Genomic DNA, 57,671 nt, shown 5'->3' with positions numbered 1-57,671 from the left:
GGTTTGTTCGGAGAATCGGGATAATGCTGCACTTCGAGGCAGAACGCACTGCGATGCCCGTACGGCTTACCCGATTTGCCAATTTCCTGGCCATTCAGAAAGTTACCGGTGTAGAACTGGATACCGGACTGGTCGGTCAACACGTCCATCCGGATTCCCGATGCCGGAGAATAAACGGTTGCAGCCAATGCCACATTGTCGCTTTTGTTATTCAGCACCCAGTTGTGGTCATATCCTCCCGCGTACTTCAACTGCGTATTATCGGCGTTGATGCGCTGGCCAATGGGCGTCGGCTGTGTGAAATCAAATGGAGTTCCGGTAACCGATTCGATAACGCCTGTTGGAATCAAAGTCGAATCAACCGGCGTAATACTGTCGGCATTCAACATCATTACGTGATCGAGAATGGTTTTGGAACCTTCTCCCGAAAGGTTGAAATACGAGTGATTCGTCAGGTTCAGCACCGTTTCCTTGTCGGTGGTTGCCTTGTAATCAATCTTCATCCCGTTTTGCGAAGTCAGTTCGTAAGTAACCGTAACATCCAAATCACCCGGGTAACCTTCTTCCATGTCGGGTGAATAATAGGTAAACTGAATTTTTGAATCGCTCAGTTTCTTTGCATTCCAAACAACGGTAGCATATCCTTTCGGCCCACTGTGCAAACTATTCTTGCCATCATTGGCCACCAACTTATATTCAACGCCGTTAAGCGTAAATTTTGCATCACCAATACGGTTGGCATACCGCCCAATCGCTGCTCCAAAGTAGGTTTGCGGACGATGAATGTAGTCGTTCAGGTTATCGTAACCCAGCACGACATCCGTTGGTTTTCCGTCCTTGTCAGGCACACAAAGTGCTACGATGCGGGCACCGTAGTTGGTCACCTTCATACCAATGCCGTTCTGACCGACCAGGGTATACAGCTTGACCTGCTTTCCATCGACCGTTTGATGGAATTTTTCCGGACTAATTTTCTGAACATCCGGTGTAAATACTGATGGTTTCGACTGTGGCTGACAACTCATCATCACAACCGTCAAAACCAGCGAAAGCATTGTTAAACTCGTTTTCATGGTGTTGTATTTTAATAATGCGTTATACTTATTTCAACTGAACCAGTACAACTGAATGAGCAGGCAAGGTAATATTCAATTTGCCATTCTTCGGTTTTTCTACCGAAAAATCGCTCAAAGCCACTTCTTCCTTCTTCCCCAAATCATTGTAAGAATCCATGGTTTTACCATCGACAATCTTACCGGAGGCTTGTCTATACTGCACGTTAGGAATATCGCACTCCAGTGTTTCCGCTTTGTCAGGATTCAGATTACAAAGGGTAATGCTCATTACGCCATCCTTCAGTGAAGCGGAAGAGCTGATAGACGGAATACTGTCACCTTTGTAAGTATAAGAATCGCTCTTCAGATTAATAGGAACCAAACGGACATCCTGATGCACGCTGTACATTTTGTATACGTAGTAGGTCGGTGTCAGCACCATCTCTTTTCCTTTGGTCATGATAACCGACTGAAGTACATTCACCATCTGGGAGATACTAGCCCATCGTCACGCGATCGGTGTGATTATTAAAAATGTTCATGTTGACACCGGCTACCAATGAATCGCGCATAGAGTTTTGTTGGTAAAGAAATCCGGGATTGGTTCCAGGTTTAACATTGAACCAGTCACCCCATTCGTCGATAATCAAACCAACACGATTATGCGGAATGGTATAATAGTGGAGCGAAATTCCCTGAATGAGGTTCGGATGACGCATCGTTTTTTTCATCACCGTTTCCATCCAGTTATAATCATCAACATTCGGATCGCTGGCGATTTTATACGGAGCACTCCACATGAAGGTCGAAAAGCGGTTATCTTCGGTTACTCCGCCCCAGTTCACATTCACAATGGAAGGACGCTTATCTTTCGGTCCGATTCCGTCTTTCCAGTGATAGGTGTCGGCAAAACAACCGCCGGGCCAGCGAATGACCGAAACCTTCATCGCTTTCAGTGCGTTCACTACATCGGTACGATATCCATCGATGTTGGGGATATCAGATTTCTCGCCAACATAAATACCACCATAAATGCCATGACCCAGATGCTCGGCAAACTGGCCATAAATTTCTTTGCTGATTAGCTGTTTGGCTTCGTCAGGATATACCGTCATCCGGTTTTCCTGTGCCATGAGTTTTACAGAGAATAATAAGAACAGGGCAACTACCCCAAATTTTAAATGCTTCATGGTTGGATGTTTAAATCATTTTTAGTTTTAACTAATTGGATTGCGTTTGATTTTGTCAGGTTAAAACCTCTTTCAATAACGGGTTCGGCAGGGAGTTCCCTGTCGGGCCCGTTTCATCACAAACGGTTTCTATTGCGAAAGATTAAAGTTTTCCCAATTCAATATATTTCTTATAAATCTCATCGTACTTCACCGCATTCTCAGCAATGGGATAATAGGTCTTTTCAAAACCCTGTCCCATCGCAGCCTGAGCTTCTTCCACTGATGGATAAACTCCCGCAGCAACCGCAGCAAACATCGCAGCTCCCAGCGCCATTGCCTGCTCCGATACCGACACTTTAATCGGCATATTCAGCACATCGGCCATGGTCTGCATCACGAATGGAGATTTTTTGGCGACACCGCCGATACCGACCACTTCTTTAATTTCGATGCCATGCTCGGCAAACCGGTCGGTAATGGCCCGTGAACCAAAGGCCGTTGCTTCTACCAACGCCCGGAAAATACGCGGAGCCGAAGAGCCTAAATTCAATCCGGCAATGGTTCCGGTAACGGTTTGGTCGGCATCCGGCGTACGACGGCCGTTCAGCCAATCGGTAGCCACAATGGTTGATTCTTCAACCGGAATCTTAGCGGCTTCTTCCGACAATGCCGGCAGGATTTTATCTTCAATGACTTTTCTTTGCACCTCATCATCGAGGAATTGCAGCGGCCAGCTCAGCACATTCTTAAACCATGCATAAATATCGCCAAATCCTGATTGGCCTGCTTCGAGGCCTACCATGCCGGGAATAACAGAACCATCCACTTGTCCGCAGATACCCGGAATGAGCTTATCCTCCATCTCTTCTGGCACACCAAAAAAAGCCATCCGTACGGATGGCTTTCGAAATAAATATTGTGTAAACAACTAACTGCTGTGAATTTCCGGCTTCAGTTTCCGAATCACACCAAAAGTGGCTGAAAACAAGAGAATAACTTTAATGACCTCCAGTCCGATATAAACAAAATGTGCCGGATCGGAGGTGGGCTGCGCGCCATTAATAATTTCAACCGCACGGTGCGTCAAAACGGGCAAAAGAACAAACGTCTGGATAGCAACAATCACGGCAAGTCCTGCAACCATAAAAGTCAACTTGTCCTTTAAAAATCCGAAGTTCCGCTTAACAAAGAATAGTAACAACAGGGTAAGCACAATCTCCACCCGGTTTAATCCCGTAAAAACCAGTTTGCCAATTCCCAGGCCAATGGGCAATGTCACCCCCGGGGCCTGAAATTTCAGCCAGGCTTCCATAAAACTGATCGCACATACGAAGCCAGCCCAAAACATCAGAATGACGATGGGTGCAAATGCAACGCGTTTATTCATCATATATTTAGTTCATTAATCGGTTTATAACAGCTTCCTGTTTCATTACCTTTTGAGCCAAAGAATAAATTGTTTCCTTTCGCACCAACCGATAGAAGCCGTCTCTGATAGGAAGATATTCTTCATGCATCGGACAAGGATGTGCGTCGTCGCAATGCTTTAATCCAAATCCGCAACTGGTGAAAATATGGGCATCTCCCATTTGGCTGATGACGTCATACAGTGTGGGCGAAGCTTCAGGGGTAAGCTCTTTAAAAAAGAATCCTCCTCCCCTGCCTTTCACCGATGAAAGTACACGCGATCGGGCTAACGTCTGCAAGATTTTGGCGGTGTAAGGTTCCGGACTTTCAATTTCTTTTGCTACTTCGCGAAAGCCGGGCGTTTTCCCTTCCAGATTTTTCATACAGATGTAAACCAACGCCCTGATGGCGTATTCAGCTGCTTTTCCTACCATTTTTTAATATAAAAGTTCATCTATTTAACCGCCATCTTCTGTTCCAGTTCAATGGCTTTCGGAAAAAGTATGTTATTTTCCAAATGAATGTGCCGATGCAAATCCTTTTCAAAGTCGGCCAACTGTTGATAGGTCACCCGAAAGGTATTGCAGGCGTCATCGGGAATACTGTATCCGGCCGATAATTTAGCAATCTTTTCAAAACGTTCTCCTTCGTTTTGATGTTCCTGCATCATCATTGCAACCGGATTTTCTACCTGCCCGAATGACGGCGCTTGATAAGGAACTTCTCCCCTTTTTACTGCTTCCAGACGCTTAATATGAGGAAAAAGAACCATTTCTTCCTTTTGTAAGTGCATCGTCAAATCGCCAGCTGAACCTTCGAATAATTTTTTGATCTCAATTATCTCAGGATGATGTTCACTGTGCTTTCGCTCTATTTTCTCCAGATTCTCCAACAAAACCGGAATGTGTTTCCTCACATACGTATGATGCCGCTCGACAATATAGCCAATCAGCTTATCCAACGCCAGCGCATTTAAATATTCAGCATCCGGATCGTTTTCCAGCAGTGCTGCATTTAACTCTTCCAGCAAAATTTCCGGTTCCACACCGGCCTTGCGGCTTGCTTCGTTCAATGGACGATTGCCGTTACAACAAAAATCAATATGGTGAGAAGCAAACACCTGGGCTGCCTTAAAGTTCTCACGTACAATCTCTCCTACGTTTGAATCACTCGTTATCTTCATATCATTCAGAATTATTTACGACACAAAAATATGTATTTTTCTTCTAAAAGGATTAAAAGGTCTTTTTATATTTTTACATTTGTTCACACCAACTCATAAAACTTGTTGCAATGAACACAAAACGATTATGGGCAGGATTTATCCTTGTCATGGTAATTTCATTTGGTGTATTACTCTACTACGGTGAAGAGATTTATCGCAAGGCACCTCCCGAACCTGAAAAAGTTGTTACGCAAAGCGGAGAAACACTTTTTTCCGGCCAGGACATTAAGAATGGGCAAAATGTGTGGCAATCCATTGGTGGACAAGAACTGGGTACCGTTTGGGGACACGGCGCCTACAAAGCACCTGACTGGACAGCTGACTGGCTGCACAAAGAGGCTGTTTTTATTCTGAATAAATGGGCCGAAGCCGAATATGGAAAAGGCTATGCCGCTCTGAACGATGAAAACAAAGCGGCACTTAAAGCCCGGCTGAAAAACCTGATAAGGAAAAACCGGTATGATGAAAATACCGGAGTGCTAACCATTCCTGACGTTCAGGCCGAAGCAGTTAAAGCAATCAGCAAAGAATACACCGGTCTGTTTATGGATGGTCCTCAATACCAAAAACTCCGCGAAGATTACAGTATTCCACCCGGAACCGTCAAAGACCCGGAAAGGATGCACGAAATGAATGCTTTCTTTTTCTGGGCTACCTGGGCCACATCCACTGACCGCCCGGGAATGGAAATCACGTATACCAACAACTGGCCGCCCGAAAAACTAATTGACAATAAACCGACCAGTTCATTGATTATCTGGACAGGTTTCAGTGTGATACTGCTGCTGGCAGGAATTGGTCTGCTTGCCTGGTATTATGCTTCGAATCGTGAAGAAGAAGATTTCACTGAAGTTCCGAAGGTCAATCCCCTTTCGGGACAACACATTACACCCTCGATGCGGGCAACACTGAAATACTTTTGGGTTGTATCCCTCCTCATCCTGGTACAAATTGGCATGGGGATTATCACCGCTCACTATGGCGTTGAAGGATTGGGCTTTTACGGACTCCCCCTCGATAAGATATTACCATACAGTGTTTCCCGGACGTGGCATCTCCAGCTCGCTATCTTTTGGATCGCTACATCATGGCTCGCCACCGGATTGTTTATGGCTCCGGCCGTCTCCGGTCATGAACCCAAATACCAAAAACTGGGCGTCAATGTCCTGTTCATCGCCCTGCTGGTTATCGTTGTCGGTTCTATGGCCGGTCAGTGGATGGGAATCATGCAACGGCTCGGTTTGGTCGATAACTTCTGGTTTGGTACCCAGGGATACGAGTATGTCGATCTGGGGCGTTTCTGGCAAATCTTCCTGTTTATCGGACTTTTCATCTGGCTCTTTCTGCTGGGACGCGCCCTCTGGCCAGCCATTACCAAGAAATCGGATAACCGACAGCTACTGATTCTTTTCCTAATCTCTTCTATTGCCATCGCGGCATTCTATGGTGCCGGACTGATGTGGGGACGACAGACCAACCTTTCCATTGCAGAATACTGGCGCTGGTGGGTTGTTCACCTTTGGGTGGAAGGATTCTTCGAGGTATTTGCTACGGTTGTTATCGCCTTCCTTTTTGTCCGTATGCAGCTGATCAAGCCAAAGCTGGCTACGGCGACGGTGTTGTTTTCCACCATTATTTTCCTCTCAGGAGGTATTCTCGGAACATTCCACCACCTCTACTTCGCCGGAACTCCTACGGCCGTTCTGGCTATTGGAGCGACATTCAGCGCCCTGGAAGTCGTGCCGCTGGTTCTTGTAGGTTTCGAGGCTTATCATAATATCCGAATGAGCAAAGCCAGCGGTTGGATTCAGACCTATAAATGGCCGATTAACTTCTTTGTGGCAGTGGCGTTCTGGAATCTCGTCGGAGCAGGAATCTTTGGATTTGTCATCAATCCTCCCATCGCACTGTATTACATGCAGGGACTAAACACGACGGCGGTTCATGCCCACGCTGCTCTGTTCGGTGTTTACGGCATGCTGGGTATCGGTCTGATGTTGTTCGTTTTGCGTGATATGAATCTTCAACCGGAGTGGAAGGAAAAGCAACTGAAGTTTGCCTTTTGGACACTCAACATCGGGCTGCTGCTGATGGTGCTTATCAGTCTTCTCCCGGTTGGATTGATGCAAACCTGGGCCAGTGTGAAGTACGGTCTTTGGTATGCCCGTTCACCCCAATTCCTGAATCATCCGCCCATGCAAACCCTCCGTTGGTTGCGCGTGATTGGCGATACAGTATTCACCGCCGGCGCACTGGTATTGGTTTGGTTTGTTTTTGGATTGAAAACAGGCTGGTCGATTAAAAAGAAATAATCAATTAATCGCTGTACACCCAAAATCCCTGAGGTAAATTACTTCAGGGATTTTTTTATTTTGTTTCAGGCTCCAAACCGTTCCTTGGCTTCCTCCAGCATAGAAATCGTCGCAGTTGCTCCGCAACGGGTACAGCCGGCTTCCTTCACGGCTAACAGTTGATCGAGTGTTCGAACACCGCCCGCCGCTTTGATTTTCACATTCGGGCCGGAATATGTTCGCATGAGCTCCAGGTTCTTCAACGTTGCCCCTTCATAGCTGTATTTTCCATCGGCTCCTTTCACAAAGCCAAAGCCGGTCGACGTCTTCACGTAATCAGCACCTGCTTCGGTACAAATTTCACACAACCGTTTGATATCTTCTTCTTTGGCAACAAAATCGGTTTCGAAAATCACCTTCACAATCGCGCCGTGGTAATGACATTCATCGGTAACAGTCTGGATTTCCTTCCGGATATAATCCCAGTCACCCTGCAACGCCTTGCCAATATTGATGACCATATCAATTTCGACGGCTCCGTCAGAACAGGCTACTTCAGTTTCGAAGCGCTTCACTGCGATGGTGGAATTCCCGGCAGGAAAACCGATGACACAGCCGACCAATACGTCGGTATCCTTGAGCAATTCAACAGCTTGTTTTACCATGTATGGCTTCACACAGACCGAGGCCACATCATATTTCGCGGCCACTTCGCACTCCCGCATCAGGTCGTCATCCGTTAAAGTGGGGTGTAAAATGGAGTAATCGATCATTTTCGCGAGTTCCTTCAGTTTCGTCATGATGTTTTATTGGTTAGTTAGTTGCTTTTACATTGCTTAGTTTAACCTCACCCAATCGCTCCAGTTTATCAGAAGCGGCCATTCCGTTTGGGTTGCAACCGGTTTTTCCTTCCGGAATACCGATTCCCAGCTTTTGATAGTGCGCCACCCAGGTCGAATCAAATTGTCCGGTTTGCGGATTTTTAAAAGTCATTGGATTCAGTTTGAAAACCGAATCAGGAGCAAAAACAGTATAAACAAATTCCGAACAGTAATATCCCGTATCCGGAAGAATATAGCTGTAATTGTAGGGCTGTCCAATCAACTGATGCGCACGCTTCATGGCTTCCGGAATAGATTTCCGGAACGGCGCTTTCAACCGGTAAGCCACCACTTCCGCTCTTTCTCCTTCCGGATGTAGGAATGAATCGAGCGGTTGCCGAATCACACCATATTTAGGTTCTGAGTTCAAAACATATATGCCATCTGAAGTCACTTTTGTAATTCCCATGTGACTAATTAGATGAAGATTTCGCTTTTGGCCAGCATTCCGGACACTCTTACTGTCGGAGGTAATTAAAGCCGACGATCAACAGGAACTGGTTGACCGGTTCTTCCGGAAAAGTATAGAGATATTTCTCCCTGATTCGACTGCCTAACGGGAAATACCGACAGATGCCTCCAATAGTTGATCGGTAACTTCGGCGATATTATACAGTAAAATCAACTGTTGCCGGGTAGTTCCTTCTTCCATTTCGGAAAGGCGTTTACTCAGGTGCTCCAAAATTGGGCTCACCCTGCAGGTAGGTTCAACCTTTAAGCCACCATCCAGCCATTGACTGGCTCCGACCAAAGCCTCCTCGATTTTAACAGCAAATTGTTCCATTTCCGGATTGATGAATTGCTGAATATCGCGATGCGCTCCCAACGCCGACAGATACGACAACAGGGCATGATTCAGATAAGTAAGTTTAAACGCCTGTTGCCTGAATTGTTGCTGCCGTTTCGGTTCCACCTGCATATCCTGCCAGGCCATCGCCAATGCATTATCCGCCTGATGCGCCTGTCTGCGGGCAATGCGGTAGTCCAAATCGTCTTCTTCCGAGAGACGGTATTCTTTTAGAATTGCTTTGAAATAGGCGGTGTTTTTTGCCAGTGCTTCAGAAATCAAAACCGGTAGCCGCTTGTATTGCCAATCGGGCCAAAGTAACCTCACAGAGATAATTGCCAGTGCAGCACCCAACACCGTGTCGAACATACGCGGACCCATCATGGCAACGCCCTTTCCCGACAGGAGATTAAAAGCGCCCAAAACAAACATCGTGATAAAGATAACGGCGATGTAATAACGCTTCCGCAACCAGAAAAAGAAATAAAAAGCGGCCAGTAACATCAAGGCCAGCTGTCCCATTTGGGTAGGAAGAATCTGTACTACGCCCACGCCGGCTGCCACGCCCATAAACGTTCCCAGGATACGTTGAAAAAGCCTGCGGCGGGTTTCGCTGTAACTGGGCTGACACACAAACAAACTGGTCAGCAAAATCCACTCTCCCTTTTCGATGTGCAGCCACTGCATTAACCCGTAGCCAATCACAAAACAGGTACTCAACCGGACGGCATGCCGCAACCGGGGATGACGCCAATGCAATTGCGCTTTCAGGCGTTCCCACAACGTACGGGTGTCACGGGCCAGGCGTGGAATGTATTTTCGTTGGGAAATGTCGCTCAGGTTCAGCAACGCGCGGTGCGACTGCGTGAGATTGTGCAGCAACAGCGAAAGCCCCTGCTTTCCCGATTCGGGGCGCTGTTCCAATTGCTCATTCAGCGCGTTGACAATCCATTTCAGCGAAACAGGATGCCGGTAAGGCACACCGGTCAAGAGATTGTCAGCCAATCGTCGGGTCGCCTGTGCCAGCTGTAACAGCAATTGACCGAAACCTTCCATCAATGCCTGATTGTCCGGATTGCTACTGAGCAGTTCATATCGTTCGTGACTGGAAGCCGCCCGCTCGTGCAGACTTTGCAACAACATAAACCGGCGAAGGTAAGGCACCAGCTCGGCCTGATCGTCCAACGCACCGGCATAACTGTTCAGCACTTCCTTCGTCCGCTCCAACGCATTCACCATTTCAATATTCAGCATGGCCAAACGGTGACGAATCGTCGTCTGCTTTTCCGCGTCGCTCGGAAACAACCGGGCCTTTTCTTCCAGGTAGGCCGAAAGGGCCAGATAACCGCGTGCCAGCTGCTCTTCCAGTAACCGCCAGGGATGACGGTATAACAAGGCCAGCGAAAGCAAACCATACCCCAATGCCCCAGCCGGCAGGAGAATCGGTTGCCAGTAAGGTGCAGGCCGAAGCGAATCCCCCAGCATGGTATAAATGGCAATCAGTACCGCACCAAAACTAACCCCGCGATACCGTTCGCCCAGACCTCCAATCAAAATAAAAAGCACGGTAGAAACTGCCAGCCCTACCGCGAACAACCATGGTACAGGCCGTAAAATTTCAACCGAAGCGCTGGATAGGGCAAAACTAAATACCGTAAGAACCAAGGCTTTAACACGTCCCCTGGGATGGTCATCGGTCTCGGCCAATGCGCCCGCTAACGCTCCCAATGCCAGGGTTATTCCATAATAGGCATGGCCTGTCAATACAAACGGGACCGAGAGCAAAGCCATGGAAATCGTAGCCTTCAGCGCCATCAACCGGTCGGGGTACCGCCAGAACGTCTGACGCAAAGGTTCGTACCAAGTTCTATTTTTCAGCTGTTGCCACATATCCATAAGTGAAATAATATCAGTTCAATATATCGATTTTCAATCGATCTGCCGGCAAAAATATAAAATCAGGAACGGAACCGGATACCCTAAAATCCGACTTGACACAATGATAATGCGCCGTTAACCTCCACATGACACGATAAAAGAAAAAACATCTTCGAACCCTGAAAAAATCAAAATGCTGAACTTATATTCACCACATAATAAAATTGAAGATTTTTGACGCTTTAATCGTTCACCAAACCAATATAATTTATCATATTTACAATAAATAATTGAATCATCCGTTAGCTTATTATCTGGAAACTTCTTTTAAAGAGCATTGAACATCGCCAACCGGCAAGAGACCATAATGAGGGAGTAATGATAATCAGAATTCTTTTTCTTTTCACCTATCTTCTGTTCAGTGCACAACTATTCGCTCAGGTTATAAGGTATAATACAGTCGACTTTTCGGGAATGGCTCCATTCTGGCAAGTTGAATCATCATTAATAAAAGATACCGAACCCGATCCGGATGAATGGAACGCCCTCTTCGATGCTCCGCCCTATCAGATATTAATGGCCGGTGGATTCTCACAAAAAGAATTTGAACAGCAGCTGCGGCTAGCCTTCATGCCTTCAATGGGCTCGCTGTTGAGAAAAGAACTGGACAAGAATAACCCGAAAAGCAACTTTCTGCGACACGTCATGCAAATAATGGGAAACGAAAAAAAATTGAAAGAGCTGCAAGCCAATTTACAGAAAGCACAACTGATTAAGACGGCTTTGTCGATGGCAAAGGAACTCCTGCCCGATAGTTTTCTTTATGCCAGAGCACTGCCTCCGGTATCGTTTATTATTTGCGATAAAGCCATATCTCACGCCCCAACAGGTGTAATTATCGACCTCCTGTTCAGTATGGATTTCGAGGCGTATGTTCCTTATTTTATTGCGCATGAAGCATATCACTTTTACCGGGCCAAAATCAAAGTCCCAAATTTACCGGGCCACAATCAACCTGAATATCCGATTATACAGATGCTGACACAAATGGAAACGGAAGGAATTGCTGACCAAATTGACAAGAAAAAATTCTTTCTGAACAGAGGCCCTTTTGCCGGTTATGAATGGGCTAGATCCTATCAACATTATCTCGCCAAATCTCCCCAAGCCATCCTTCAACTTGATGAATACTTTATACGGATGGCTACTGTTCCCAATAGTGATTCGAAAATTATAGAGGATTTACTCCCCATGAACGGACATCCAACGGGCTACTATATGGCTAACGCGATTATTGAAAAAATGGGTAAACGGACATTAATTCAACAAACAGCCAATCCGTTTGCCTTCATTCGTCTTTATCAACGCGTTGCCCTGAAAGACAAAAAGCATTATCCGCCCTTTTCATCGATTACCATGCAATACCTTCGCAAACTTGAACAAAAATATTATCTGCCGAAGAAGGCTGAACAGCCGAAACAAAAGTCGAGTCCCAAACTCATGTGGTACGAAAAGGACAAAGTGATTAATAACTGGTAGCTGGCATGCTAAACAACGGTGAGTTAAATCAATTCCGGTTGGAAAGATTCCGAAAACCACCCAGGGGTTAACACCTCATTTTCTTGACAAAGAGACAAAGACAGCTCGCATTCATCAAGCTGTTTATCTTTTCTTACGTGAAGCACCACAAGCAGTTATCGCGGGAGGGAAAGAGCAAAACAGGACAGTCCTTTTACCTGTGGATACACTCCATCAATGTGGCGCTGCTCAGTTTTATTCTCTTCCTGATTCTTCACTAACGGCATCACGAAGGTCACGGAATATAATCGACAAACACCTGCTTCTGGGTTCCCAAGCCTTCGATGGTTAATTCCACCTTGTCACCGTTTTCAAGGTATTGTGGCGGTTGCATTCCCATTCCAACACCGGGAGGCGTTCCGGTCAGGATAACATCACCGGCTTCCATCTGCATGTATTGCGATATGTACCAAATCAGGCTCGATGGATGAAATATCATTGTCTCGGTATTGCCAATCTGACGAATGCTGTTGTTCACAGTCAGTTGTAAATCCATGTTGCGGGGTTCTGCAATATTGTCGCGGATAGCCAGGAACGGTCCCAGCGGAGTAAAACCCGGTGAGGATTTTCCTTTTACCCACTGCCCTCCTCTTTCGAGTTGATACTCCCGTTCCGACACATCGTTGGCTATAGTATAGCCGGCAATACATTCATAGGCCGCCGCTTCGTCTTTCAGGTAAAGAGCATTCTTCCCCATAACAATGGCCAGCTCAATTTCATAATCTGTTTTCGTACTGCCGGGCGGAATAATTACATCATCATATGGACCGGCCAACGTGTTGGTTGGTTTCATAAAAATTACGGGCTCCTTAGGAACCTCCATCTCCGCTTCTTTGGCATGATTGGCGTAATTCAAGCCCGCACATACGATGGAGGCCGGGCGTGCAACCGGACTGGCCCACCGCTCCTGCGGATTCACGACAGGCAGTTTATCACCTTCTTCTTCTACCAGCTTTTGCAGTAGATTTAATCCGCCGTGCTGAAAAAAAGTGTGATCCCAATCGTTGAACCTGCCCGAACAATCATACCTTTCCCCATTAATCAGGATACCTGGTCTTTCCTTGCCGCGTTCTCCAAAACGAATCAATTTCATAGCAGCCATTTTATTCATTTTCAAGGAACAAAAATATATTGAATATAAAACATATACCTATCGAATTCAGGAATCTTTAACAGTTGCCGACATATCAATGTTACGTAAGCGACTCTTCTTTGTGCCGTACGAAAAATAGAGTACCAGACCGATAACCAGCCAGATAACAAAACGCATCCAATTGGTAATGCCCAACTCCGACATCAGGAAAAGGTTTATCAGCAATCCGATAACCGGAATAACGGTCCACTGTTTCCTGATAGCAGCAACGGAAAGTATTACAGCCACGATAACAAATATCCACTCCGGCCACTTGATACCCTCAATGGTTGACAAGGTTACTGCACTCCTACTGGTTGCAAAAATGACAATAAGGACAACGGCCCAGACGGGTAACAAAAACCAGCGGCTGTTGAAATAGGGGATCCGGAAACCACCCTCTCCCTTATCTTTTCCACGCGGGTTCATGATAATAATACCTCCGGAAACCAACACAAAAGCAAACAACGTCCCAATACTGGTCAAATCGGTCACTTCCGTGAGGTTCATAAACAAAGCCGGTATCGCAACAATGGTGGCGGCCACAATGGTAGCAAAAGCGGGTGTCCGGAACCGTTTATGCAATTTCGAGAAACGGGGAGGCAACAGGCCATCCCGGCTCATACTCATCCAGATGCGGGGTTGGCCAACCTGGAATACCAGCATCACACTTCCCATGGCAATCACCGCTCCCAACGCAATAATCCCCGAAAGGGCTTCGAGGTGATTCTTGTGGAATACATATGCCAGCGGGTCACTTACGGCGAGATTTTTATAGGAAACCATTCCCGTAATCACCAGGCTAAGCGTTACGTATAATAACGTGGTAATGATTAAGGCATAAATCATCGAACGGGGCAAATCGCGACGCGGATTCTTACACTCTTCGGCCGTTGTGGAAATGGCATCGAAGCCAATGTATGCAAAGAAAACACCCGAAATGCCTTTTAGTACGCCGCCAATTCCATTGGGTGCAAACGGGCTCCAGTTCCCCGGATTCACATAAAACGATCCCACACCGATGACCACCATAAGGATAACCAGTTTGAGGAGAACAAGCAGGTTACTGGTAATTTTTGCCTCTCGAATGCCCCGGTACACCATGTACGAAATAAACACCACAATGGCCAGGGCCGGTAAATCGGCAATGAGCCGGAAGTCGCCAATTTTCGGCGCATGCATCCAGGCCAGGTATGTTTCCTGCAAATGAAAACTTAACCGTCCGGGCGTCTGACCAGCGGCCAACGCCTTCAGCGCTTCGGCATGACCGCGCATAGCACTCAGGTAATCCACACTCAAAAATTCCGGAATATGAATACCCAGGCCACGAACGAGCCCGGTAAAATAGCCTGACCAAGAAATCGCCACGGCAATGTTTCCTACCGCGTATTCCATAATCAAATCCCAGCCGATAATCCAGGCAACCAGCTCACCAAAGCTGGCATAGGCATAGGTATAAGCACTTCCGCTGATGGGAATGGAAGAAGCAAACTCAGCATAACTCATGGCACTGAAACCACAGGCCAGCGCCGTAAATATAAATAACAGCGAAACAGCAGGGCCACCCTGTGCCGCTGCTGTTCCGATGGTACTAAAAATTCCGGCTCCAACAATGGCGGCAATACCAAAAGCTGTTAAATCAGTTACCGACAAATTGCGCCGCATTTGTGTTTCTTTTTCGCTTCCGGCAGCATCTTTCATAATCAATGCAACCGGTTTTTTGCGAAATAGGGGGTCTATATCCATATCAATCAAATTTGCTTACGTGCGTCACCAATCAGACTAAATTCAAATTCTGTTTTTAAGAATATTACCGGTAAAAATAAACATATCGTCAGTTATTACCCCCATTTTGTTGTTATTTATAATTTAATTTCTCTCATTTATTACAACCTGACACCATTTTTAAGACGGGCACAATCCATTTTTATATTTTTACAGGTAAGAAGAAACCTCATCCACGGCGGGCACACAAATTGACTTCTGCCGGCCACTATTTCCCAGTCGTTTAAACAGGTTCTCAGCTTTTCATAAAGAGATTTCCTGCCGGGAATAAGGTATCTTGCCAAATAGTTTCCTACATTTGCAGCACAAAAATAAAGCAACAAGTATCATATGGACGATGGCCCGTATCATAGACAGGAATTTGGTATAACCTCGCATTAAGAGAGGGCGGACAGTCTGTGCCTTTCTTAATGAAAAAAATAAGGAGGCACGAAACATGATTAAAATCTTCAGAAGCTTTGGCGGTTACGTTGAGCTACCCAAGGCAGAAAAAGGATGCTGGATTAATGTGACCAATCCAACCCCCGACGAAATCGCTGCACTACGTGACCAGTACAACATGCCCGATGACATTATCAAGGATATTATTGACGTGGATGAGCGCCCGCGTTTGGAAAACGACGACGATTGGTCATTGGTGATTTTGCGTATCCCCATCGAAAATCCCAACAACGGTGTGCCATTTTATACGGCCCCGCTGGGCGTTTTCATGACCAGGGACGTAACCATCACCCTTTGCTCGGTGCAAAACGAAGTACTGCCTTCGCACCAACCGTCGCTTTACCGCGAGCCGTACCAGCAGGTGAACGATGAACTGAATTTCATCCTAAAACTGTTCCTGCGGTCGGCCACCACCTATTTGCGCTACCTGAAATACATTAACCAGCAGACGTCGTCGATTGAAACCGACCTGGAAGAATCGATCCGGAACAAGGAGTTGACCAAATTGCTGAAAATGGAGAAATGCCTGGTCTTCTTCATCACCTCCCTCCGTTCGAACGAAATTGTGTTGACGAAACTCAGGAATTCGCGGCGAAACACCATCAATGAAATTAACGAAGACTTGCTGGAAGACGCGGTGATTGAGAATAAACAGGCCATCGACATGGCGCAGATATATTCCGACATCCAGAGCGGCATGATGGATGCCTTCGCTTCGGTTATCTCCAACAACCTGAACGTGGTGATGAAGCAGTTGACCTCCATCTCCATCATCCTGATGATCCCAACCCTGATTGCCAGTTTGTACGGGATGAACGTGCCGAACTTCATGGAGAACTCGGCCTGGGCGTTCCCGGCCATCCTGTTCTTCTCCGGCCTGATGGCCTACATTGGCATCGTCATGTTCCGGAAACGAAAATGGTTTTAACGCTTATGCGGAAAAATATAATCCCTCAAGAGAGATGCCCTAGAGTACGATTAGGCTAAACCCCGAAGCAGAATATGAAACCTGTGACCGGGAGCCTCTTAACAATGGCTCTTAAATCACTCAAAATCCCCTGAACATTTTAGAGAAACTATTAATCTAAACCATATCTACCCTGAAACAAGACATGGTTGGCCGAATGCTTACTTAAAAACATCGGTGGCTGCTCCCCCATGCAAATTGGAAGCTGTTCTGCGAAGGCACAAGTCTCGTGATGATCGGTCGAATTTTCTGTCTTCATTTTGTTGGTTGTTATGTTGCATCCAAGTAAACAAAATCTTTTTATTTCCCGATAGATGGGGTTTCGGGCTGGTGAGATGGATGGAGAATTAGGGAAATAGGGAACGGCTTACGTTAGCAAAAACGGGAAAGCACGGGACTGGCCTGTGGCAATTCGTTATGCATAGGCTTTCAAATTTTATTGCCTGTCTGTCGAGATTAAAAAGCCGCTATATCCCCGTTTTGCGTGGAAAGGACAAAAAAGGCTTTATATTCCTGTCATAGATATTCCCATAGGGGCTTCGCGGTTATGGTGATGCCCCTGCCTGGAAAAAATTATCGTTCCTCTTTCGTTCCATCCGAATAGATGGCAAAACGTTTCGCGCCTGCGCCATGGGTTACTTCGTCCTGCGGCCAGGGCCAGCCCCCGAATTGTGTTTGCCGGTACTCCGAAAAAGCCTCATCAATCTCTTTTTTGGTATTCATCACAAAAGGCCCGTACTGAACCACCGGTTCATGCATGGGCCGTCCCTGCAATAGTAAGGCAGAGCAGGCTTCTTCACCAGCCATCAGGTGTACCGGCTGGTCGGCTTTTACATCTGCCGAATGGTAGGCCGGCAGGTTTGCACCGTTCAAATGAAGCTGGCCGCCTTTATAAAAATATAACCGCCTGTTCACCCCGGGTGAAGCAGCGGGCAGCTCAAACGTCGCATTCGGTTCCATGTGTATCACCCAAATGGCTACCTCGTTTTCGGCTTTCGAAGCCCAGGAATCCGGAGGAGGGACCGGTGCTGACAGGGTGCCTATTTTCCCGGCAATCAATTCGATTTTTGTTATTCCGTTTTGCGCATCAGCAGCTTCGTAGCGGGGAATATCCTCGTTCCAGAACATTTTATAGTGCGGTTTGACCATTTTGCTTGCCCGGGGCAAATTCAACCAAATCTGAAAAAGTTCCATGGGATTACCTGCATCCTGGTTCACCAACGGAAACATTTCAGAATGCTGTAAACCTTTACCCGCCGTCATCCATTGCACATCGCCATTGCCATAGCGGCCTGCTGCCCCCATCGAATCGCTATGATCGACCCAGCCTTTGCGAACAACGGTTACCGTTTCGAAACCCCGGTGCGGATGCGGCGGGAAACCGGGAACGGTCTGCCCGTGGTACATGCGCCAACCATCTTTCACATGAAAATCCTGCCCCATATTTCTTCCCACCAATTCCTTTTTGCCGGGGCCTAAATTGGCATTTCCTTTTGGAAAGAAATCTTCATGATGCACGCAAAACAAAAATGGGTCGGGGGCTTCCCACTGAAAACCCAACGGTTTTATATTCTCAACTGATTCGTTCATTGTTTTTCCCATATTGATGTGATAAAGTTGAAACAATGAAACCAGGGTTAGGTTTATGTGAGGCCAGAATTTCGGACGCCCGCCCCATGTCGTTGACTAAAGAAGATCCTCAACGTTATCGCTTTAACAGCATTTCCCGTATCTGCGCCGAGTAATTTCGGGAAACCGGCAATTTGTAGCTGTCGATTGTGAGTTTGGGTATAATGGGGAAGAGTTGGTATGTGCAACATTTACTCTACATCCACTAATCGGGAAAAACCGGTGTACGGCTGTAATTCCATTATTCTAAAATCGATTATCCCTTTCCTGACGAATGGTAACTCGTTCAGAAGTCGTTTGGCTGCCCATTTATCTTCGCATTCAAGAATGAGGATAGCATTCTTGTTTTCTGTGAAGTATATTTCTCTCGGATAACCTAAAAGCAGCATTTTATAAGCTGATTTTGCTTCTTCAATCAGCGTCCGGGATTCATTTTCCAATCAATCAACCTCATTTAATTCCTTTTCGATGGCCAATATCTTCATTTCGCTGGTTTTTTTAGGTTGGATCCAAGTTATCAAAATCTTTCTCATGAGTATCTCGGTATGCTACACAACAACCAACCGTGGTTTAATGGGAGAAGTCACTGTCACGACATGTCCCGCCCCTACCAAGTCCTGAATACCAGGAGTGGGCTGGCATCTGATATCCAGAGTCATCGTAAAAGCGAAACGCTACATCGTAGTCAAAGATGTGCTGGTACATCTCGTGATATACACGGGCCAGTGTGGTATAGAACTGGGTCATGGGATTTGGCTTGATATTCTCACCACTTTCGATGCAGCTATCTCAAAAGTAATCGCCTGATAAGCTGCCCTGACTATTCCTCATTCCACCGGAAGTGCAGTGCCTGCTATCTTCTTTCTTTGCAAAACAATCCCTCCACTCGCCACACCCATGAAAACGATTTAGCTAATGATATCCAGGTTGTTCTTCGCGGAAAGGAGAATAAAGGGCATAATATCCTGTGCAATTACAACTTAATTGCACAGGATATTTTGGCTAGACTAAAATATGAAAATAGTCTTTTTACTTTAATCGAAATTGATAAATTCTGACTTGTCGGTCAGGCAGAACGCACATTTATCATCCACATTTGCCATATCATACGTATTTCCGCAAACAGGACAAACGGCATAACCCGTAGGCAAACCGCTTTCCAACTCCGTGTTTAAAGCGCTCAATGCTTTGGAATAAAAATCATTGTGCTTCTTTTCGGTATCTAACGCCCAGGTAAACGATTGTTCAGCTTTCTGAACTTTTTCAGCTTTTGCATCTGCGAGAAATTGAGGATACATTGTGGCGACTTCATACGACTCTCCGTCTATCGCTGCCTGTAAATTCTCTGCCGTCGTTTTCACGTCAAATTCCGGTGTAAAAGCATCCATCTTTTCGCCTAATGATTCCAAAACCTTGGTATGATTGGCTGCATGTACTGCTTCCGCGTTTGATGCGGCGCTAAAAAGCATCGCAATCGCATCATGACCTTCTTCTTTTGCTTTCTGAGCAAAAGCTTCGTACTTTTTGCTTGCTGTTGTTTCACCAATTATACCTGCCTTGAGGTTTTCTATTGTTTTAACCGGTTTGGGTTGATTACAGCTTGTAAATGCTATCAAACTTGTAACAACTAATACTAAAACTATACGCATTTTTTTCATCTGAGTTTGAATTTATATTATTTATTAAAGGGGCATCATATAACTATAAACCAGCGTTCCGCCAAAGAAACCGGTTATACCGACTGAAATGGCTGCAAGTCCGTAAAGAGCAAAGGCAAGCCATTTCAAGTCTGAATTTTCTCTTTTCTTTACAACGAGGAAAATCCGAATGACGGCAGCAAGAAATAATAAACCCAACGTTATCCAGGCAAACAACTCGTGGGTAGCCTTAACTTCTCCTGCAACGCCTGACATGTCGGAAGTAAATAAAATACCGGCCAGCAAAGCAAAAATGGCCGAAAGTGTACCAACGATTAGCAAGTAAAAACCGGTTTTCGATAAACATGCTTCTTTCTTAAAAACCAACGAAGCTAAATCGGCAACAAATCCAATAACGATTAACGCAATTGGAAAATGAACTAACATTGGGTGAATGTGGCTTAGTGAAATCATAGGTAATTAGTTTTTACGTAAATATAAGAAATCTACTTGTCTAAAGACGATGATGACCCGTGTTCGTTTTTAATTTAAAATCATTCTTCATTTACCGATACCAAATAACCCGAAACACTCGTTGATGCCGGGTTGCGGCCAACAAGTGTTTCGGGTTATTTCAAGCTGAAGGTTGTTCTAAAAGCGAAACGCTACATTCTAATCGAAGATGTGCTGGTACATCTCGTGATACACGCGGGCAGTGTGCCATAGAGTTAAGTCATGGTTTGGCTTCTTTCCAGGCTTTACCGTCGCTTCGTTGCCCTGCGACTATGAGATGAAATAGCTGTAGCTTCCCGTTATTCCTTTGCCACCCATTTCGTTGAGAAAGTTATGGAAAAAACTTTGCATTTATCCTGACGGGAAGCGGATCAGCTGATTGTAAGATGGCAAATCGATCTGTTCAGGATGAAATCCGCTGTAGCAGGAAATAACCGACAAGAGGGTGATATGCAAATCGGAAGTGGGATAATAGTACTGGCCGGGCTCTTCTTTTTGCATTACTTGCAACCAGCCACGAATGCGTTCTTTCACCTCATCGCGCGGACGAATTAACAAGGTAATTCCGCGCCGGTCATCCGACGGATCATCCAGCAATTCATCCGTAACCACTCCCTTATCCTGAATCTTATCTATCGATTCGGTGTATAATTGGTGATAATGTTTTTTCAATGCAGCCTCGTTCATCTGACGGGTAACTATAGCGGGCAGGCGTTTCTCTTCCTACTAACCCGCGAACGGATTTAAAAGTAGAAAAATTATCGAAGTAGCCCGGCCTTACCTTTTCCAATCTGCCAGAGCTTTCTTCCAACCAGGAAAAACCGGCTTTCTATAACTACAAAACCATTATCATATCTAAAAAGATATCTTGCATCCGCGAATAGAAATATCCGGACAAAAACAAACATTGCCTCCCCCTCATCTGTTAAACGCAACAGACAGACTTATCTTTTTATTGAATATTAGAATAGCAAATCATATGATAAAATTAGGAAATAGCGATTTACAAACTGCTCCCATCGTATTCGGGGGCAATGTTTTTGGATGGACACTCAACGAAAAAGAGTCGTTCAGGATTCTGGATGAATTTGTGGACGCCGGTTTCAATACTATTGATACAGCCAACGTTTATTCCCGTTGGGCCGACGGCAACCAGGGCGGCGAATCGGAAACCATCATCGGGAAATGGATGAAGGAACGGGGAAATCGTGACCGTGTGAACGTCATTACCAAAGTAGGCGCCGATATGGGACAAGGCCATCGCGACCTCTCGGAGAAACATATTATGGAAGCAGTGGATGACTCTTTGCGCCGTTTGCGGACCGATGCCATCGACTTGTATCTCTCGCACTGGGACGATGAAAACACGCCCGTAGCAGAAACCCTGGGAGCTTACGGGAAACTTATCAAAGCTGGAAAAGTGCGATTTATAGGCGCCTCCAATCTTCCGCCCGAGCGACTGAAGGAATCACTGACAGCCAGCGCTCAAAACAATTTGCCACGCTACGAAGTATTTCAGCCGGAGTACAATCTATACGATCGCCAGGGCTTTGAAGAAGGCGTTGCGCCCGTTTGCCTGAAAGAGGAACTGGGTGTTATCACCTATTTTTCGCTGGCCAAGGGTTTCCTTAGCGGGAAATACCGAAGCAAGGATGACCTGGGCAAAAGTGCTCGCGGTAGCGGAGTGGGAACGTATCTGAACGACCGCGGTTTTCGTATTCTGAAAGCGCTGGACGAACTGGCTGCCAAACACGAAGTTTCACAGGCAGCTGTGGCACTTGCCTGGCTCATTCACCAGCCCAATGTGACCGCGCCCATTGCCAGTGCGACGAAAAGCAGTCATCTGAAAGCTTTCGCCGAAGCCGTGCAAATGAAGCCCGAGCCGGAAGATCTGCAATTGCTACAATCGGCTTCAGCGTATAAATAGCCTTAAGCCGAAAATTTGAATCCCTCATCATACGGTTTCGTATGCTAAACAGAAATCCATCAAACAAAAATGTATATGATTAAAAAATTGATGCCCGTCCTGCTGTTTGGCCTCCTGCTAAGCGGATGCAACCAAAAGCACAAAGGCCATTCGGCAAACGACGAAACTGCCGCCGTGAAACCCAAAACGGGAAAAGCGGCCAAACCCAAAATTCTGTTCGTGTTGACCAATCATGATCAAAAAGGTAACACCGGCAAAAAAACCGGATTCTTTTTATCGGAAGCCGCTCATCCGTGGGACGTTTTGAAAAACAAGTATGTCATCGAGTTTGTCAGTCCCAAAGGCGGGAAAGCGCCGGTTGACGGATTCGATTTGAATGACCCGGTGAACAAAGAGTTTTGGGGCAATCCCGAGATTCAATACAAAATCAATCATACATTAAAGCCTTCGGAAATCAATCCTGATGATTATGTGGCGATACATTTTGTAGGCGGTCACGGAGCCATGTGGGATTTTCCGGAAAGTCAGCAGCTGGCTGAAATTGCGGCGAAGATATACGAGCATCACGGTGTAGTAAGTGCAGTTTGCCACGGGCCGGCCGGTTTGATCAATATCAAACTGGCTGATGGCCCGTACCTCATCGCCGGGAAAAAGATAACCGGTTTCAGCAATGAGGAAGAGAAAGCAGTGAAACTCACCAACGTCGTTCCGTTTTTATTAGAAAATAAACTAAAAGAACGTGGTGGAATATATACCAGCTCATCGAAGTTCACCATACATGTCGTGCACGACGGACGATTGATTACCGGACAAAACCCACAATCGGCAAAAAAAGTGGGCAAAGAAGTACTAAAAGAATTGCAGAAGGATTAACCTAATAAGCTATTCAAAATGAAAGTAAAAAATCTCTGTAGCATCACGTTCATCGCTTTAACTATGATTATAGGCTGCAGCGAAGACAACCTGCATGGACGTACAATGAAGAACAGTTGTACGTTGAAGACCAACTACTGAATATTGATAAAAATTGAAGACGGGATGGCGACGGCCACCTCTGAAAAAGCGGTTGCCCTGCCCTACACCGTTATCTCCAAAACATTTGTTTTTGTTGAGGGAATGAGAGAAGGTTATGAGATGGAAGTGGACGCAGAAGGTGATTTGCACCTGATGCCAATGGAATATGTTAGTTCCGTCCCCAAATCGGCCAGTGTAACGGGTGAGACTGGGACCGAAACCGTTTACACTATGTCATTCCGGTTTACAGAATGTGATCTCTCCGGCTTTCTCACCGGCCCCGACTGGAAACTGACAGAAGTTGAAAAGAACGGACAGGTTGCCACCAAAGAGCTGCCCATCGACCCTGGAACCATCTGGTTCATCAATCCGCTCACCAAAAAGATTGAGGAGCGACCAACCTCCTCCAATGATGTAGCCGAATATTTATTGTGGGACTATATTGGTACGCCTGCCGCCGATAACATTCAGCTGGAAGTTACTATCGATGGTGGTGAAGTTTTAACGTTTACGATTGTCCAAATCAAAAAAGAATAAAGCCCCTTATTCACAAAAAATGAGGACACCCAGGGCGCCCTCTTTTCCTATATATTCGATGAATACAACTAATTATTCAAATCAAACTTCGATGCCGAATATAATTCGGACAACGTAACCCAGACCGAACGATATCAATCCAACGACGGTACTCAGAATCACCATTTCCCAGAAACGTTTCCGGAAGGGTTGATCATTGGCAATGGAGATGTAATAGCTATACAGGAAGACTACCAGCACCGAATCGATAACAGCCACAATCAGCGCCACAAACGGTGAAGTAAATATCAGGTAAGGCACTACCAGGAAAACCACGGCAAAGATATAGGCTATCCCGGTGAAAATCGCCGATTTCATGGCTCCATCATGCCGGCCTTCCGATTTTGTCGAAAGGTACTCAGACGACGACATGGACAATGCCCCGGCCAGCCCGGTAATGATGCCGGCCAGCGCCACCAGACGGGTATTCTGCAAGGCAAAAGTCAATCCGGCCAGCGTTCCCAGAATTTCCACCAGCGCGTCGTTCAAACCGAGAACAATCGAGCCGATGTACTTCAGTTTATCTTCCTCCAGCAGGTCAATCAACTGATTTTCGTGACCGTTCTCCTCCTTACTGATGATTTTGGCTTCAGGAACTTCGTTGGCAATTTCGTTATAATTTACCTGGGCACTCTCTTCCCCCTTCTCCATCAGCTTTATCCCGAAAGTGATACCAAATATGCGGGCAATCCAGTAGAACTTCCAGATTTTCCATTTACTCGGAGCGACTTCTGTTTCGGTGTACTCCTTCCATATCTCACAATGCTTGTACTCATCGTCGGCAATACGGCTCAATACTTCGGCATTGTGCGGATCGCGTTGCTTTTTCGCCAGCTGTTTGTAAATATGGTATTCGGTAATTTCGTTTCCCTGGGCAACCAGCAATTGCTTCCTCGTTTCGGGGGACAATGGTTTACGTTTCATCGATGTTTTTTTGATTCTTTTGATTTGAGACAAAACTACATAATGTTTGGAAAACCAACTTCCTTTTCCCATTTCGTTTCGCTAAAAATCTCATTAAGATTTCATTCCATTAAAAGGATGAGGGTGTCCGAAAAGTTGAAAGAGCATTTTCAGAACTATCAAATTGTAAGTACAACTTTAGTTATTTACCCCTATTCCGAAGTATCGGAACCCTGAAGGGGACTTTAAGCCTCACCTTTAGGGAGTCCCGATGTCCATCGGGAGGAGGGGTAAATCCAAGATTGCTTTCAATTTGAAAGTAAACACTTTTCCAATTCAACTTTTCGGACACCCTCATCCTTTTTGCTGCCACTTTTCAGTGTCGCGTTTTTGGGCACTCCCTCACCTGCATGAAGACGAATTTCTCCCGTATTCTTTTCCTTAAATCATCTTCAGTCCAACTGATTGCCGGAAATTTTCCGGTTTTCACCGGATGTTATTCCCTCAGGAAGTTCTCCAGTGGCCTGATAAATTTCGGGAATGCCTCGATGTGCGGCAGGTGCCCAATGCCGGGTATCTCTACCAGCTTCGAGCCGGGAATTTTCGCCTGTGTTTCTTTGCCCAGCTTATTGTACAGTCCCATGGTGGCCCGGACACTGTCGGACACCAGCGGTTTGCCGAGTGCCGTACGGTCGCGCGTACCGATGATGAGCAATGTAGGGCACTTGATGTTTTTGAATTCGTACACCACCGGCTGTGTAAAAATCATGTCGTAGGTTAAGGCTGAGTTCCATGCCACCACCGGATAGTCCTTGCTCTGTGTCCATCCGGCCAGGATGTTTACCCATTCATCGTAGGCTGGTTTCCAATGCCCGGCATAGTAACTCCCGAGCATGTATTTACGGATGGAAGCATAGCTTTTCTTCAATTCATTCTGATACCACCACGTTATCGACTTGTACGGCACCTTCAGCTTATAATCTTCCAGCCCGATGGGATTCTCGAGAATGAGTTTGTCGGTTACCTGCGGATACATCAGTGCAAAACGGGTGGCCAGCATCCCTCCCATCGAGTGGCCCAGTACAGCGGTATGTTTTACCCCGATGTGATCGAGCAATGCCTTGGTATTTGATGCCAGTTGCTGAAAACTATACTGAAAATGTGCCGGTTTCGATGATTTTCCAAAACCAATCTGGTCGGGAACAATCACACGATAACCTTTCGCCGTTAGAGCTTTGATGGTTTGGCCCCAATATGCGCCATTGAAATTCTTGCCATGCAGCAACATGATATTTTTATGGTTGTAATTGGCCGGCATTACATCCATGTACGCCATCTTCAAATCCTGGTTCTGGATGTGCAGATCGAGGTACGAAACCGGATAGGGATACCGGTAATCGGTTAGCATCGCATCCAGCGGCTTTATCTTGTCGGGTTGCGCCATGGCCATCAGCGGCCATATTATTAGCATTGTCAGAATCCAATTTCTCCATTTCATATTAGTCGTCTTTTTAGTGATTTATACAAACGGTCATTAACCGGGATTCCCGAATGACGCGTCATTGTAATACCTGCCAACAAAAGGGGGGCGGAAAGGTTTCGCCGCAAAAGCAATCCTTACATAAAGATAACGCAGCTGGCCTTTACGCAGTTTTTTTACCAACAGCCCAAAACCACGGAGTGGTTGAAGCTCAGTAACCGCAGGTGCAACCTGTGGCCTGACGTGCAGCCTGTGCCCCGCAGGTGCAACCTCTGTCCCAAAGCAAACGCCCAAAAAACTCCATGACCAACAACCCAAAACCACGGAGTGGTTGAAGCTCAGTAACCGCAGGTGCAACCTGTGGCCAGGGGTGCAGCCTGTGCCCCGGAAGTGCAACCTCTGTCCCAAAGCAAACGCCCAAAAAACTCCATGACCAACAGCCCAAAACCACGGAGTGGTTGAAGCTCAGTAACCGCAGGTGCAACCTCTGTCCCAAAGCACACGCCCCAAAAACTCCATGACCAACAGCCCAAAACCACGGAGTGGTTGAAGCTCAGTAACCGCAGGTGCAACCTGTGGTCAGAGGTGCAGCCTGTGCCCCGCAGGTGCAGCCTGTGCCCCGGAGGTGCAACCTGTGGCCTGACGTGCAGCCTGTGCCCCGCAGGTGCAACCTCTGTCCCAAAGCAAACGCCCAAAAAACTCCATGACCAACAGCCCAAAACCACGGAGTGGTTGAAGCTCAGTAACCACAGGTGTAACCTGTGGCCTGACGTGCAACCTGTGGCCTGACGTGCAACCTGTGGCCCTGAGGTGCAACCTCTGCCCGCAGCCCCGAACCCTGAAAGGGTTCAACTATCAGCAAACACATAACGTTCGTCATAGTCAATCCCGTGCTCTTTCAGCAACTGGATATATTCCTACCGGAAATTCTTCACCCGGTGATGCTCTTTCTGATTTTTCACATAAGCTATCAAGCGCTCTTTCGCCGTGATTGAATACGTAAAAGCTCCGTAACCACATTGCCACCCCCGAAAAGACGGGAATATCTCTGTCTCTTTCAGAAAAGCCGTCGTTGCTAACTTGATATCCTTTACCAACTGGGCAGGTCCCAACATCGGATGAATATCCGTTATAATGTGCAGATGATTCTCAACACCGTTTATCTGATACAAATGACACTTTTTAGTCTTCAGTATACCAGCGATGAACTGATAGAGTCTTTGCTGGCCATCCTGAGCCATGGTCGGCTCGCGAAACTTGGTCGAAAAGACGATTTGGTAAAGGATTTGGGTATATGTACTCATATCATATCGGTTTAGTTGAACCCTTTCAGGGTCCTGGTTTTAGTTTGTGTTCAACGCCATGCATCGTATACATGGTTACTAAGCTTCAATCCCGGGATTACACGACTGGCAGGGTGCCGCTCCACCTGCCGGCTGGTTTAGTTGTTGTCACCCCATGCACTGCGTACAGGGTTATCTGGCTTCCTCGCACTTTCGAAGTGCCAACTGCTGAAAACCACGGAGTGGTTGAAGCTCAGTAACCGCAGGTGCAACCTGTGGCCCGGAGGTGCAACCTGTGGCCTGACGTGCAGCCTGTGCCCCGGAAGTGCAGCCTGTGCCCCGCAGGTGCAACCTCTGTCCCAAAGCACACGCCCCAAAAACTCCATGACCAACAGCCCAAAACCACGGAGTGGTTGAAGCTCAGTAACCACAGGTGTAACCTGTGGCCTGACGTGCAGCCTGTGGCCACAGGTGTAACCTCAACCCGCAGCCCCGAACCCTGAAAGGGTTCAACTATAAAAAGCAAACATCTCCACCATTTCTGCGATTTCCACACCAATTTAACCAATTTACAACTCAATCGAAACAGAACCAGCCTAAAGCAGATGTACTTTGCCATTTATTCCGGACCGAAAAAGCTCAGCGAAAGTGTTTCGGCGTTTTTCTAAATAGAAAATGGCTGAGCGAACGTGTTTCGCCTTTCGCCTAATTAGGAGATCGCCGAGCGGACATGTTTTGCCTTTCGCCTAACCAGGAGATCGCCGAGCGGACATGTTTTGCCTTTCGCCTAACCAGGAGATCGCCGAGCGGACATGTTTTGCCTTTCGCCTAATTAGGAGATTGCCCATGCGGACATGTTTTGCTTTTCGCCTAATTAGGAGATCGCCCATGCGGACATGTTTCGCCTTTCGCCTAATTAGGAGATCGCCGGGCGGATGTGTTTCGCCTTTCGCCTAAATAATACGATTGACCACGCTTCATCTTGTCCTTTTATTTTTATCCAAAATAAATTAGACATGACTACTATTATTTTTACAAAAAATATTTAAATTTAATCGTCAACATCAATTAACCAGACCAATGAATACGATCTATACTTTACCGGAAATCAATTCTTCCATACCAATTTACAATTCTACATCGACAAGCAATTATCAACTAACACTCCTGCTATTCAAAAATAACTTTCATGGATAAAATGAATCATTTATCATCGTCGGCCTTAGTAGCCGAAACAGCTGATATCGCCAAGAATGTAGCTATTGCAACGCAAAACGCTGCACTAACAGACGACTATCTGACCACTAAAAACACACTGCTAAAAACAAATGCAGCCACAATGGTGAAAGGGATAGGGACAAAACGAGGAAAAGAACTGAAAGACGAATTAGATGCCTCCGACGCCCGCAGGGATGCTTTGTTTTCTGCTTTGATGTATTTTCTAAAGGGGTATCTGCGCTGGGACAAAGAACCAACAGCAGGAGCCGCCGGACGGATACTTACCATTGTTAAATCGCATGACGAGGATATTCCCCGCCTGAGTATCGAAAATGAGAGCGCTATGCTCGAATCCATCCTTGAGTCATTTACCAGCGAAGAAGCAGTACAGGCTATCACTACGCTTAATTTAACCGAGCTGGTGGCTGACCTCCGAAGCGAGCAGGGACACTTGAGCGACGTTTACCAGCAATCGGCCAAACTCGAATCAGAAAAACCGGAAGTGATCGCACCGTCGAATATCAAGCGTGAAACATTGGCGATAATAAACGACATGATCGACTATCTGACTGCCATGAATAAAGCCAATAATGCGGTTTACGGTGCACTGACAGCCAATGTTGCCGAGCTCGTCAACTCGTTAAACATTAAAATTCGTACGCGATATACATCATCGACTACGTCCACAGAGAATAGTTAATCAAAATTATTTAACAAGCAGGAGAAATTATTGAATTGGAAGGAATAAGGATGTCATCCCTCCGGAGGGATGACATCCTTTTGTAAAGGAGCAAAAGCTGTTTTCCGCGGGTATTGAGCATATTGGTGTATATTACGATGACCCTAAAGTGACGGAAAGCAGCAAACTGCGATCGGATGTTTGCCTGGTAATCAAAAAGCCTGTTCAGCCGAAAGGCGAAATCGATGTGAAGGTGATACCCGGCGGTAAATACGCCGTATTTTCCTACCAGGGGCCATACAGCAATTTGGGAATGGTGTATGACACGATTTTTTCGGAATGGCTGCCTGCCAGCGGATCTGAATTACGGGATCTTCCGGTATTTGAAAAGTATGACAACGACCCGGCCCGAACGGAACCGGAAAAACTGAAAACAGAGATTTACCTCCCCATTCAATAGAATAGCTTAGCGGAAATTCCGGTTGAAGAGGCTGTCCGAAAAGTGCCACGGCAAAGTTTGAAGCTTACAGATTGTAATCGGGCCTTCCGTTTCACCCCTCCCTCCGATGCCCCGGAGCTTCCCTAAAGGGGCGGCTTAAAGTCCCCTTCAGGGTTCCGATACTTCGGAATAGGGGTGAGCAAATTAAGCTGTACTTACAATTTGATAGTTATAAATAGCTGAAATTTTTCCCTCATCCCGAATTTTCTCCACTTTAAATATTATTTTTGATCGTGTTACTAATTTTATAATTATTGTTACCATGACTGTCTCGCGTTTTGGCATATCCATAGAACAGGAACTGCTCGATTCACTTGATGAATACGTGAAAGAGAACCAGTTCTCGAACCGTTCACAAGCCATCCGCCATTTGATCAGCAAAAACATGGTGGAACACAAATGGCAGTGCAATAACCAGGTGGCAGGTGCAGTTACCCTGATTTATGATCCGCATAAGCGCGAATTATTGAACCAGTTATCGGCTTTGCAGGAAAACCACTTCGACGAAATCCTGTCGACCCAACGCTTTATGCTGGAAAAGGATAAATGTTTGGAAATAATCGCCGTAAAAGGAATTGCTAAACGACTTACCGAGCTTTCAGATAAATTGATCAGCATAAAAGGAATGCAACATGGAAAACTGACCATGACACGGGCTGATTAGCTATTTTTTTGCACTGTAAGTAACACGAATTTTAAAAAGAGTATTACGAACGAACTAAAATCTTCATGAATCTGTCAAAAGAGATACAAACAAAACTTGATGAGCTGGAAGCCTGGTTTCAAGACAGGGACGGTTCGATTGTGGCTTTCTCCGGAGGAATCGATTCGTCACTTGTTCTTTTTCTGGCGCGAAAATTCCAGGGAAAAGAAAAAGCCATTGGCGTGATTTCGAACTCCGAGAGTTTAAAAAAGAAAGACTTTCAGTTGGCTAACGATTTCTGCGCGCAGTTCGACATTCATCTGGAAATCATTAAGACAGAAGAGCTGGCTGACGAACGCTATAACCAGAATCCGGTCAACCGCTGCTTCTTCTGCAAGGAGCATCTTTTTCATGATCTGACCGAGATTTGTGAGAAGTACCCGGGATATCACGTATTGAGCGGAACCAACTTCGATGATTTGGGTGATTACCGTCCGGGAATTGATGCGGCTAAGAAATATGAGGTGCTGTCGCCCATGGTTGATTGCCAGATAACAAAAGAAGAGTTGCGCGAGATAGCCCGGCATTTTGAATTACCAAACTGGGATAAACCTGCCAGTCCTTGCCTGAGCTCCCGCATCCCCTACAACCAATCGGTTACGCTTGAAAAACTCAAACAGATTGAAGCTGCTGAAGATATTCTGAATGGTTATGGCTTTGACAATGTACGGGTACGCCACTACGGAACTTTCGGAAAGATAGAAGTGCAGCCGGACGATTTAAAGAAACTCACACTTGTTCAGGACGAAATAGTGGCGAAAATCACCGCATTGGGATTTGAACACTGTGAAATCGATCGCGAAGGGCTCATTTCCGGTAAACTGAACCGGGTAGTAAAAAAATAAACAGATATCCCTGAATGCGTCGCGATTGACTCCTTTCGGGAAACAACCCATAAACATCCAACCATGAAAATCTTATATTACGATTGCTTTGCCGGGATCAGTGGCGATATGAACCTCGGGGCGATGATTGACCTTGGGGTCGATCCCGGCTACCTCGAAAGTGAACTGGCTAAATTGAACATCAACGGTTTTCACCTGAAGATTGAGAAAGATATCCGTCAAGGTATTTCGGGAACAAAGGCGACCGTCATCATTGAAAATCCGGAAAACGAAAAGCACCGCCACCTGCGACATGTCGGGGAAATTGTCAACAACTCGCCGCTTTCGCTGAATGTGAAAACTACAGCACTTAGCATTTTCAGGCGGATAGCGGAAGCAGAAGCCAAAGTCCACAATATAGATATTCAAAAAGTGCATTTCCATGAAGTGGGGGCGCTCGATTCGATTGCAGATATTGTCGGTGCAGCCATTTGCCTCAACTATCTCAATGTGGACAAAGTGCTTTCTTCTTCCATCCAACTGGGTGGAGGAACAGTGAATTGTGCACACGGCATCATGCCGGTTCCGGCTCCGGCCACTGCCCTTATCGTCATGAATATTCCGGTAAAAACCGGGCTCGTACAACACGAAGCCACTACTCCGACCGGCGCTGCGATATTGGCGGCAACCGTCGATGAATTTACCGAACAAATCAATTTTCCCATCACCCAAACAGGTTACGGGATTGGCCAGCGCGATGTACCCGGCGTACCGAATATTTTACGTGTCTACCTTTCGGAAACCCGGGAAGAGATGACCGATGTGACCACTGAAACCGCTACCATGCTGGAGTGCAACATCGACGATATGAGCCCGGAACATTACAGCTACCTGCTGGATTTACTTTTCGAAGCAGGCGCCGGCGATGCCTGGCTTACCCCCGTCATCATGAAAAAATCGCGACCAGCAACACAATTGGCTGTTTTGTGCCCGAGTGAATTGTCGGTCAGAATGAAAACCATCATTTTCGAAAACACCACGTCCATTGGCTTACGCGAATATTCGATACAAAAGAGTATGCTTCGCCGTGAGGAACAGGTTGTTGAAACCGACTTGGGAAATGTACGCGTAAAAAAAAGCTATTTTAATGGCAAGCGGGTGAATGTCAAACCAGAGTTTGAAGACTGCAAAAACCTGGCCATTCAGCACAATATTTCAATCACGGAAGTAGAAAAAGCAGTGTCAAAAGTAATCTGATATGACAGCGAAAGAGATACTTGAACGATACAAAAGCGGAAACCTGGACCTGACCGATGCACTCCAACATCTGTCCAACAATGGCATCGATGAGATGGGTTTTGCCACACTTGATATCGACCGCTTACGCCGGACCGGTCTTCCTGAAGTGATTTATGCTTCCGGGAAAACCGTGGAGCAGGTGGCACAAATTGCTGAACGCTTATATCTAAACGGCATCGATGTATTAGCTACACGTGTAACGGATGCCATGTACGAAGCCGTAAAAGCGGCCGTTCCTGGCGCTATTTATAACCCGGTGGCGAAAACCATTACGTATAAACACCGTGATGACGGGCCGGGGAAAGGGTATATCGCCATTGTAGCGGCTGGCACATCGGATATGCCGGTTGCCGAAGAAGCCGCTGAAACAGTTCGCTTTCTAAACAACCGGGTTGAAACGATTTATGATGTGGGTGTGGCCGGTATTCACCGGTTGTTTCATAAGCTCGATGTTATCCGGAATGCGCGGGTGATTATTGTCGTTGCCGGCATGGAAGGTGCCTTGGCCAGCGTCATTGGCGGGTTGGTGGATAAACCGGTTATTGGTGTTCCTACCAGCGTAGGCTATGGTGCTAATTTTGGCGGATTGTCTGCATTGCTCTCCATGCTGAACAGCTGTGCCAGCGGGGTTTCGGTGGTGAATATCGACAACGGTTTCGGGGCGGCCTGCCAGGCTGCTTTAATCAACAAACTATAATAAACTGACGATAATGAATGGTTTACAACTGCTCCTGATTACCGCAGCCACATTGGGTTTCGTCCATACAGCGCTCGGTCCCGACCACTATTTGCCGTTTATCGTATTAAGCAAGGCCCGCAACTGGTCGCAAACCAAAACCCTTTGGATCACCTTCATTGGAGGCGTCGGGCACATTAGCGGTTCGGTGGTTCTGGGAATTGCGGGTGTAGCGCTCGGCATTAGTGTCAATAAACTGGAAACCATTGAATCGTACCGGGGAAACCTGGTTGGATGGATGATCATTGCCTTCGGGGCACTTTATTCAATTTACGGGATATACAAATACCTCAAAAACGGCGGACATACTCATCTACCCCACTTCCTTGTTCCTAAAAAAATAAGGGAACTACACCATCAGGCCATAACTGAAAACGAACAAAATAAGGAGGACAATACCAAACTGACACCATGGATTCTCTTTCTCATTTTTGTTTTTGGCCCATGCGAGGTGCTGATTCCCTTACTGATTTATCCGGCCTCTCAACACAATACCTTTGGCGTGTTTGCGGTTAGTGTTATTTTCGGGGCCGCCACTATCATTACCATGCTCACCATTGTTTTGCTGGGCTACAAAGGAAGTTCGCTAATCAAAATTAAAAACAGGGAGAAATACCTTCACCTGGTAGCCGGATTGATGATCCTGGTAGCGGGGCTGGGCATGCAGTTTTTGGGATGGTAATCAATTGTCATTACCGTATTTCTAAAATTATCAATCTCAATCAAAATGCATTAAACAAACCTAATATTTGAGAATTAAATCAACCAAATTGTCATCATGGCTCATTCCCATCTTTTTCCTCAACCGGTAGCGGTGGTTTTCGACGCCACGAACGGTGATTCCCAGAAGAGGTGCAATCTCTTTGGATGAAAGGTTCATACGCAGATAGGCACACATGCGTAAATCTTTGCCAGTCAAATCCGGAAAATCATCTTTAATCTTCCGCAGAAACTGTTCATGGGCCTTTTCGAAGTTGGTCTCAAAAATCTGCCAGTCATCGTGGCTTGAGATATTCTTGTCGATCTTTTTGATGATGTTGTTGAAATATTTATCCGGATAACGGGTTCCCAACTGCTGTTTCTGACGCGTCAGCAACTGCTTGAGGTCGAGCAAAAACTCGTTCTTTTTAATCATCGACATGGTCGAGTTCGCCAGCTCCTTACTTTTATGCTCCACCTCGGTACGGAGATTTTTATTCCGGAGTAAAATCAATTCGCGCTCTCTCTTCTCAATATGGATGTGTTGTTTTTTCCGGGTACGCCGCGCACCCCAAGCCTGAAATAGGATGGAGAAGACCACCAGCAGGACGAAATACCCGATTTTTGCCAGGGCCGTGCTGTACCAGGGTTCCTGAACTTCCAGCGTAAGCGAATTGATGCGGCTCTCGTTATTCCACAAATCGGTTGCTTTTACCTGGAGCTGATAGGTTCCTGCCGGTAAACGGTCGAAACGGAAGACTGACGACTCGGACTTATCGGACCATTCCTGATCGATTCCTTTCAAAAACGCCTGATAAAATACCGGTCCGGCAGAGTAATGCGGAAAGGAATAACGGACCTCGATGCTGTTTCGGCTGTAACTTACTTCCAGGGCGTGGTTGACCGGAACCTCCCCGATGGCATCATTCCTTCGGTTGATCAGTTCGAGTTCACGCAATTTAGGGGCAAACTTGGAGATGGTTTGCAGGGTGTCATTCTCAGAAGCATTCAGCCAGGCAATGCCGTTTCCCAAACAGAGAATTCCTTTGTCGGCGGTCAACGGTAAAATATTTTCGAAATCATCGAACAACGGATTTTGTTTGAAATAGGATGTCGGATAGGATTTAATCATGTACACCTCATTCATGGTAATATAAAACAAGCCAATCCTTTTTGATGAGATCAACCAATAGTGATGATCGGGAGATTTGACAATTTTATGTGCCCTGCAATAATCCCCGATGTGCTGGTTCAGATAGGTGTAGGGAATAATCGTATCGTTTAAATCGTCGTAGGTATACAACTGATCCTTGGTCGTAAATACAATCCGGTCCTCCACCTTAAACACATTCAACGAATGTTCTTTTCCAAAGACGGACGACTCGCCGTAATACTTCTGTCCGACCACCCTGTCGCGTTTATCATTCAACCGCAGTTTGTAAATCCCGCGGTGCATGTGGCTTGCCCAGACATTTCCAAGGTGATCGATTTCGATGTACCGGATTAAATCGGCAAATCCCTGGATGATATTCTCCATCGCCAGATGACCGTTCACTTCTCTGTAAGACACCAGGTTATTGTATGTCGACTGTATATAATGATCTCTTCTTTTGATGTCTTCCCGAATAGAGAAACCACCCGAATTACGGGAGATAAAATGAGCCTTTCCATTCTCCACAACAATGGTTCCTTCATTATGGCCAACCACTAACTGGTCGCCGATAACGCGGATATCCCAGTTTTGTGACTGCGTATTGGGAACCAGCTTGTATTTCGCACCCGGCTTCGACAAATCCCTGGAGAAAAGCCCCTGGTTAGTCCCTAAATAAATGTGATCCTGGAAAATAGCTGCCGAATAGACGGCTCCAATATTTGGAATATTCTCAATCCTGACACCATTATTATTTCGGTTGCTAATGAAATCGATTCCGTGGTCAAGTGCCAGCCAGATATTATTGAATTGATCGCCTGCAATTCCTAAAATTGTATTATTCTGAAGCCCGTTGGTATGATTGTACTTGTGAATTAAATTTTCAGATTTATCAAAAACTACAATCCCATCGATAATGGTTCCAAGTACCAGATTTCCGTTTGGCAAAATATAGGCGCGGTTCAACTCGTTTTCCCTAAAATAAGGAGTCCAATCCGGCTTCCACTGCATTATTTGTACGCCATCCCAAATGACAATACCACCGGAAGCTGTTCCAATCATTAACTCGTCATTTTTATAGGGAAGAATGAACCGGATAATCTTACCATTAAAAAATGGGCCTGATGCAACAAGAGTAATCTTGTCTCCTGACAATTGGTAGATTCCTTTGTCCCTAACGCCAATCAATACCTGGTCCCTGACCTTATTCATCACGTTTGTAAATCCCGGCAAATCAATGGGAATAATGGAATCGTTTTGATATAGAAAAATCCGGTTAAAAGAGTGGTAATAAATTTTATCATGGACACTGGCGATATTCCAAAATTCTTCGTTCTTGGAAAAATATTGTGCTCCTAGTGCATTAAGGGAATGATAGACCAATTCTCCGGAAGGTTTCCTTTTCCAAAAGCCCATTTCACGATAACCACTGGTGTAGATAAGACTATCATTCAATGCAAGAACCGCGCGTAATATTGTTTCGTTTGGGAGGTGATACAATCGCCAGCCCGTGCCGTCGAATTCCAGCAAACCATTGTTGTTGGCAAAGTACATCATCCCGTCGCGCCCCGCACTTACCCCCCAGTTTTGTGCAGCGGCCCCGTATTCCATCTTACTAAAGTTATTGATATCTTCCATCGCCAGATGTCGCTGACTGGCAGATATCCATGTCGTATCCCGTACCTGGCCCTTTAAAGAGAGGTGAGGTAAAACCATCCAACAAATCAGAAAAAAGCAAGTTCTTCCCATCGCCTGTCGTTTAAATTCTTATAGCTTTCAAATGCCTGTTATTCCCCGGTTTCTGCCCAAATATAACAATGTAACAATCTCTTTTTATCATCATTCTGCATGATTTTATCAAAACATGTTGTACATCATATTAACATTTTTTTACATATTTTAATAATTTGTGACAGTAATATAGCCTGGATACCAACTTATTACACATTTAAACATTATGATATGAGTGGTAATAATGAGGCAATTTTTACACTTCACTTCACCGTGAGAATAAGTAGTGTGGAAAGATTTTAAAGAGCTTAAGGGAACCGGCCTATTTTTATTTCTACAAACTGTTACAAAAAAGTGAACCTATGAAAAAATTAACGATTCTCTTTTCTTTACTAATTTCGGTTGCGACGGTTTTCGGCCAACAGCGAATAACTGTTTCCGGTACTGTTACCGAAACTGCCACCGGTAGCCCCATCCCGGGGGTAACCGTTGTTGTCAAGGGAACAACGACAGGGACCGTTACGAACGTCGACGGTAAATATACCATCGATGCTGCCAGCGATGCTGTGTTGACTTTCCGTTTTGTTGGAATGGGAAGTCAGGATATTGCCGTTAATAACAGAAGCACTATTGATGTTTCGATGCAGCCTTCTACCCAACAGGTCGATGAGGTAGTTGTAGTCGGTTATGGTAAATTAAATGTAAAAGACCTGACTTCTTCGATCGCCACCGTGAAATCGGATGAGTTGGCTAAGACACCGACCGGTCAGGCCATGCAGGCTTTGCAGGGAAAGGTTGCCGGTGTACAAATTATCAACTCCGGAGCCCCGGGTGGTACACCCACCGTTCGGATCAGGGGAATCGGTTCTTTTCCAGGCAGTAGTAATTCAGCTCCTTTATACGTTGTCGATGGAGTGTATTTCGATAACATCGACTTCCTCAACCCGTCTGACATAGAAACTATATCCATATTAAAAGACGCGTCAGCCGCTGCCATTTATGGTGTAAGGGCAGCCAATGGGGTTGTATTGATTACAACCAAAAAAGGTACTTTGAATACCAAGTCACAAGTAAGCTATGATGGCTACATCGGGGTGCAGGTACCTCAGAACGTATTAAAAATGTCCAATTCCGAGCAATTTGTCAACTACATCAATCAAATTAATCAATTGAATTAGGCATTTAAATAATACTTTGTTTATAAGGGAAGGGCTCTGCATTAACCATTCTGGTTAAAAGGCTATCGAAGATTCTTTCCTTCATATTACTTCGGTTAAACCGGTAGCAGTATTCATCAATATAGGCTTGCAAATTTTCGACTTGGTGGTGCATGCCCCGGAGCCAGCCTTTGAAGCCCATAATACACCTGTGCAAGTCAGGGAAGTTGCCGCCCTTTTTCCCTGAATCAACCTGCACAAGATTACTGAAGTCTTTTACCAAAGGGGAATATCCTCGCCATTTATCTGTCTTTATTTGTGCACTTGTCTCAATGGTCATTTTCATAAACCCACCAAGTTCCTTCGAACTGCTCTGCTTGATGACCTTTCCGTACATACGGCTAACTCCTTTGCCGTTTCTCTCAATGGCAAATACAACCAACTTCTTTTTGCCGTTTTTTCTCCCCACAACCCCTTCTTCCTGGCCGCCGACAACTGTTTCATCAACTTCGGCCTTGCCATCGATTTTATGGTTGCCACTGCTTTCCATGGCTTTCATTACCTTGCCTTTGAACTTCCAGCAGGTCTTTTGTCTTAACCCAAGCTTTCTGCTTAGTTCCGTACTGCTGATCCCTTTTTTACTCGTACTTACATAATAAACAATGTAAAAGGCCTTTAATACCGAGAACTTTAACTGGTGAAACAATGTCCCGCTCGTTGGGGAGGAGATTCGGTGGCAACTGGTACACTGTCTGTCGAATAGGCGCTTTCCGTTACAATAATTGGTGTGTCCACAATTGGGGCAAACAAAGCCAGTCCCCCATTTTAGTTCAGTCAAATATTGATAACAAGAATCTTCGTCAGGGAAACGTTCCTGAAACTCAAAAATAGTAAGGCTTCTGAATTTGTTCTCCATTTTTATAATATTTCCCCCTAAAGTAGACATTTCTATTGTATTTACAAAGAGCCTAATTCAATTAATCAATATACTGCTCCGGACGATCAACCCATTGCAGATCTTTCTTTTATAGAAAACGCCATGCAGCGTTATGGTAGAAGCCGAATCAATCCGAATGTACCGGATGTCAATACCGACTGGTATAAAGAGATCATGCATTCGGCATCACGCCAACAAAACCACTCGCTTTCCATTACCGGTGGTGACAAGAACACGGATTATTCAGTGGGAGTAAGCTATTTCGAACAGCAGGGACTGCTAAAAATGAAAAACTCGTACGAGCGGCTGAATTTCAGGGGTAACCTGGATCAGGAGGTCAATAACTGGTTGAAGGTGGGATTGAATATGAACTTAAGCAACGGAATCAAGTATCTCGCGAATGATGCAGCTTGGTTTGACGCTTATCACGCGGTTCCAATCCTGCCTGTATACGATCAAGAAAATTACGACGACCTTGTTTCTCAGGAAATTCCACATCCAAGTCATTACGCAAATGCGCAAATTTTACAATATCGGGATATTCAGAACCCATTTTTCGACCTGGCATATACAAACCATAAACAAGACATTAAGAAGATATATGCAGGATTGTACGCTGAAATCTCGATCATCCCCAAGAAGCTGACCTTTAAAACCGATTATAACATATCGTGGATGTTTTTGAGGGACAGGAACGTTGGATTACCTTTTTATGTATCTGCAACAAGTAATCAAAACAGACAGTTGTCAACTCTTACAACTTCCCGGACGTTGCAAGCCAATAAATATTTCGACAACGTACTGACTTACACGGATAAATTCGGCCGTCATAATGTCACTGCCATGGCAGGAACCTCTTACCGTGACGAATGGTATGATTGGTTGCAAGGATATGCAGAAGACGTACCGCTTCAGGAAAATTCCTGGTACATCGGCCAGTCCCGTTCTGAAGATTCAAAAACCGTTGATGACAATGCGGAAAGAATCTACGGAATGTCCTATTTCGGCCGTATTGCCTACAACTACGGAGATAAGTACCTGGCATACGTTACACTTCGAAGAGAAGGCACCTCAAAATACCAGCAAAAATGGGGAACATTCCCCGCATTCGGACTCGGCTGGGTCATCTCGGAAGAGAGCTTCTTCAGCGGCATTAATTTTATCAACTACCTGAAGTTCCGCGGAGGTTGGGGCCGATTAGGAAATGACAAAATTGCCCGTCAGGATGGAGCCAATACCACTACTCCTATTTACATCGCGGTCGACGACACCAAAACAGATGGTACCACAACGACCAATACATTTGGTTACCTGGGATGGGAGATTGTCGAAGGAACAAACGCTGGTCTAAGCGCCCGGCTATTTGATAACCGTCTGAGTATTGAATCGGACTACTATATCAGGGATACCAAAGATGCTGCGATACCGGTTCTCCTCAAACTTCAGCCCGGAAGCATTCTGAAAAACGTAGGGGTAATAAGGAACTCAGGGTTTGAGCTCGCAATGACCTGGAATGGTCAAATTTCGAAAGACTTTAGCTATACCGTAGGTGCCAACCTTTCGACATTGAAAAACGAAGTACGTGACCTCTACGGACAGCAGTACCTGGATGGCGGACAGGCCGAATTCCGTCAGCGATCACAAATTGGTGAGCCTTTACTTTCATTTTATGGATATAAAGTCGCCGGTGTATACCAAAATCAGGCTGAGGTGGATGCGGATCCAATCGCTACTGCAAACGGTTTGGTGCCTGGAGATTTAAAATTTGCAGATCAGAATAATGACCAGGTAATTGACGATAACGATAAAGTATTCTTAGGCTCTTACTTCCCTGATTTAACCTACGGTGCGAATCTTGGTTTGAGGTATAAGAACATCGAATTCTCAATGAATATCATGGGCCAAAGAGGAAATAAGATCCTGAACCGAAAACGGGGAGAAATCTTATGGACCAATGACACAAACATTGATGCTAACCTGGCCAACGGACTATGGCATGGAGAAGGGACTTCAAATAAGTATCCTTCAGCTGCAGCTTTAAGGCGCGGTTGGGATCAGAATTTCAGCAATTACTTTTTGGAAGATGGGGCATTCTGGCGGATTCAAAACATCCAGATCGCCTATAACATCAAAGGTTCCAAATTATTAGGTGCCGGCATGCCCGATGCAAGGATTTATTTAACCGCGGAGAAACCTTTGACCGTATTTAATTATAACGGGTTTAGCCCGGAAGTCCCCGACGGTATCGACCGTCAGTTCTACCCGGTTCCGGCTGTTTATACGATTGGACTTAATCTAAAATTTTAAATTCTCCGAAAGATGAAATTAAACAAGATAAAAATACGCTACTATCTGCCTGTTCTTCTCAGCGGGCTGTTAATGCTACCGGTATCGAGTTGTACCGACAAATTAAATACACCTTTTGAAGATGAATCCTTTACAAGTGACGTGGATTACTCGAAAGGACAAGACTTGATTTTACCGCTCATCGGGGCATATTCCAAATTCTATGACCAGTCGTGGGATGGGGCAATAACCTACAGTTTACGCGGTGACGATGTTGACGCGGCTGGTGACCAGGCCCCAATGCAGGAGCAGGACAACTACAGTTATCAGGCCAGCCACTGGAATATCGATGCATTATGGCAACACCAGTATGATGCCATCGTGAATGTTTTCACCGAAATCGATGAAATCAACAAGTACCGGCCTGCTGCCAACAATGATGCACTGGCCGATCAGTATATTGCTGAGTGCCGCGTCATAAGGGCGTGGGAATACCTTACACTGGCCAAAACTTTTGGTGGCTGTATTATCATCGACCAACTGGATAACATTCAGAATACGCCGGTGAGCAATAAGCAGGAAGTAATGCAGTACATCGTGGATGAAATGAACGAAGTAATTCCGGATTTACCAGCGGTACGGCCCAACGAGCGCACCGATGTCAAAGGAGGGATTACTCAATTCACAGCGTACGCCATCCAGGCAATGGCTTACCAGGAGATGGAAAATTACCAGGGAGTTGTTGATGCCACTTCTGCTATCATCAGTTCCGGTAAATTCAGCTTGTCATCCGATTTTTACCACCTGTTTAAAACAGCCGGCAAGTTGAACGACGAAAACATTCTGGAATTCCAGTTCTCAGATTTTGGACAGGGACAAGGCAGTAGTTTTAATCATATGTTTGACCCTTACGGCACTGGTGCATGGACACCTGTAGTTGCCGGGGCAGGAGCTGGATGGGGATTCTATTCGCCATCCCTGAAATATGTCGAATTCATGCTTGACAGAGGTGAAACCATTCGTTTGGAGACATCGGTTGTTTTCACCCCGGACGGCATCACCCAACTCCAAAACGACTATGGTACGGTTCCCAGTTGGATTAGTAATACCAACAGGGAAGGCGACGTGTTTAACAACACTCCTCGCATGAATTTCGGAAGTGGGAAGTTCATCCAACCTTCTACTGAATTGATACCCGGGAGAACCAATCCGGGGAGCAATAAGAATTTCATTGTCATCCGGTATTCCGAAATGTTGCTGATGTATGCAGAAGCACTGACAAGAGGTGTATCGGGCAATATTAGCCTGACAGCTGACCAGGCCGTAAATATGGTACGAAAACGTGCAGGTTTAGGAGACCTGAGCGGTGTAACGACACAGCAGGTTCTCGATGAGAAATTTGCAGAGCTTGCCACTGAGTGGGGTATCCGGTACTTTGACATGGTACGGACAAATAATACAGCTGAACTGAGCTATGGAGGCAGAACATTTACGATGGACAAGGCTTATTTGCCTTTCCCGGCAGCTCAGGTGTCTACACTGCCGCAATTGGCAGACGGAGTCCAAAACTAAAAAACGAACTGAAATGAAAATATACACCAAATTAATCGTTTTTGCATTGACACTCTTCATGTTCAATGCATGTACGCAGGACTATATCGACTCAATCACAAAGGTAGAAGCGGGAACCGATGAGTCAGCACCACAGATAACCGTGAACTTTCCGCCGGACGGATATGAGCTTCAGACGAATGAAGCGGTTACGTCTATTGATATTGATTTTAAGGTGACAGATGACATTGAAATCAAATCGATATCCCTGAAGGTTGACGGATCTGAGATCAACAACTACAGCGAGTTCAAAGACTACCGGGTAGCCATGGAGAAGTATACATACGACAATGTAACGACTGGATCTCATGTTCTTACCGTTGAAGCAACCGATACTGACGGAAAAACTTCAACTACAAACGTCAATTTCACCAAAGCTCCGCCGTATGTTCCCCAGTATGTAGGAGAAACATTCTACATGCCGTTTAACAATGAGTATAGGGAGATGAACAGCCTGACATTGGCTACGGCAGTTGGCATGCCTGGTTTCACTGATGGTATCCAGCAAGGCACAGCTTACCACGGAGCAGCTGATTCATATCTGACATTCCCGGGAACAAGTTTGCAGGGAGAGGAATTTAGTGCGACTTTCTGGTTGAAACTTCCTTCTACTATCGACAGTCCTGCCGGACTCTTGGTAATGAGCCCAGAAGACACTGATAATCCTGATGCACAAAATGTAAGGACCAGTGGTTTCCGCCTCTTCTATGATAATTCAGGGGGCCTGGCCCAGATTAAAGGTAATGTGGGCACTGGAGACGGCGAAACCTGGGTTGACGGTGGAGACGCAGCCAAGTTCGATCCGGCAACCAACAATGGTTGGCTTCATGTAGCATTCACGATTTCCAAAACAGAAGCCACTCTTTATGTGAATGGTCAGCTCATTAAGCAAAGTGCTACCACCGGAGTTGATTGGACAGGTTGCGATCTGCTTTCCATTATGTCTGGTGCTCCGCGATTTACCGGATGGGGACATATGTCCTGCACAGGAGATATGGACGAGCTGCGACTTTACAACAAAGCACTTTCCCAGGCGGAAATTCAAACCATGATGTTGAAAGAAGAATCAACGTTCCACATGGGCTTTAACGGAAATTACAAAGATGCCGTGAGCGGAGATGTTGCAACAGTTGTCGGCTCACCTTCTTATGCATATGGCGACGGCGTTTCCGGTGATGCGTACCAGGGAGCAGCTGATTCTTACCTGACGTTCCCGACTACCGGCTTGCAAGAAAGTAATGAATTCAGTGCAAGCTGCTGGTTGAAGCTTCCATCAACAATTGATGCTGCTGCAGGTATTTTGGTCATGGGCCCGGAAGACACCGCGAATCCGGATGCACAGAACGACAGAACAAGTGGTTTCCGCTTCTTCTATGATGATGCCGGCGGCCTGGCCTATTTTAAGGTGAATGTAGGTACCGGTTCCGGAGAAACCTGGGCCGATGGTGGCGATGCTGCCAAAGTTGACCCGGCCGTCAACAGTGGCTGGATCCATCTGGCGATGACGATTTCGGGAACTGAAGTGGCCTATTACATTAACGGGCAACAAGTTTCAACAGCTGCCACTACCGGAATTGACTGGACCGGTTGCGATTTGTTCTCCATCATGTCAGGAGCGCCCCGGTTCACTGGATGGGGCCACTTGTCATGTACCGGTGAGATGGATGGTTTGTATCTGTTCAATAAAGCGCTTTCAGCTGATGAAGTTACACTTTTGGCGAATGATAGTGACTAGTAGAAATACGTTCATGTTTCTGGGGACTGACCCAATGTGAATCCCCTGCGTTCTCAAACATCATTCTATTCTTCATAGATAATTATTAGATAGGTTCTTCTGACAGTGGAAATGGCTGCCCGGGAGTATCCGGGCAGCTTTTTCTATCTAATTAAATAGTCAGACAAGGCATGATCTGTCATTTCTATCCTCTCAACGAACAATCTGTTTTATATCCCAGAACCAAACAACCAGGGGAGCTCTGCCCCTAAATGAATGTCGAGCTTATGAAAGTAGTTATTACTATTCTCCTCCTGCTTCTATCCATCGGATGTATGCATACAGGGAAGAAAGACAAAGGACAGGAAGCAAATACCGGAAAATACGCTACCCTGACTGACAGCCAGTTACTGGATACTGTTCAATATCAAACGTTTCAATATTTTTGGAACGGAGCCGAACCCAACTCAGGTATGGCCCGCGAACGCATCCACATGGACAATATTTATCCGCAGAACGACCAGAATACGGTAACGCTGGGAGGTTCCGGCTTTGGCGTGATGGTTATTCTGGTAGGCGTTGAGCGTGGTTTTATTACCCGTGAAGAAGCATTTACCCGTTACCGGAAGATTGTCGATTTTCTGGCGAAAGCCGACCGGTTCCATGGCGCGTGGCCACACTGGCTGCACGGCGAAACCGGAAAGGTAAAGCCTTTCAGTAAAAAAGATGATGGAGGCGATTTGGTCGAAACGGCCTTTATGATGCAAGGCCTGTTAACCGTCGCTGAGTATTTTAAAAACGGGAACCCCGCCGAACAACAACTGGCTTCCGATATTCATACACTATGGAAAGAAGTAGACTGGAACTGGTACACCAAAAGCGGCGAAAACGTTTTGTACTGGCACTGGTCGCCCGATTACGGCTGGGCCATGAACTTCCCGGTAGGCGGCTACAACGAGTGCCTGATTATGTACGTGCTGGCTGCTTCCTCTCCCACCCATCCTATTCAGCCGGCCGTTTATCATGAAGGCTGGACCTGCCATGGGACCATCAAAAAAGACACCGTGTACTACGGACTTCATACCGTCCTCAATCATTACGAACACAACAACGATCCGGTGGGGCCGCTATTCTGGGCACACTACTCTTACCTGGGACTGAATCCTCACGGTTTATCCGATCAGTACGCCGATTACTGGAAACTCAACCGCCACCATGCGCTGATCAACTACCGTTATGCGCTCGACAATCCGAAAGGATACAAAGGTTATGGAAAAGAACAATGGGGACTGACCTCCAGCTATTCGATGAAAGGATATGCCGGCCATCACCCCGGGAAAGCGGATTTAGGAGTAATTTCTCCAACCGCTGCACTTTCATCCTTCCCGTATACACCTAAAGAGTCGATGCAATTCCTGAAATACCTCTACCTAAAAGCCGATTCATTGGTTGGCAAATACGGCCCCTACGATGCTTACAGCGACACTTATCGTTGGTATACGCCTCGTTACCTCGCGATTGATCAGGGGACGATTCCGGTGATGATTGAAAACTACCGTACCGGCATGCTTTGGAAATTATTCATGCAAAATGAAGATGTTCAGAGAGGTTTGAAAAGACTGGGATTTACCGTAACATCCGAATCCGGAAAAGCGGAAGAATAAATTACAACCATTAACTGAACCGAAAATGATTAAAAGCAGGCTAGTCGTTCTCATCATTTTAATCGGGCTTTTCCATACCGGATGGGCGCAGGAAGTAACTTTCTTCTCGGAAGGAACGGACGCCACCTACTACGATCAGGGATTGGTGGATGTGGCCAATCTGGGCGAAAGTACCTTCGAACATACCCATCCGCCGGGAGATCCGCAATATGACGACAAAATTCCCTGCTCAACAACGGCTTACCAGGGAGCTACTTCGTTGAAATTTAATTACACCTCCTCTCCTAACGGGAACTGGAAAACAACCATCTTTAACGACACAAACAACAGCACGCTCGATTTCACGAAAGCAAAAGGAATTTATTTCAACCAATCGGAGACAGATAACAGCCCGAGGCTGATTATGATCGATGAAATTACCGCTTTCAAAAGCATCAGTGAAGTACCGGCAGTAACCGGGATTACTGCTACAGGTTATGACAGCCACGCCGAGTTGAACTGGATCATCCCCATGAGCGATCTTTCCTACCGGGTTTATGCGTCATTCGATGGTGCCCGGACTTTCGGGCTCAGAGGCGAAACCACTAAAAGTTACTATTTGGATTTCGTCCCGGAAAGTGCGAAAAACTCAACCATTACTTACCGTGTTACTACTACTGCCCAGGGGAAGGAATCGGCTCCTGTCGAGCAGACGGCTACCCTCAGGGACTTTACCGATGATGAGTTGCTGGACATGACGGAACGTTATGCATTTCGCTATTTCTGGGAAGGCGCCCACCAGGCTACAGGTATGGCGCCCGAACGCTCCAATGGGGACGGGACAACCGCAGCTTCGGGCGCAACCGGAATGGGCCTCATGGCTATGATTGTTGCTTATGAACGGGAATATCGTCCCCGCGAGGAAATCAAAGACCGTATCCTGAAAATCCTGCATTTCCTCGAAAACTGTGACCGGCATCATGGAGCCTGGTCGCACTGGTACGATGCGAATACATATAAAACAAAGCTCTTCAGCGCCGATGATGACGGCGGCGATTTAGTCGAAACATCCTATGTGGTACAGGGTCTTATCGCCCTGAAAAACTATTTCACGGGAACGGATGAGAAATCAATTCAAATCAGGCAAAAGGCCGACCTGCTATGGAAAGGCGTCGATTGGGACTGGTACCGGCAGGATGGACAAAATGTGCTGTACTGGCACTGGTCGCCCAACTACGGTTTCGCGAAAAACATGAAAGTTCAGGGCTGGAATGAGTGCCTGGTCACCTACCTTATGGCAGCCGCTTCTCCCACACACGGCATTCCCGGAGAAGTGTATGAACAGGGATGGGCACGCAACGGAAACATCGTCAATGAGCGCACTTTTTATAATTTGCCCATTAGCCTGTCACCCGATTGGGGCGGACCGTTGTTCTGGATCCACTACTCCTTCCTGGGAATCAATCCGCACGGTTTGAAAGACCAATATGCCGATTACTGGCTGGAAAATGTCAACACGGCGAAGATTCATCATGCCTACGCGGTCGACAACCCGAAGAATTTCCCGAATTACAGCGACAAATGTTGGGGACTCACCGCCAGCGATGATCCGGATGGTTACACGGCCCATCAGCCATGGAACAACGACAACGGGACCATAAGTCCGACGGCGGCACTGGCCAGTATGCCTTATACTCCCGAAGAGTCGATGAAAGCACTGAAGTATTTCTATCGCGAACGCCGAAAGGAACTGTTTGGCCTGTACGGACCTTATGATGCATTCAACGATGCCGTAAACTGGGTGCAGCCAGCTTACATTGGAATCGATCAGGGTCCCATTGTGGCCATGATTGAGAATTACCGAAGCAGTTTATTGTGGAACACCCTCATGAAGGACACCGACGTGCAGTCTGGACTGGATAAACTCGGTTTCCAGTACGAAACCTCAACGGATGTGAGTGATGTATTTAGAAATAGTCAGCCATTCAACGTGTACCCCAATCCGGGAAATGGCCAGATATTCATCAATTTCCCGGCTATCAACATGAATCACGCTGTTGTTGTGAATGTTTTCTCGATAGACGGCCGGATGGTTCTAAAAAAAAACTTAACAAGCTCCGGTTCCGGGCTATCTGTCAACTGTTCTGCTTTGCCTGACGGGATGTACATCCTGCAACTCGTCAATGGCGACAATTATGGCCAAACCAAACTGGTCATTCGAAACTAGTTAAACGATTAAAATTTCGAAGAATGAACAAACAAACTTTACTATTGATCTTACTGCTCTTTACCGGCATCGTGAATGCCAGGGAGCTCGAATACAACCAGGTATTCTTCGAAAACTCCCTGATGAAAAAAAGCTGGTTCTACAGTGAAACTTCTTATGAATCTCCCAGCTTTGTCCTGAATATTCAAGGCAAACTTCCGGTAGAGAATAAGGAATCTTTTACCCCGGGAAATAGTTTGCAGCTGACTTACCAATCCGCTCGGAAAGGCCAATGGAGCGCCCGGCTGATGTTCCCTCAATGGCGTGGAAAAGACTTCATCAAAAATGGCAACTCTCTTTTTCTGCATTTATATGTAGCGGATGAAACACCCCGAACAGAACTGCCTAATATTTCCATTGAACTGAAAAACAAAAAGGCATCAAAAGGACTTCCTCTGGGTGGTTATCTAAAAAATTATTCCCCCAAAAAGTGGATGGAAATAAAAATACCGATGAAGGATTTCGACGATGGTTCGTCCATTAAAATTCAGCACAGTGAGGATATTCAGTCCATTGTATTTCAACAGGCTGCCACCGATGGAAAATCTCATCGTCTACTCATCGACCAAGTGGAAATTCTACCGGAAGAATGCGCCAATCAACTACCGGCGACACCGGTTTTGAAAACGGCAAAAGGCTATGAACAACACGTCGATCTGAGTTGGAATCCGGTTAACCCGGAAGATGTGAAATATGTGAAAATCTACCGCTCCAAAGACAATATCCATTTTCACCCAGTTGCTGTTCAAAGTCCGCAATATGCCTCCCGTTATGCTGATTTCGCCGGTCTTCCGGGGAAAACATATTACTACAAAATCAGTAACCTAGATTACCGTTACCGTGAATCGGAATTATCTCCTTCGGTAAAAGCGACGACTCATATCCTGACGGATGAGGAACTACTGGATATGGTGCAGGAAGCCTGTTTCCGGTACTACTGGGAAGGAGCCGAAGCCAACAGTGGCCTGGCGTTGGAAAATATTCCCGGTAGGAAAAACATGATTGCCACCGGAGCTTCCGGTTTTGGTCTCATGGCGCTTATCGTGGGGACAGAAAGGGGTTTCATTACGCGCAACCAGCTGATTCACCGCTTAACTAAAATTGTTTCGTTCATCGAAAACGCAGACCGTTTCCACGGGGCGCTTCCCCACTTTCTGGATGGCCCTGCCGGGAAAGTGGATCCGTATTTTGGCAAATACGATGACGGCGGCGATTTGGTGGAAACCTCCTTCTTCATGCAGGGCTTATTGGCTGCCCGGCAATATCTCAATCCGCTGAATTTACAGGAAGAGCAACTTCGTGGCCGGATGACAAAGATATGGGAAAGTGTGGAATGGAGCTGGTACAAGCAATATGCCGACAGTCCGTTCCTTTACTGGCACTGGTCACCCGATTATGCCTGGCACATCAACCACCGGCTGATTGGCTGGAACGAAACCATGATCACTTACCTGTTGGCCATTGCCTCACCCACGCATTCGGTTTCGCCGGAAATGTACTACACCGGTTGGGCCAGCCAGGATACCATTGCACAGAAATACCGTTCGGCCTGGGGCAAAACAGAAGATGGCTCGATGTACACCAACGGGAAAACTTATTACGGTTTGAAACTTGACGTAGGCGTCAGCAATGGCGGGCCGCTGTTTTTCACTCATTATTCGTTTATGGGCTTCAACCCGCATCTTTTTCAGGATAAATACACCCATTATTTCGATAATAACCGGAACATCGCTCTAATCAACTACCGTTATTGTTCCGAAAATCTAAAAGACTATACCTACTACGGAGAAAATTGTTGGGGACTCACCGCCAGTGACGGACCGTGGGGGTATAAGGCCCGCGAACCCGTTCAGAGAATGGACGACGGCACCATTGCCCCGACAGGTGCTATTGCCTCTTTCCCCTACTTGCCGCAAGCCTCAATGAAAGCCCTCAAATATTACTACCGTGATTGCGGTTCATTTCTGTGGGGCGAATATGGCTTCCGCGACGCCTTCAATTTGCAGGAAGACTGGTGTGCCAACATCTACATGGGACTGAATCAGGCACCGATGATCGTGATGATAGAAAATTACCGCACCGGCCTGGTTTGGAAGCTATTCATGCAAAACAAAGAGGTGCAAAAAGCGGTCAACGAAATTCAAACCATTAAGCAATGACGATGAATGTCCTGACTAAAAACGATAAACTCAAAACACGATGAAAGCTGGCTATTTTTAATCATCATCCTTACGGGAATTCATATCTTTCCGGCTAACGCTCAAACATCAAAAAACGACAACAGTCGCAGCAACGAAATCCCGGTTTATGATGATGGAGTATTGGGCGGCTTGTTTATGTCCCGCAAAGGGGGGATTGTCCATTATTCCAGCGCCGACACAACCGGAGGAAACAGTTGGTCGTTTTTATTGAGCGTTGGCTAAAATTCAGGCTCTTTTGGTTTTTCAGCGTTGGTTTTGCGTGTCGGCAAAAACCAAATGTGCCTGAATGTGCGGCTGGCTTTCCAGCATGGCACACAACGGGTCGTGTATGTTTAGTAGCGGATTGCGAGCAAGTCACCGTCAAACCGCTGCGCATTTTGATCGGGCTAAAAACCTTGATATTTAGAGCTTTCCTTGCCATTACTTATACAAAATATTGAACTTAACCTCACTGGCGTTCGGTGGTTTTTGAGGCCACCGAAAATCAGTATCTTTGAGGCATTTAACCATTTAAAATAACGTATTATGACAAATTTAAAAAAAGATTTGAACAGGAAGCGGTTTTTCGCAATCTAAGTGAAAGGACCCGTAAAAGTTACTGGTGGCACATTGCCGGTTACAGTAGCAGTCAATCCCATAGAGTATAGCTTTGAACAGCAACGGGTAAGCCCAACACGAATTAAAACACAATTGGGCGTGCATTTTGAGCGCAGTTACCCTAAAAAAGGCAGTAAGTATGCAAACCTACCGCCTTTTTTCAGGGCCCAACTGTGCCTTAATTCCTAAAATGTTGCCAGTAGTGCTTTGATTTCGCTATTTGAATTCTTCCCAATATTCTTTTGGTGTTACAATTCTTGTTTTGTTAAAGTTTTTCATTGTGAAATCGTTAGTATTTCCAGTGATTATAAAGTCAGCTTTTGAAATGTCAGCTAGTTCTAAAAGTCTGTTGTCGGGTTCATCTTTGATAATTTTCAGTTTTTCTTTCGGTTCGTAGATTTCTGAAATTTCGCTTAATCTAGCAATAAGAAAGTCCACATTTGTTTTAAAGTCCGCAAATTTCGAAAATTTTGGTCGGTTTAAAACCTCTAAATATTCTTGAATAATTGGGTTTGAAATACAAATAATTGCGTTTCCATCGATACAATGGTCAACGATTAAATAAGGATAATTTTTTTGGATTAGGGAAGATACAATTACGTTGGTATCAAGAATTATTTTTTGCATTCCTGTACGCTTTTATTTCGTCATCTATTTCTTCCATTGTCATTTTGGAAAGTCCATATTTATTAGCTAACTGAATGCTTTTTTCCAGAGTTTGTTTTGTTATTTTCTTTCCTATTATTTCAATCAGTTCAGAAAAAGACAAGGTGCTTTTATTCAGACCCAATTGATTGAATTCGAAGTCCGATATTTGGATGTTTACAGATTTCATAATTTTCTATTTAAATTAAATTCAAATTTACGAAATTTTCGCGACTTTTTTTCTTGCATTACTGGCAACGTTGAGTATATGCAAAGTAGGCGATTGCGGGCTTCAAACTTATCAAACCGATGCAATTTTGAAGCGGACTACAACCGTTGAATTTACTACCATTTCGCCTATTTTGTATATACATTGTTGAACTTAACCTCACTGGCGTTCGGTGGTTTTACAGGCCACCGAAAACCAGTATCTTTGAGGCATTTAATCATTTAAAATTCATATTATGACAAATTTAAAAAAAGATTTAAACAGGAAGCGGTTTTACGCAATCTAAGTGAAAGGACCCGTAAAAGTTACTGGTGGCACATTGCCGATTACAGTAGCAGTCAATCCCATAGTGTATAGCTTTGAACAGCAACGGTTAAGCCCAACACGAGTTAAAACACAATTGGGCGTGCACCCCGAATGGGAACTACCCTAAAAAAGGCAGTAAGTATGCAAACCTACTGCCTTTTTTCAGGGCCCAACTGTGCCTTAATTCCTAAAATGTTGGGGCGTCGTGCTTTATTTTTCTTTTTCAATTATCTGGTCAATTTGGTTTTTATTATCGGGTAAATAATTTGTTGCAATATCCCAAATTATTTCATAATCAACCCCAAAATATTCATGTGAAACTCTGTTTCTCAGATAGTACATTTCTTTCCATGGAACATCAGGATACTTTTCTTTAATTTTATCATCTAATTTTATCGAAGCTTCTCCAATAATCTCAAAATTTCTGATAACTGCGTCAACTGTTTTATAATCTCTTTTAAAATGCTCAAAATCGTAGCTTTCTATATATTCAGCAATACGGCTCATCGCAGTCTGAATATCATCAAGGAACATTTTGTAGCTACGCTCTTCCTTTTTCACATTACACGTATTTAACTTGATTTAAGATCCTATCCTTGATTTGTTCCTTTAATGCATTTTTAGTCACTAAGTCAATTTTTCGACCGAAAATATTCTCAAGATAAATCTCTAATGAAAAATATTTCCATCCGATAGGTCTTTCAAATTCAACGAGTAAATCTATATCACTATCATCCGTATAGGAATCATCCGAAAAGGAACCAAATAATCCAATCTGCTTAACAGAGTAATCTCTGTATAAAATTGGCTTTAAATCTTTCAACCTATTCAATATATCGTTCTTAGTAATCATAAATCCAAAGATACAAATTTTTAATTTACAGACGAATCTGTCTTTTTAGCATGCCAAACAACGGTTAGCGGTATGAAACGTTAGGAATGCTTACCGCATTCTTGTCGGCTGGCGAAGAAATTTAGTGCGGAGCAGAAACTTTTCGTAAGCAACTATACCCCAATGGTTTATTGCCGCATGTTGGATATAATTTTTGTTTTTGCTATTTTCCAGATCGCGATACAATTTTTATTATGCAATCTGCAATTTGATTAACAAATTTCAAAGAAATATCATGTCCCATTCCATTAATTATGCATAATTCAGCTCCAGGAATGGTAGCTGCCACTTCTTTGCCTGCCTCTAAAGGTACCACCGGATCTGAATCACCATGTATTACCATAACAGGCATTTTTAATTTTGAAAGTTCTGGTCGTCTGTCGCAATTATCTCCAATAAGAACTGCTGCTACCTGTCTGTTCACAGCTGGAGGATCCCAATTTCTGTATTTAACATGCCGCTGAGCCCGCCTCATGAGTACTTCGTCACTATCAACTGCACCAAGCACTTTATAGACATTTACCAGGTAGGTTACCAAACTATCCTCATTTGAGCTCGAAGGAGGTGGTGTTGCCATGGCAGCTAATGCTTTCCCGTCGCCCTGAGGACGTTTGGGATTTCCTGATGAAGCTGAAATGCTTGTCAGAGACAGTACCCTATCAGGAAAATGAATAGCTATAAGCTGGGCTATAGCTCCGCCCATGGAAGCGCCTACAATGTGCGCCTTTTTAATATTCAGCGCATCCAATAATCCGATGACATCTTTGCCCATATCCAGAAGTGTATAGGGCAGTGGAGCAGATTTACAGGTTCCTACATATGGACCAATGGCATTCCAGTCAGGCTGTCCCAATGAATCAAGATGTGTAGATAATCCTATGTCTCTGTTGTCAAATCGTATTACATAAAACCCTTTGGACGCCAACTTTTGACATAATTCTTTGGGATAATGAAGCATGGTTGCTCCTGTACCCTGTATGAGAATAATTGCTCCATTATCTTTATTCCCAAAAGCTTCATAGGCGATAGTAATTCCATTTGAATAAACTTCCCCTGATTGTGCAGCAATATTGTTAGTTGTCAATATGGTTATAAGACTGACAATAAAAATTTGTTTAAAGTACATTATTTTCATCTTCATATGAATATTTAGTTTATATAATTTGTTCTTTTTCAAGTTAAAATTGCAACCAACGTATGTATATATATCCCTTATATGCGTCTTTCGTGTAATTCATTGTAAATCTACCTTTTATCTTGTAAAAATACGTCCAACAGACTTTTTATTTTTGCAAGTATTGCGAACCAACAAACATAAATCCTCTGCCAAGTTCTAATAAAAAGTCTTCTATATGCCGGATTAGTTTTTTCTCTAATTCCTTTTCTAAAATTGGTTTGCGTTCCGGTACTCCCAGAAATTCAAAAACATAAGGATTTTTTACAATGTCTTGAGGTTTTGATATTTGTTGTCCTTTTTGAGATAATTCTAAAAGTTCCTTCTTGTTTGTTTCTCCTTTTGAAAGTAATAGTCGCTCATACAGTGAACTATCAATTTGTCTTTTTAATTCTCGAACTGACCAAGATGAGTTGACTGTTTCTTTTTCATAAAATCCCCTTTTCTGAGAATTTTCGATAATCAAGAGTTCACATATATGAGACCAAGTTAATTGTCCAGACAGTGTCTGGACATTTGGATATTACAAGTAAAACTTTCTCATATTGAAAAGATTAGACCTTGAAAATCCTTTTCCAATTTCCTCAGTTAATTGTTTTGATAATTCAAGGATTATTTGTCTTGATGAAGAATTGTCGATGTTATTAACCTTTTCATTTTCAATGATTGTCCTTCCAATATTCCAGTACGCTGTAATTAGCTCATTATTAACATTTATTGCTACTGATTTTCTTGCAGAGAAAATAATTTCTTTAATGTTTTCAATCAGGTTATTTTGATTTTTCTGTATATCTTTTTTCATATGTGTAAAGATAATTATTTTTTGTATTGCCTGATTTTCAAGCTTGGCGTTAACGGTTGGCGGTATGAAACGTTGGGGATTTCGAAGCTAATTCCTTATCAAGGTACAACAGACTTTGATGCGAGAACTGAGGTTCCAATAACCAATTAGTCCCCAAGGTTTTATAACCGCGTGTTGGGTGTAGTTTTTTATTCAATGATTCTGTTTTTCAAATCCATTCTTTCATGTAGAATCCTCGTTATTTCAATCGGTTTATCTTTAGATTTCCTGTAAAATATAATGTGTCTATTTGCTTTTAGTCCAAACAGTTCTTTTGTTATTCCTTCATACGTTTTTACCTAATTCTGGGTTATCCGCGATGTCTTGACAAATTTCAAGCAACAAACTATAATACTTATCCGCTTGCAACTCAGACCAATTATTGAATGTATAGTCCCAAATTCCACTTAAGTCCTCAACTGCTTTGTTAGTCAGTTTATATTCAGCCATTATTTTTCTTTTTGGCTTTAAGTTCTTGAAGGTGTTTTTCCGGGTCGAAATCATGAGCAATTCCGCTGTCTATTCCTTCTTGAATAGCATTTCTCAATGCTATGACCTTACTTTCTTCGTTCTCCAGAAGTCGTAACCCTGCACGGATGACTTCACTAACATTTTTGTATCTACCTGCAGATACTTGAGTTTGCACAAATTGGTCAAAATAATTTCCAAGCGATACTGAAGTATTTTTCATATCAAATAATTTTGTCTAAAATTACCAATTTTTGGTAAATAATTCAAATCTATCCTGCTAAAACAAATCTTGAGTATCTATAAAATTAATTTTCATTATTCTCTGATGAATCTGAATGTTAGATTTAACACTTAGTCAATTCATTATCAATCAAATGTGCATTGTGTCGCAAATTACATACAACGTAGTTGTATACTGCAGGTGCGTTTTATATCGTATATATGCTTTGTTTTTCAATCGTCTGTTAATCTATGTTTTACCCTTCAAAAATACGTCCAGCGGACTTTTTATTTTTGCAAGAGATTTAGTGCTCACGTGGGTGTAAATCTCTGTTGTTGTACTCGGTTCATGTCCTAATACCTTTTGAAATACGCCCGTAACTGCAATAATAAAGGGGCAGAGAGCAAACTGTACCGGTCTTTCTTTCCTTTCGCTCCTTCAATTCGGATTAGCCCCCTTTGAGAATCAATGTCTGTAGGCCTTAAATGGATCAATTCGCTTCTACGCAACCTGGCTGAGTAAATGAGCGATAAAATGCATTTATGCTTAATGTTGCTGCACTTTGTTATGATTGCTGTATTTCCGGTTTGATTCATCCGGCAGGAGGCCCACGATGTAACCCTGAAAACGTATGCTGATTACAACGGTTTAATTTTTATGTTCCGGAAATGAACCTCATTCCCATGATCCTGCAACAGAATATGACCGTCTTTGAAATTACCGAATCCTTTGTATGGTTTGTATTTGCTGTACGCTACCAGGGCATTCCACATCTGGTTATTACGTACATATTCCACCTCTTTCACCCCGTTCAGAAAATGCATGACCGTATCACCGCGCACCTCGATTCGTGCCCGGTTCCAGGTATCAATCCCGTTGAAACGTTTGACCATCTGGGCCGGATCAAAACATTGTGCATTGGCCGGAATCAAATCATACAGCGAAGCCAGCGTCCGGTTTCCATCCACACCCAGTTTGGCATCGGGATGCCGTTGATCGTCCAGTAACTGATACTCACAACCAATGGATGAACCCGGCCCTTTATTCAAACCGGTTTGCACAAAATATTTAATACCCGAATTGGCTCCTTCGGTAATATTAAAATCGACTTCCAGAATAAAATTGGTAAAACGACCAGATGTAATAATGTCACCACCGTTGGCCGATTCCTTTCCATCAGACGCTTTGACGGTTAACACTCCATCGGCCATGGCCCAGCCTTTATCAGGGAAATTTTCACCACGCGCACTTCGCCAGCCTTGGTTGGTTTTACCGTCCCACAGCAACATCCATCCATGTTCCTTTTCCCAATCGGTAAGTTCGTTATTCAGATAGCTGACTTCTTTTACATCAGGCACCGGTTTTCGTTCAGCCTCCAGGTT

At 45.0% G+C, this 57,671-nt stretch carries 52 protein-coding genes and 2 pseudogenes (2 of these 54 cut by a window edge); 21 read left to right on the top strand and 33 right to left on the bottom strand.

Annotated features, from left to right (window positions below; all coding sequences use genetic code 11):
- From GJU82_RS02685 to ric, 7 genes are all read right to left on the bottom strand, one after another.
- A protein-coding gene (locus GJU82_RS02685; protein WP_153630738.1) for an aldose epimerase family protein crosses the window boundary here: on the bottom strand, positions 1 to 1,073 show its 5' portion. The gene continues 79 nt to the left of window position 1, outside the view; the window shows 1,073 of its 1,152 coding nt (coding positions 1-1,073); its start codon is at positions 1,071 to 1,073; the stop codon falls past the left edge of the window.
- Positions 1,074 to 1,101: 28 nt separating this feature from the next.
- Positions 1,102 to 1,542, bottom strand: coding sequence for an alpha-L-arabinofuranosidase C-terminal domain-containing protein (locus GJU82_RS17340; RefSeq protein ID WP_255473927.1), 441 nt, complete (start codon positions 1,540 to 1,542; stop codon positions 1,102 to 1,104).
- A 10-nt stretch (positions 1,543 to 1,552) separates the two neighbouring features.
- Positions 1,553 to 2,245, bottom strand: coding sequence for an alpha-L-arabinofuranosidase C-terminal domain-containing protein (locus GJU82_RS17645; RefSeq protein WP_255473926.1), 693 nt, complete (start codon positions 2,243 to 2,245; stop codon positions 1,553 to 1,555).
- A 142-nt stretch (positions 2,246 to 2,387) separates the two neighbouring features.
- Positions 2,388 to 3,116: an FGGY-family carbohydrate kinase gene (locus tag GJU82_RS02675; protein WP_153630737.1), complete on the bottom strand. Its 729-nt coding sequence runs from the start codon at positions 3,114 to 3,116 to the stop codon at positions 2,388 to 2,390.
- Between the two features lie 39 nt (positions 3,117 to 3,155).
- On the bottom strand, positions 3,156 to 3,617 hold the full coding sequence (locus tag GJU82_RS02670; RefSeq protein WP_228488536.1) for a hypothetical protein: 462 nt from the start codon (positions 3,615 to 3,617) through the stop codon (positions 3,156 to 3,158).
- Between the two features lie 4 nt (positions 3,618 to 3,621).
- Entirely contained in the window at positions 3,622 to 4,068 is a 447-nt protein-coding gene (locus GJU82_RS02665; protein ID WP_153630736.1) for an Rrf2 family transcriptional regulator, read from the bottom strand.
- A gap of 20 nt (positions 4,069 to 4,088) precedes the next feature.
- Entirely contained in the window at positions 4,089 to 4,817 is a 729-nt protein-coding gene (ric, locus tag GJU82_RS02660; protein WP_153630735.1) for an iron-sulfur cluster repair di-iron protein, read from the bottom strand.
- A 110-nt stretch (positions 4,818 to 4,927) separates the two neighbouring features.
- On the opposite strand from ric, the gene GJU82_RS02655 reads away from it, so the two are divergent.
- A complete protein-coding gene (locus GJU82_RS02655; RefSeq protein ID WP_153630734.1) occupies positions 4,928 to 7,171 on the top strand; it encodes a nitric-oxide reductase large subunit in 2,244 nt (747 codons plus the stop codon).
- A gap of 65 nt (positions 7,172 to 7,236) precedes the next feature.
- Here the strand turns inward: GJU82_RS02655 and deoC are convergent, their stop codons facing one another.
- The 3 genes from deoC to yccS all read right to left on the bottom strand — a co-directional run bounded on the left by deoC (position 7,237) and on the right by yccS (position 10,714).
- Entirely contained in the window at positions 7,237 to 7,950 is a 714-nt protein-coding gene (gene deoC / locus GJU82_RS02650; RefSeq protein ID WP_153630733.1) for a deoxyribose-phosphate aldolase, read from the bottom strand.
- A 13-nt stretch (positions 7,951 to 7,963) separates the two neighbouring features.
- A complete protein-coding gene (locus GJU82_RS02645; protein WP_153630732.1) occupies positions 7,964 to 8,440 on the bottom strand; it encodes a YiiX/YebB-like N1pC/P60 family cysteine hydrolase in 477 nt (158 codons plus the stop codon).
- Between the two features lie 144 nt (positions 8,441 to 8,584).
- Positions 8,585 to 10,714 (bottom strand): YccS family putative transporter, encoded by a 2,130-nt coding sequence (yccS, locus tag GJU82_RS02640; protein WP_153630731.1) that lies wholly within the window; start codon positions 10,712 to 10,714, stop codon positions 8,585 to 8,587.
- A 360-nt stretch (positions 10,715 to 11,074) separates the two neighbouring features.
- On the opposite strand from yccS, the gene GJU82_RS02635 reads away from it, so the two are divergent.
- Both GJU82_RS02635 and GJU82_RS02630 read left to right on the top strand, forming a co-directional pair.
- Positions 11,075 to 12,235 carry a DUF5700 domain-containing putative Zn-dependent protease gene (locus tag GJU82_RS02635; protein WP_153630730.1) on the top strand — a complete coding sequence of 387 codons (1,161 nt, stop codon included), beginning with the start codon at positions 11,075 to 11,077 and terminating at the stop codon, positions 12,233 to 12,235.
- A gap of 83 nt (positions 12,236 to 12,318) precedes the next feature.
- Positions 12,319 to 12,495 (top strand): hypothetical protein, encoded by a 177-nt coding sequence (locus GJU82_RS02630; RefSeq protein ID WP_153630729.1) that lies wholly within the window; start codon positions 12,319 to 12,321, stop codon positions 12,493 to 12,495.
- 14 nt (positions 12,496 to 12,509) lie between these two features.
- Here GJU82_RS02630 and GJU82_RS02625 read toward each other — a convergent pair whose 3' ends face one another.
- Positions 12,510 to 13,367, bottom strand: a complete 858-nt coding sequence (locus GJU82_RS02625) for a fumarylacetoacetate hydrolase family protein (protein WP_153630728.1) — start codon at positions 13,365 to 13,367, stop codon at positions 12,510 to 12,512.
- 66 nt (positions 13,368 to 13,433) lie between these two features.
- Positions 13,434 to 15,152 carry an amino acid permease gene (locus GJU82_RS02620; protein WP_153630727.1) on the bottom strand — a complete coding sequence of 573 codons (1,719 nt, stop codon included), beginning with the start codon at positions 15,150 to 15,152 and terminating at the stop codon, positions 13,434 to 13,436.
- A 475-nt stretch (positions 15,153 to 15,627) separates the two neighbouring features.
- On the opposite strand from GJU82_RS02620, the gene GJU82_RS02615 reads away from it, so the two are divergent.
- On the top strand, positions 15,628 to 16,560 hold the full coding sequence (locus tag GJU82_RS02615) for a magnesium transporter CorA family protein (RefSeq protein WP_153630726.1): 933 nt from the start codon (positions 15,628 to 15,630) through the stop codon (positions 16,558 to 16,560).
- 612 nt (positions 16,561 to 17,172) lie between these two features.
- Here the strand turns inward: GJU82_RS02615 and GJU82_RS02610 are convergent.
- The 5 genes from GJU82_RS02610 to GJU82_RS02590 all read right to left on the bottom strand — a co-directional run bounded on the left by GJU82_RS02610 (position 17,173) and on the right by GJU82_RS02590 (position 21,065).
- Positions 17,173 to 18,189: a pirin family protein gene (locus GJU82_RS02610; RefSeq protein ID WP_153630725.1), complete on the bottom strand. Its 1,017-nt coding sequence runs from the start codon at positions 18,187 to 18,189 to the stop codon at positions 17,173 to 17,175.
- A gap of 230 nt (positions 18,190 to 18,419) precedes the next feature.
- The gene (locus GJU82_RS02605) at positions 18,420 to 18,668 is read right to left on the bottom strand and encodes a hypothetical protein (protein ID WP_153630724.1); all 249 of its coding nucleotides are present in this window, start codon (positions 18,666 to 18,668) and stop codon (positions 18,420 to 18,422) included.
- Positions 18,669 to 19,262: 594 nt separating this feature from the next.
- Positions 19,263 to 19,886 (bottom strand): rubrerythrin family protein, encoded by a 624-nt coding sequence (locus GJU82_RS02600; protein ID WP_153630723.1) that lies wholly within the window; start codon positions 19,884 to 19,886, stop codon positions 19,263 to 19,265.
- A 24-nt stretch (positions 19,887 to 19,910) separates the two neighbouring features.
- Entirely contained in the window at positions 19,911 to 20,339 is a 429-nt protein-coding gene (locus tag GJU82_RS02595; protein ID WP_153630722.1) for a DUF2231 domain-containing protein, read from the bottom strand.
- A 390-nt stretch (positions 20,340 to 20,729) separates the two neighbouring features.
- Positions 20,730 to 21,065 (bottom strand): hypothetical protein, encoded by a 336-nt coding sequence (locus tag GJU82_RS02590; RefSeq protein ID WP_153630721.1) that lies wholly within the window; start codon positions 21,063 to 21,065, stop codon positions 20,730 to 20,732.
- A 292-nt stretch (positions 21,066 to 21,357) separates the two neighbouring features.
- On the opposite strand from GJU82_RS02590, the gene GJU82_RS02585 reads away from it, so the two are divergent.
- From GJU82_RS02585 to GJU82_RS02575, 3 genes are all read left to right on the top strand, one after another.
- Positions 21,358 to 22,305, top strand: a complete 948-nt coding sequence (locus GJU82_RS02585; RefSeq protein ID WP_153630720.1) for an aldo/keto reductase — start codon at positions 21,358 to 21,360, stop codon at positions 22,303 to 22,305.
- 75 nt (positions 22,306 to 22,380) lie between these two features.
- A complete protein-coding gene (locus GJU82_RS02580; protein WP_228488535.1) occupies positions 22,381 to 23,178 on the top strand; it encodes a type 1 glutamine amidotransferase domain-containing protein in 798 nt (265 codons plus the stop codon).
- Positions 23,179 to 23,322: 144 nt separating this feature from the next.
- The gene (locus GJU82_RS02575; RefSeq protein ID WP_153630719.1) at positions 23,323 to 23,856 is read left to right on the top strand and encodes a hypothetical protein; all 534 of its coding nucleotides are present in this window, start codon (positions 23,323 to 23,325) and stop codon (positions 23,854 to 23,856) included.
- An 81-nt stretch (positions 23,857 to 23,937) separates the two neighbouring features.
- Here the strand turns inward: GJU82_RS02575 and GJU82_RS02570 are convergent, their stop codons facing one another.
- The 3 genes from GJU82_RS02570 to GJU82_RS02560 all read right to left on the bottom strand — a co-directional run bounded on the left by GJU82_RS02570 (position 23,938) and on the right by GJU82_RS02560 (position 27,582).
- Complete coding sequence (locus tag GJU82_RS02570; RefSeq protein ID WP_153630718.1) at positions 23,938 to 24,819, bottom strand: VIT1/CCC1 transporter family protein; 882 nt, start codon at positions 24,817 to 24,819, stop codon at positions 23,938 to 23,940.
- 475 nt (positions 24,820 to 25,294) lie between these two features.
- Positions 25,295 to 26,296 carry an alpha/beta fold hydrolase gene (locus GJU82_RS02565; RefSeq protein WP_153630717.1) on the bottom strand — a complete coding sequence of 334 codons (1,002 nt, stop codon included), beginning with the start codon at positions 26,294 to 26,296 and terminating at the stop codon, positions 25,295 to 25,297.
- 899 nt (positions 26,297 to 27,195) lie between these two features.
- The gene (locus tag GJU82_RS02560) at positions 27,196 to 27,582 is read right to left on the bottom strand and encodes a transposase (RefSeq protein WP_153630716.1); all 387 of its coding nucleotides are present in this window, start codon (positions 27,580 to 27,582) and stop codon (positions 27,196 to 27,198) included.
- A 1,168-nt stretch (positions 27,583 to 28,750) separates the two neighbouring features.
- Here GJU82_RS02560 and GJU82_RS02555 point away from each other — a divergent pair.
- The 7 genes and pseudogenes from GJU82_RS02555 (at position 28,751) to GJU82_RS02525 (ending at position 34,201) form a co-directional block, all read left to right on the top strand.
- Entirely contained in the window at positions 28,751 to 29,479 is a 729-nt protein-coding gene (locus tag GJU82_RS02555) for a DUF6261 family protein (protein ID WP_153630715.1), read from the top strand.
- Positions 29,480 to 29,573: 94 nt separating this feature from the next.
- A pseudogene (locus tag GJU82_RS02550) lies at positions 29,574 to 29,918 on the top strand (GyrI-like domain-containing protein); the annotation flags it as partial.
- A 301-nt stretch (positions 29,919 to 30,219) separates the two neighbouring features.
- Positions 30,220 to 30,621: a nickel-responsive transcriptional regulator NikR gene (gene nikR, locus GJU82_RS02545; protein ID WP_153630713.1), complete on the top strand. Its 402-nt coding sequence runs from the start codon at positions 30,220 to 30,222 to the stop codon at positions 30,619 to 30,621.
- Between the two features lie 65 nt (positions 30,622 to 30,686).
- Positions 30,687 to 31,505, top strand: coding sequence for an ATP-dependent sacrificial sulfur transferase LarE (gene larE, locus GJU82_RS02540; RefSeq protein ID WP_153630712.1), 819 nt, complete (start codon positions 30,687 to 30,689; stop codon positions 31,503 to 31,505).
- Positions 31,506 to 31,568: 63 nt separating this feature from the next.
- Positions 31,569 to 32,741, top strand: coding sequence for a nickel pincer cofactor biosynthesis protein LarC (gene larC / locus GJU82_RS02535; protein ID WP_153630711.1), 1,173 nt, complete (start codon positions 31,569 to 31,571; stop codon positions 32,739 to 32,741).
- Between the two features lies 1 nt (position 32,742).
- Positions 32,743 to 33,480 carry a nickel pincer cofactor biosynthesis protein LarB gene (larB, locus tag GJU82_RS02530; protein WP_153630710.1) on the top strand — a complete coding sequence of 246 codons (738 nt, stop codon included), beginning with the start codon at positions 32,743 to 32,745 and terminating at the stop codon, positions 33,478 to 33,480.
- Between the two features lie 13 nt (positions 33,481 to 33,493).
- Positions 33,494 to 34,201 (top strand): sulfite exporter TauE/SafE family protein, encoded by a 708-nt coding sequence (locus GJU82_RS02525; protein WP_228488534.1) that lies wholly within the window; start codon positions 33,494 to 33,496, stop codon positions 34,199 to 34,201.
- A gap of 60 nt (positions 34,202 to 34,261) precedes the next feature.
- On the opposite strand, the gene GJU82_RS02520 is transcribed toward GJU82_RS02525, so the two are convergent.
- On the bottom strand, positions 34,262 to 37,117 hold the full coding sequence (locus tag GJU82_RS02520; RefSeq protein ID WP_153630708.1) for a triple tyrosine motif-containing protein: 2,856 nt from the start codon (positions 37,115 to 37,117) through the stop codon (positions 34,262 to 34,264).
- Between the two features lie 344 nt (positions 37,118 to 37,461).
- Here GJU82_RS02520 and GJU82_RS02515 point away from each other — a divergent pair, with 344 nt between their 5' ends.
- Positions 37,462 to 38,277, top strand: coding sequence for a TonB-dependent receptor plug domain-containing protein (locus GJU82_RS02515; RefSeq protein WP_153630707.1), 816 nt, complete (start codon positions 37,462 to 37,464; stop codon positions 38,275 to 38,277).
- A 4-nt stretch (positions 38,278 to 38,281) separates the two neighbouring features.
- Here GJU82_RS02515 and GJU82_RS02510 read toward each other — a convergent pair whose 3' ends face one another.
- Complete coding sequence (locus GJU82_RS02510; protein WP_153630358.1) at positions 38,282 to 39,202, bottom strand: IS1595 family transposase; 921 nt, start codon at positions 39,200 to 39,202, stop codon at positions 38,282 to 38,284.
- Positions 39,203 to 39,211: 9 nt separating this feature from the next.
- On the opposite strand from GJU82_RS02510, the gene GJU82_RS02505 reads away from it, so the two are divergent.
- The 6 genes from GJU82_RS02505 to GJU82_RS02480 all read left to right on the top strand — a co-directional run bounded on the left by GJU82_RS02505 (position 39,212) and on the right by GJU82_RS02480 (position 50,872).
- On the top strand, positions 39,212 to 41,500 hold the full coding sequence (locus GJU82_RS02505; RefSeq protein ID WP_153630706.1) for a SusC/RagA family TonB-linked outer membrane protein: 2,289 nt from the start codon (positions 39,212 to 39,214) through the stop codon (positions 41,498 to 41,500).
- Between the two features lie 12 nt (positions 41,501 to 41,512).
- Complete coding sequence (locus tag GJU82_RS02500; protein ID WP_153630705.1) at positions 41,513 to 43,051, top strand: RagB/SusD family nutrient uptake outer membrane protein; 1,539 nt, start codon at positions 41,513 to 41,515, stop codon at positions 43,049 to 43,051.
- Positions 43,052 to 43,064: 13 nt separating this feature from the next.
- Positions 43,065 to 44,825, top strand: coding sequence for a LamG domain-containing protein (locus tag GJU82_RS02495; protein ID WP_153630704.1), 1,761 nt, complete (start codon positions 43,065 to 43,067; stop codon positions 44,823 to 44,825).
- Between the two features lie 266 nt (positions 44,826 to 45,091).
- Complete coding sequence (locus GJU82_RS02490) at positions 45,092 to 46,468, top strand: glucoamylase family protein (protein WP_153630703.1); 1,377 nt, start codon at positions 45,092 to 45,094, stop codon at positions 46,466 to 46,468.
- A gap of 25 nt (positions 46,469 to 46,493) precedes the next feature.
- The gene (locus GJU82_RS02485; protein ID WP_153630702.1) at positions 46,494 to 48,674 is read left to right on the top strand and encodes a glucoamylase family protein; all 2,181 of its coding nucleotides are present in this window, start codon (positions 46,494 to 46,496) and stop codon (positions 48,672 to 48,674) included.
- 23 nt (positions 48,675 to 48,697) lie between these two features.
- Positions 48,698 to 50,872 (top strand): glucoamylase family protein, encoded by a 2,175-nt coding sequence (locus GJU82_RS02480; RefSeq protein WP_153630701.1) that lies wholly within the window; start codon positions 48,698 to 48,700, stop codon positions 50,870 to 50,872.
- Between the two features lie 855 nt (positions 50,873 to 51,727).
- On the opposite strand, the gene GJU82_RS02475 is transcribed toward GJU82_RS02480, so the two are convergent.
- The 11 genes and pseudogenes from GJU82_RS02475 to GJU82_RS02430 form a co-directional block, all read right to left on the bottom strand.
- Entirely contained in the window at positions 51,728 to 52,138 is a 411-nt protein-coding gene (locus GJU82_RS02475) for a putative toxin-antitoxin system toxin component, PIN family (protein ID WP_153630700.1), read from the bottom strand.
- Complete coding sequence (locus GJU82_RS02470; protein ID WP_153630699.1) at positions 52,119 to 52,346, bottom strand: hypothetical protein; 228 nt, start codon at positions 52,344 to 52,346, stop codon at positions 52,119 to 52,121. The genes GJU82_RS02475 and GJU82_RS02470 overlap by 20 nt, the downstream gene beginning before the upstream one ends.
- 555 nt (positions 52,347 to 52,901) lie before the next feature.
- The gene (locus GJU82_RS02465) at positions 52,902 to 53,252 is read right to left on the bottom strand and encodes a DUF86 domain-containing protein (RefSeq protein ID WP_228488533.1); all 351 of its coding nucleotides are present in this window, start codon (positions 53,250 to 53,252) and stop codon (positions 52,902 to 52,904) included.
- Between the two features lies 1 nt (position 53,253).
- Entirely contained in the window at positions 53,254 to 53,544 is a 291-nt protein-coding gene (locus GJU82_RS02460; protein ID WP_010423764.1) for a nucleotidyltransferase family protein, read from the bottom strand.
- 202 nt (positions 53,545 to 53,746) lie between these two features.
- Positions 53,747 to 54,724 (bottom strand): alpha/beta hydrolase, encoded by a 978-nt coding sequence (locus tag GJU82_RS02455; protein WP_153630698.1) that lies wholly within the window; start codon positions 54,722 to 54,724, stop codon positions 53,747 to 53,749.
- A gap of 142 nt (positions 54,725 to 54,866) precedes the next feature.
- Positions 54,867 to 55,028, bottom strand: coding sequence for a PDDEXK nuclease domain-containing protein (locus tag GJU82_RS17335; RefSeq protein ID WP_228488759.1), 162 nt, complete (start codon positions 55,026 to 55,028; stop codon positions 54,867 to 54,869).
- Positions 55,029 to 55,124: 96 nt separating this feature from the next.
- A pseudogene (locus GJU82_RS17330) lies at positions 55,125 to 55,559 on the bottom strand (DUF1016 N-terminal domain-containing protein); the annotation flags it as partial.
- A gap of 324 nt (positions 55,560 to 55,883) precedes the next feature.
- Complete coding sequence (locus tag GJU82_RS17325) at positions 55,884 to 56,048, bottom strand: type II toxin-antitoxin system RelE/ParE family toxin (protein ID WP_228488532.1); 165 nt, start codon at positions 56,046 to 56,048, stop codon at positions 55,884 to 55,886.
- Positions 56,041 to 56,289, bottom strand: a complete 249-nt coding sequence (locus tag GJU82_RS02440) for a type II toxin-antitoxin system ParD family antitoxin (RefSeq protein ID WP_153630697.1) — start codon at positions 56,287 to 56,289, stop codon at positions 56,041 to 56,043. The genes GJU82_RS17325 and GJU82_RS02440 overlap by 8 nt, the downstream gene beginning before the upstream one ends.
- Positions 56,290 to 56,642: 353 nt before the next feature.
- On the bottom strand, positions 56,643 to 56,885 hold the full coding sequence (locus GJU82_RS17845; protein WP_373921425.1) for a tyrosine-type recombinase/integrase: 243 nt from the start codon (positions 56,883 to 56,885) through the stop codon (positions 56,643 to 56,645).
- Between the two features lie 42 nt (positions 56,886 to 56,927).
- Positions 56,928 to 57,671, bottom strand: partial view of a DUF1080 domain-containing protein gene (locus GJU82_RS02430; protein ID WP_153630696.1) — the 3' portion only. Its footprint extends 639 nt past the window's final position; the window shows 744 of its 1,383 coding nt (coding positions 640-1,383); its start codon lies beyond the right edge, outside the window; it ends in the stop codon at positions 56,928 to 56,930.

Source organism: Prolixibacter sp. SD074 (assembly GCF_009617895.1).
Classification (GTDB): Bacteria; Bacteroidota; Bacteroidia; order Bacteroidales; family Prolixibacteraceae; genus Prolixibacter.
The sequence above is the reverse complement of the archived record's forward strand: the minus strand, read 5'-3'. Positions and strand labels throughout refer to the sequence as shown.

What these genes read in the sequence shown, in the direction of transcription:
- GJU82_RS02475 (WP_153630700.1), bottom strand. Translation starts at nt 52,138, where the DNA reads ATGCAAAAAATAATTCTTGATACCAACGTAATTGTATCTTCCCTAATC.
- GJU82_RS02560 (WP_153630716.1), bottom strand. Translation starts at nt 27,582, where the DNA reads ATGAGTACATATACCCAAATCCTTTACCAAATCGTCTTTTCGACCAAG.
- yccS (WP_153630731.1), bottom strand. Translation starts at nt 10,714, where the DNA reads ATGGATATGTGGCAACAGCTGAAAAATAGAACTTGGTACGAACCTTTG.
- GJU82_RS02455 (WP_153630698.1), bottom strand. Translation starts at nt 54,724, where the DNA reads ATGAAGATGAAAATAATGTACTTTAAACAAATTTTTATTGTCAGTCTT.
- GJU82_RS02500 (WP_153630705.1), top strand. Translation starts at nt 41,513, where the DNA reads ATGAAATTAAACAAGATAAAAATACGCTACTATCTGCCTGTTCTTCTC.
- GJU82_RS02595 (WP_153630722.1), bottom strand. Translation starts at nt 20,339, where the DNA reads ATGATTTCACTAAGCCACATTCACCCAATGTTAGTTCATTTTCCAATT.
- GJU82_RS02580 (WP_228488535.1), top strand. Translation starts at nt 22,381, where the DNA reads ATGATTAAAAAATTGATGCCCGTCCTGCTGTTTGGCCTCCTGCTAAGC.
- larC (WP_153630711.1), top strand. Translation starts at nt 31,569, where the DNA reads ATGAAAATCTTATATTACGATTGCTTTGCCGGGATCAGTGGCGATATG.
- GJU82_RS02485 (WP_153630702.1), top strand. Translation starts at nt 46,494, where the DNA reads ATGATTAAAAGCAGGCTAGTCGTTCTCATCATTTTAATCGGGCTTTTC.
- GJU82_RS02490 (WP_153630703.1), top strand. Translation starts at nt 45,092, where the DNA reads ATGAAAGTAGTTATTACTATTCTCCTCCTGCTTCTATCCATCGGATGT.
- GJU82_RS02495 (WP_153630704.1), top strand. Translation starts at nt 43,065, where the DNA reads ATGAAAATATACACCAAATTAATCGTTTTTGCATTGACACTCTTCATG.
- GJU82_RS17340 (WP_255473927.1), bottom strand. Translation starts at nt 1,542, where the DNA reads ATGGTGAATGTACTTCAGTCGGTTATCATGACCAAAGGAAAAGAGATG.
- GJU82_RS02555 (WP_153630715.1), top strand. Translation starts at nt 28,751, where the DNA reads ATGGATAAAATGAATCATTTATCATCGTCGGCCTTAGTAGCCGAAACA.
- GJU82_RS02565 (WP_153630717.1), bottom strand. Translation starts at nt 26,296, where the DNA reads ATGAAATGGAGAAATTGGATTCTGACAATGCTAATAATATGGCCGCTG.
- GJU82_RS02665 (WP_153630736.1), bottom strand. Translation starts at nt 4,068, where the DNA reads ATGGTAGGAAAAGCAGCTGAATACGCCATCAGGGCGTTGGTTTACATC.
- deoC (WP_153630733.1), bottom strand. Translation starts at nt 7,950, where the DNA reads ATGACGAAACTGAAGGAACTCGCGAAAATGATCGATTACTCCATTTTA.
- GJU82_RS02590 (WP_153630721.1), bottom strand. Translation starts at nt 21,065, where the DNA reads ATGAACGAGGCTGCATTGAAAAAACATTATCACCAATTATACACCGAA.
- larB (WP_153630710.1), top strand. Translation starts at nt 32,743, where the DNA reads ATGACAGCGAAAGAGATACTTGAACGATACAAAAGCGGAAACCTGGAC.
- GJU82_RS02525 (WP_228488534.1), top strand. Translation starts at nt 33,494, where the DNA reads ATGAATGGTTTACAACTGCTCCTGATTACCGCAGCCACATTGGGTTTC.
- GJU82_RS02520 (WP_153630708.1), bottom strand. Translation starts at nt 37,117, where the DNA reads ATGGGAAGAACTTGCTTTTTTCTGATTTGTTGGATGGTTTTACCTCAC.
- GJU82_RS02515 (WP_153630707.1), top strand. Translation starts at nt 37,462, where the DNA reads ATGAAAAAATTAACGATTCTCTTTTCTTTACTAATTTCGGTTGCGACG.
- GJU82_RS02655 (WP_153630734.1), top strand. Translation starts at nt 4,928, where the DNA reads ATGAACACAAAACGATTATGGGCAGGATTTATCCTTGTCATGGTAATT.
- GJU82_RS02625 (WP_153630728.1), bottom strand. Translation starts at nt 13,367, where the DNA reads ATGAAATTGATTCGTTTTGGAGAACGCGGCAAGGAAAGACCAGGTATC.
- GJU82_RS02675 (WP_153630737.1), bottom strand. Translation starts at nt 3,116, where the DNA reads ATGGCTTTTTTTGGTGTGCCAGAAGAGATGGAGGATAAGCTCATTCCG.
- GJU82_RS02615 (WP_153630726.1), top strand. Translation starts at nt 15,628, where the DNA reads ATGATTAAAATCTTCAGAAGCTTTGGCGGTTACGTTGAGCTACCCAAG.
- GJU82_RS02620 (WP_153630727.1), bottom strand. Translation starts at nt 15,152, where the DNA reads ATGGATATAGACCCCCTATTTCGCAAAAAACCGGTTGCATTGATTATG.
- GJU82_RS02610 (WP_153630725.1), bottom strand. Translation starts at nt 18,189, where the DNA reads ATGAACGAATCAGTTGAGAATATAAAACCGTTGGGTTTTCAGTGGGAA.
- GJU82_RS02570 (WP_153630718.1), bottom strand. Translation starts at nt 24,819, where the DNA reads ATGAAACGTAAACCATTGTCCCCCGAAACGAGGAAGCAATTGCTGGTT.
- GJU82_RS17645 (WP_255473926.1), bottom strand. Translation starts at nt 2,245, where the DNA reads ATGAAGCATTTAAAATTTGGGGTAGTTGCCCTGTTCTTATTATTCTCT.
- GJU82_RS02510 (WP_153630358.1), bottom strand. Translation starts at nt 39,202, where the DNA reads ATGTCTACTTTAGGGGGAAATATTATAAAAATGGAGAACAAATTCAGA.
- GJU82_RS02460 (WP_010423764.1), bottom strand. Translation starts at nt 53,544, where the DNA reads ATGATTACTAAGAACGATATATTGAATAGGTTGAAAGATTTAAAGCCA.
- GJU82_RS17845 (WP_373921425.1), bottom strand. Translation starts at nt 56,885, where the DNA reads ATGAATCAAACCGGAAATACAGCAATCATAACAAAGTGCAGCAACATT.
- GJU82_RS02670 (WP_228488536.1), bottom strand. Translation starts at nt 3,617, where the DNA reads ATGATGAATAAACGCGTTGCATTTGCACCCATCGTCATTCTGATGTTT.
- larE (WP_153630712.1), top strand. Translation starts at nt 30,687, where the DNA reads ATGAATCTGTCAAAAGAGATACAAACAAAACTTGATGAGCTGGAAGCC.
- GJU82_RS02645 (WP_153630732.1), bottom strand. Translation starts at nt 8,440, where the DNA reads ATGGGAATTACAAAAGTGACTTCAGATGGCATATATGTTTTGAACTCA.
- GJU82_RS02585 (WP_153630720.1), top strand. Translation starts at nt 21,358, where the DNA reads ATGATAAAATTAGGAAATAGCGATTTACAAACTGCTCCCATCGTATTC.
- ric (WP_153630735.1), bottom strand. Translation starts at nt 4,817, where the DNA reads ATGAAGATAACGAGTGATTCAAACGTAGGAGAGATTGTACGTGAGAAC.
- nikR (WP_153630713.1), top strand. Translation starts at nt 30,220, where the DNA reads ATGACTGTCTCGCGTTTTGGCATATCCATAGAACAGGAACTGCTCGAT.
- GJU82_RS17325 (WP_228488532.1), bottom strand. Translation starts at nt 56,048, where the DNA reads ATGGCTGAATATAAACTGACTAACAAAGCAGTTGAGGACTTAAGTGGA.
- GJU82_RS02470 (WP_153630699.1), bottom strand. Translation starts at nt 52,346, where the DNA reads ATGAAATCTGTAAACATCCAAATATCGGACTTCGAATTCAATCAATTG.
- GJU82_RS02440 (WP_153630697.1), bottom strand. Translation starts at nt 56,289, where the DNA reads ATGAAAAATACTTCAGTATCGCTTGGAAATTATTTTGACCAATTTGTG.
- GJU82_RS02600 (WP_153630723.1), bottom strand. Translation starts at nt 19,886, where the DNA reads ATGAAAAAAATGCGTATAGTTTTAGTATTAGTTGTTACAAGTTTGATA.
- GJU82_RS02480 (WP_153630701.1), top strand. Translation starts at nt 48,698, where the DNA reads ATGAACAAACAAACTTTACTATTGATCTTACTGCTCTTTACCGGCATC.
- GJU82_RS02635 (WP_153630730.1), top strand. Translation starts at nt 11,075, where the DNA reads ATGATAATCAGAATTCTTTTTCTTTTCACCTATCTTCTGTTCAGTGCA.